The 55,652-nt window shown below is 68.3% G+C and carries 53 protein-coding genes and 9 pseudogenes (1 of these 62 running past the window's edge); 34 read left to right on the forward strand and 28 right to left on the reverse strand.

Annotation, left to right across the window (positions count from 1 at the left end; all coding sequences use genetic code 11):
- Positions 1–287 precede the first annotated feature (287 nt).
- Positions 288–788 carry a hypothetical protein gene (locus OG609_RS45555; RefSeq protein WP_327278615.1) on the reverse strand — a complete coding sequence of 167 codons (501 nt, stop codon included), beginning with the start codon at positions 786–788 and terminating at the stop codon, positions 288–290.
- 606 nt (positions 789–1,394) lie between these two features.
- On the opposite strand from OG609_RS45555, the gene OG609_RS45560 reads away from it, so the two are divergent.
- Positions 1,395–2,642, forward strand: coding sequence for a ParA family protein (locus tag OG609_RS45560; RefSeq protein ID WP_327278616.1), 1,248 nt, complete (start codon positions 1,395–1,397; stop codon positions 2,640–2,642).
- Entirely contained in the window at positions 2,639–3,787 is a 1,149-nt protein-coding gene (locus OG609_RS45565) for a ParB/RepB/Spo0J family partition protein (RefSeq protein ID WP_327278617.1), read from the forward strand. The genes OG609_RS45560 and OG609_RS45565 overlap by 4 nt, the downstream gene beginning before the upstream one ends.
- Positions 3,788–3,941: 154 nt before the next feature.
- On the opposite strand, the gene OG609_RS45570 is transcribed toward OG609_RS45565, so the two are convergent.
- A complete protein-coding gene (locus OG609_RS45570; protein WP_327278618.1) occupies positions 3,942–4,475 on the reverse strand; it encodes a hypothetical protein in 534 nt (177 codons plus the stop codon).
- Positions 4,472–4,786: a hypothetical protein gene (locus OG609_RS45575; protein WP_327278619.1), complete on the reverse strand. Its 315-nt coding sequence runs from the start codon at positions 4,784–4,786 to the stop codon at positions 4,472–4,474. Before OG609_RS45575 ends, OG609_RS45570 begins: the two co-directional genes overlap by 4 nt.
- A 219-nt stretch (positions 4,787–5,005) precedes the next feature.
- Here OG609_RS45575 and OG609_RS45580 point away from each other — a divergent pair, with 219 nt between their 5' ends.
- Entirely contained in the window at positions 5,006–5,269 is a 264-nt protein-coding gene (locus OG609_RS45580) for a hypothetical protein (protein ID WP_327278620.1), read from the forward strand.
- Positions 5,270–6,192: 923 nt separating this feature from the next.
- Positions 6,193–6,528, forward strand: a pseudogene (locus OG609_RS45585) (DnaB-like helicase C-terminal domain-containing protein); the annotation flags it as partial.
- 221 nt (positions 6,529–6,749) lie between these two features.
- On the opposite strand, the gene OG609_RS45590 reads toward OG609_RS45585, so the two are convergent.
- The gene (locus OG609_RS45590) at positions 6,750–7,208 is read right to left on the reverse strand and encodes a winged helix-turn-helix transcriptional regulator (protein WP_327278621.1); all 459 of its coding nucleotides are present in this window, start codon (positions 7,206–7,208) and stop codon (positions 6,750–6,752) included.
- A gap of 92 nt (positions 7,209–7,300) precedes the next feature.
- Between OG609_RS45590 and OG609_RS45595 the strand changes: the two genes are divergently transcribed.
- Positions 7,301–8,140 (forward strand): SDR family oxidoreductase, encoded by an 840-nt coding sequence (locus OG609_RS45595; protein ID WP_327278622.1) that lies wholly within the window; start codon positions 7,301–7,303, stop codon positions 8,138–8,140.
- A gap of 750 nt (positions 8,141–8,890) precedes the next feature.
- Positions 8,891–9,724, forward strand: a complete 834-nt coding sequence (locus OG609_RS45600; protein WP_327278623.1) for a PIG-L family deacetylase — start codon at positions 8,891–8,893, stop codon at positions 9,722–9,724.
- 1,485 nt (positions 9,725–11,209) lie between these two features.
- Here OG609_RS45600 and OG609_RS45605 read toward each other — a convergent pair.
- Positions 11,210–12,217 (reverse strand): annotated as a pseudogene (locus OG609_RS45605) (RNA-binding protein); the annotation flags it as partial.
- A 706-nt stretch (positions 12,218–12,923) separates the two neighbouring features.
- Complete coding sequence (locus tag OG609_RS45610; RefSeq protein ID WP_327278624.1) at positions 12,924–13,502, reverse strand: TetR/AcrR family transcriptional regulator; 579 nt, start codon at positions 13,500–13,502, stop codon at positions 12,924–12,926.
- Positions 13,503–13,591: 89 nt separating this feature from the next.
- Here OG609_RS45610 and OG609_RS45615 point away from each other — a divergent pair, with 89 nt between their 5' ends.
- Both OG609_RS45615 and OG609_RS45620 read left to right on the forward strand, forming a co-directional pair.
- Positions 13,592–14,038 carry a DUF1772 domain-containing protein gene (locus tag OG609_RS45615; RefSeq protein ID WP_327278625.1) on the forward strand — a complete coding sequence of 149 codons (447 nt, stop codon included), beginning with the start codon at positions 13,592–13,594 and terminating at the stop codon, positions 14,036–14,038.
- 231 nt (positions 14,039–14,269) lie between these two features.
- Positions 14,270–14,695, forward strand: a complete 426-nt coding sequence (locus OG609_RS45620; RefSeq protein ID WP_327278626.1) for a DUF4267 domain-containing protein — start codon at positions 14,270–14,272, stop codon at positions 14,693–14,695.
- Between the two features lie 360 nt (positions 14,696–15,055).
- On the opposite strand, the gene OG609_RS45625 is transcribed toward OG609_RS45620, so the two are convergent.
- Entirely contained in the window at positions 15,056–15,367 is a 312-nt protein-coding gene (locus tag OG609_RS45625) for a DUF6225 family protein (RefSeq protein WP_327278627.1), read from the reverse strand.
- On the opposite strand from OG609_RS45625, the gene OG609_RS45630 reads away from it, so the two are divergent.
- The 6 genes from OG609_RS45630 to OG609_RS45655 all read left to right on the forward strand — a co-directional run bounded on the left by OG609_RS45630 (position 15,366) and on the right by OG609_RS45655 (position 19,437).
- A complete protein-coding gene (locus OG609_RS45630) occupies positions 15,366–15,890 on the forward strand; it encodes a hypothetical protein (protein ID WP_327278628.1) in 525 nt (174 codons plus the stop codon). The two genes, OG609_RS45625 and OG609_RS45630, sit on opposite strands and share 2 nt — an antisense overlap.
- A 99-nt stretch (positions 15,891–15,989) precedes the next feature.
- The gene (locus OG609_RS46665; RefSeq protein WP_442818108.1) at positions 15,990–16,505 is read left to right on the forward strand and encodes an SDR family NAD(P)-dependent oxidoreductase; all 516 of its coding nucleotides are present in this window, start codon (positions 15,990–15,992) and stop codon (positions 16,503–16,505) included.
- On the forward strand, positions 16,502–16,969 hold the full coding sequence (locus tag OG609_RS45640; RefSeq protein ID WP_327278629.1) for an SDR family NAD(P)-dependent oxidoreductase: 468 nt from the start codon (positions 16,502–16,504) through the stop codon (positions 16,967–16,969). Before OG609_RS46665 ends, OG609_RS45640 begins: the two co-directional genes overlap by 4 nt.
- Positions 16,954–17,322: a hypothetical protein gene (locus tag OG609_RS45645; RefSeq protein ID WP_327278630.1), complete on the forward strand. Its 369-nt coding sequence runs from the start codon at positions 16,954–16,956 to the stop codon at positions 17,320–17,322. Before OG609_RS45640 ends, OG609_RS45645 begins: the two co-directional genes overlap by 16 nt.
- A gap of 430 nt (positions 17,323–17,752) precedes the next feature.
- Positions 17,753–18,457 carry a bacteriocin fulvocin C-related protein gene (locus tag OG609_RS45650; protein WP_327278631.1) on the forward strand — a complete coding sequence of 235 codons (705 nt, stop codon included), beginning with the start codon at positions 17,753–17,755 and terminating at the stop codon, positions 18,455–18,457.
- A gap of 650 nt (positions 18,458–19,107) precedes the next feature.
- A complete protein-coding gene (locus OG609_RS45655) occupies positions 19,108–19,437 on the forward strand; it encodes a YidB family protein (RefSeq protein ID WP_327278632.1) in 330 nt (109 codons plus the stop codon).
- Positions 19,438–19,642: 205 nt separating this feature from the next.
- On the opposite strand, the pseudogene OG609_RS45660 reads toward OG609_RS45655, so the two are convergent.
- Both OG609_RS45660 and OG609_RS45665 read right to left on the reverse strand, forming a co-directional pair.
- Positions 19,643–19,786: pseudogene (locus OG609_RS45660) on the reverse strand (IS701 family transposase); the annotation flags it as partial.
- Between the two features lie 197 nt (positions 19,787–19,983).
- Positions 19,984–21,174, reverse strand: coding sequence for a serine/threonine-protein kinase (locus tag OG609_RS45665; RefSeq protein ID WP_327278633.1), 1,191 nt, complete (start codon positions 21,172–21,174; stop codon positions 19,984–19,986).
- 178 nt (positions 21,175–21,352) lie between these two features.
- Between OG609_RS45665 and OG609_RS45670 the strand changes: the two genes are divergently transcribed.
- Positions 21,353–22,525, forward strand: coding sequence for an IS701 family transposase (locus OG609_RS45670; protein ID WP_327278663.1), 1,173 nt, complete (start codon positions 21,353–21,355; stop codon positions 22,523–22,525).
- A gap of 177 nt (positions 22,526–22,702) precedes the next feature.
- Here OG609_RS45670 and OG609_RS45675 read toward each other — a convergent pair whose 3' ends face one another.
- From OG609_RS45675 to OG609_RS45685, 3 genes are all read right to left on the reverse strand, one after another.
- Positions 22,703–23,089: a DUF6009 family protein gene (locus tag OG609_RS45675; RefSeq protein WP_327278634.1), complete on the reverse strand. Its 387-nt coding sequence runs from the start codon at positions 23,087–23,089 to the stop codon at positions 22,703–22,705.
- Positions 23,090–23,215: 126 nt separating this feature from the next.
- The gene (locus OG609_RS45680; RefSeq protein WP_327278635.1) at positions 23,216–24,784 is read right to left on the reverse strand and encodes a DNA primase family protein; all 1,569 of its coding nucleotides are present in this window, start codon (positions 24,782–24,784) and stop codon (positions 23,216–23,218) included.
- Positions 24,781–25,857 (reverse strand): bifunctional DNA primase/polymerase, encoded by a 1,077-nt coding sequence (locus OG609_RS45685; protein WP_327278636.1) that lies wholly within the window; start codon positions 25,855–25,857, stop codon positions 24,781–24,783. The genes OG609_RS45680 and OG609_RS45685 overlap by 4 nt, the downstream gene beginning before the upstream one ends.
- Positions 25,858–26,691: 834 nt before the next feature.
- Between OG609_RS45685 and OG609_RS45690 the strand changes: the two genes are divergently transcribed.
- Positions 26,692–27,075, forward strand: a complete 384-nt coding sequence (locus OG609_RS45690) for a MarR family transcriptional regulator (protein WP_327278637.1) — start codon at positions 26,692–26,694, stop codon at positions 27,073–27,075.
- A gap of 56 nt (positions 27,076–27,131) precedes the next feature.
- On the opposite strand, the gene OG609_RS45695 is transcribed toward OG609_RS45690, so the two are convergent.
- The 3 genes and pseudogenes from OG609_RS45695 to OG609_RS45705 form a co-directional block, all read right to left on the reverse strand.
- Positions 27,132–27,347, reverse strand: coding sequence for a hypothetical protein (locus OG609_RS45695; RefSeq protein WP_327278638.1), 216 nt, complete (start codon positions 27,345–27,347; stop codon positions 27,132–27,134).
- A 498-nt stretch (positions 27,348–27,845) separates the two neighbouring features.
- A pseudogene (gene tpg / locus OG609_RS45700) lies at positions 27,846–28,304 on the reverse strand (telomere-protecting terminal protein Tpg); the annotation flags it as partial.
- A gap of 113 nt (positions 28,305–28,417) precedes the next feature.
- Positions 28,418–28,786, reverse strand: coding sequence for a hypothetical protein (locus OG609_RS45705; RefSeq protein WP_327278639.1), 369 nt, complete (start codon positions 28,784–28,786; stop codon positions 28,418–28,420).
- Positions 28,787–28,922: 136 nt separating this feature from the next.
- Between OG609_RS45705 and OG609_RS45710 the strand changes: the two are divergent.
- Positions 28,923–29,421, forward strand: a pseudogene (locus tag OG609_RS45710) (transposase); the annotation flags it as partial.
- Here OG609_RS45710 and OG609_RS45715 read toward each other — a convergent pair.
- On the reverse strand, positions 29,387–30,208 hold the full coding sequence (locus OG609_RS45715) for an isocitrate lyase/PEP mutase family protein (RefSeq protein WP_327278640.1): 822 nt from the start codon (positions 30,206–30,208) through the stop codon (positions 29,387–29,389). The pseudogene OG609_RS45710 and the gene OG609_RS45715 sit on opposite strands and share 35 nt — an antisense overlap.
- A gap of 459 nt (positions 30,209–30,667) precedes the next feature.
- Here OG609_RS45715 and OG609_RS45720 point away from each other — a divergent pair, with 459 nt between their 5' ends.
- Together OG609_RS45720 and OG609_RS45725 are read left to right on the forward strand one after the other, a co-directional pair.
- Positions 30,668–30,883, forward strand: coding sequence for a DUF6243 family protein (locus OG609_RS45720; protein WP_030988248.1), 216 nt, complete (start codon positions 30,668–30,670; stop codon positions 30,881–30,883).
- Between the two features lie 80 nt (positions 30,884–30,963).
- Positions 30,964–31,568 (forward strand): annotated as a pseudogene (locus OG609_RS45725) (PP2C family protein-serine/threonine phosphatase); the annotation flags it as partial.
- A gap of 17 nt (positions 31,569–31,585) precedes the next feature.
- Here the strand turns inward: OG609_RS45725 and OG609_RS45730 are convergent.
- The 3 genes from OG609_RS45730 to OG609_RS45740 form a co-directional block, all read right to left on the reverse strand.
- Complete coding sequence (locus OG609_RS45730; protein WP_382909777.1) at positions 31,586–32,317, reverse strand: restriction endonuclease; 732 nt, start codon at positions 32,315–32,317, stop codon at positions 31,586–31,588.
- Positions 32,314–32,523 (reverse strand): hypothetical protein, encoded by a 210-nt coding sequence (locus OG609_RS45735; protein ID WP_327278665.1) that lies wholly within the window; start codon positions 32,521–32,523, stop codon positions 32,314–32,316. The genes OG609_RS45730 and OG609_RS45735 overlap by 4 nt, the downstream gene beginning before the upstream one ends.
- A gap of 487 nt (positions 32,524–33,010) precedes the next feature.
- Positions 33,011–33,205, reverse strand: coding sequence for a hypothetical protein (locus OG609_RS45740; protein ID WP_327278641.1), 195 nt, complete (start codon positions 33,203–33,205; stop codon positions 33,011–33,013).
- Between the two features lie 17 nt (positions 33,206–33,222).
- On the opposite strand from OG609_RS45740, the gene OG609_RS45745 reads away from it, so the two are divergent.
- Positions 33,223–33,411 (forward strand): hypothetical protein, encoded by a 189-nt coding sequence (locus OG609_RS45745; RefSeq protein WP_327278642.1) that lies wholly within the window; start codon positions 33,223–33,225, stop codon positions 33,409–33,411.
- 381 nt (positions 33,412–33,792) lie between these two features.
- Here OG609_RS45745 and OG609_RS45750 read toward each other — a convergent pair whose 3' ends face one another.
- Positions 33,793–34,626: an ABC transporter permease gene (locus OG609_RS45750; RefSeq protein WP_327278643.1), complete on the reverse strand. Its 834-nt coding sequence runs from the start codon at positions 34,624–34,626 to the stop codon at positions 33,793–33,795.
- A complete protein-coding gene (locus OG609_RS45755; RefSeq protein ID WP_327278644.1) occupies positions 34,623–35,543 on the reverse strand; it encodes an ABC transporter ATP-binding protein in 921 nt (306 codons plus the stop codon). The genes OG609_RS45750 and OG609_RS45755 overlap by 4 nt, the downstream gene beginning before the upstream one ends.
- Before the next feature lie 227 nt (positions 35,544–35,770).
- Here OG609_RS45755 and OG609_RS45760 point away from each other — a divergent pair, with 227 nt between their 5' ends.
- The 4 genes and pseudogenes from OG609_RS45760 to OG609_RS45775 all read left to right on the forward strand — a co-directional run bounded on the left by OG609_RS45760 (position 35,771) and on the right by OG609_RS45775 (position 40,266).
- On the forward strand, positions 35,771–36,946 hold the full coding sequence (locus tag OG609_RS45760) for a sensor histidine kinase (RefSeq protein WP_327278645.1): 1,176 nt from the start codon (positions 35,771–35,773) through the stop codon (positions 36,944–36,946).
- On the forward strand, positions 36,943–37,614 hold the full coding sequence (locus OG609_RS45765; RefSeq protein ID WP_327278646.1) for a response regulator transcription factor: 672 nt from the start codon (positions 36,943–36,945) through the stop codon (positions 37,612–37,614). Before OG609_RS45760 ends, OG609_RS45765 begins: the two co-directional genes overlap by 4 nt.
- 1,057 nt (positions 37,615–38,671) lie before the next feature.
- Positions 38,672–39,683, forward strand: a pseudogene (locus tag OG609_RS45770) (IS701 family transposase); the annotation flags it as partial.
- Between the two features lie 142 nt (positions 39,684–39,825).
- Positions 39,826–40,266: a VOC family protein gene (locus OG609_RS45775; RefSeq protein WP_327278647.1), complete on the forward strand. Its 441-nt coding sequence runs from the start codon at positions 39,826–39,828 to the stop codon at positions 40,264–40,266.
- A 166-nt stretch (positions 40,267–40,432) separates the two neighbouring features.
- Here the strand turns inward: OG609_RS45775 and OG609_RS45780 are convergent, their stop codons facing one another.
- Together OG609_RS45780 and OG609_RS45785 are read right to left on the reverse strand one after the other, a co-directional pair.
- Entirely contained in the window at positions 40,433–40,621 is a 189-nt protein-coding gene (locus OG609_RS45780) for a hypothetical protein (protein WP_327278648.1), read from the reverse strand.
- Between the two features lie 77 nt (positions 40,622–40,698).
- Positions 40,699–40,941 (reverse strand): annotated as a pseudogene (locus OG609_RS45785) (hypothetical protein); the annotation flags it as partial.
- Here OG609_RS45785 and OG609_RS45790 point away from each other — a divergent pair.
- Positions 40,886–41,047, forward strand: a pseudogene (locus OG609_RS45790) (pirin family protein); the annotation flags it as partial. The pseudogenes OG609_RS45785 and OG609_RS45790 overlap by 56 nt on opposite strands.
- A 160-nt stretch (positions 41,048–41,207) precedes the next feature.
- Here the strand turns inward: OG609_RS45790 and OG609_RS45795 are convergent.
- The 5 genes from OG609_RS45795 to OG609_RS45815 form a co-directional block, all read right to left on the reverse strand.
- Positions 41,208–41,783, reverse strand: a complete 576-nt coding sequence (locus OG609_RS45795; RefSeq protein ID WP_327278649.1) for a hypothetical protein — start codon at positions 41,781–41,783, stop codon at positions 41,208–41,210.
- Complete coding sequence (locus OG609_RS45800) at positions 41,780–43,033, reverse strand: DUF7224 domain-containing protein (protein WP_327278650.1); 1,254 nt, start codon at positions 43,031–43,033, stop codon at positions 41,780–41,782. Before OG609_RS45800 ends, OG609_RS45795 begins: the two co-directional genes overlap by 4 nt.
- Entirely contained in the window at positions 43,030–43,776 is a 747-nt protein-coding gene (locus OG609_RS45805; protein ID WP_327278651.1) for an ABC transporter ATP-binding protein, read from the reverse strand. Before OG609_RS45805 ends, OG609_RS45800 begins: the two co-directional genes overlap by 4 nt.
- An 83-nt stretch (positions 43,777–43,859) precedes the next feature.
- On the reverse strand, positions 43,860–44,249 hold the full coding sequence (locus OG609_RS45810; RefSeq protein WP_327278652.1) for a class I SAM-dependent methyltransferase: 390 nt from the start codon (positions 44,247–44,249) through the stop codon (positions 43,860–43,862).
- A gap of 83 nt (positions 44,250–44,332) precedes the next feature.
- Positions 44,333–44,950, reverse strand: coding sequence for a zeta toxin family protein (locus OG609_RS45815; protein ID WP_327278653.1), 618 nt, complete (start codon positions 44,948–44,950; stop codon positions 44,333–44,335).
- 137 nt (positions 44,951–45,087) lie between these two features.
- Here OG609_RS45815 and tap point away from each other — a divergent pair, with 137 nt between their 5' ends.
- The 9 genes from tap to OG609_RS45860 all read left to right on the forward strand — a co-directional run.
- Complete coding sequence (gene tap, locus OG609_RS45820) at positions 45,088–47,337, forward strand: telomere-associated protein Tap (protein WP_327278654.1); 2,250 nt, start codon at positions 45,088–45,090, stop codon at positions 47,335–47,337.
- 10 nt (positions 47,338–47,347) lie between these two features.
- The gene (tpg, locus tag OG609_RS45825) at positions 47,348–47,905 is read left to right on the forward strand and encodes a telomere-protecting terminal protein Tpg (RefSeq protein ID WP_327278655.1); all 558 of its coding nucleotides are present in this window, start codon (positions 47,348–47,350) and stop codon (positions 47,903–47,905) included.
- A gap of 145 nt (positions 47,906–48,050) precedes the next feature.
- Positions 48,051–49,145 (forward strand): hypothetical protein, encoded by a 1,095-nt coding sequence (locus OG609_RS45830; protein ID WP_327278656.1) that lies wholly within the window; start codon positions 48,051–48,053, stop codon positions 49,143–49,145.
- 310 nt (positions 49,146–49,455) lie between these two features.
- A complete protein-coding gene (locus OG609_RS45835) occupies positions 49,456–50,724 on the forward strand; it encodes an ATP-binding protein (RefSeq protein WP_327270837.1) in 1,269 nt (422 codons plus the stop codon).
- Between the two features lie 103 nt (positions 50,725–50,827).
- A complete protein-coding gene (locus OG609_RS45840; RefSeq protein WP_442818052.1) occupies positions 50,828–52,489 on the forward strand; it encodes a transposase in 1,662 nt (553 codons plus the stop codon).
- A complete protein-coding gene (locus OG609_RS45845) occupies positions 52,486–52,878 on the forward strand; it encodes an ATP-binding protein (protein ID WP_327270835.1) in 393 nt (130 codons plus the stop codon). Before OG609_RS45840 ends, OG609_RS45845 begins: the two co-directional genes overlap by 4 nt.
- Before the next feature lie 119 nt (positions 52,879–52,997).
- Positions 52,998–54,077, forward strand: coding sequence for a tyrosine-type recombinase/integrase (locus OG609_RS45850; protein ID WP_327270834.1), 1,080 nt, complete (start codon positions 52,998–53,000; stop codon positions 54,075–54,077).
- Positions 54,074–54,433, forward strand: a complete 360-nt coding sequence (locus OG609_RS45855; protein WP_327270833.1) for a helix-turn-helix domain-containing protein — start codon at positions 54,074–54,076, stop codon at positions 54,431–54,433. Before OG609_RS45850 ends, OG609_RS45855 begins: the two co-directional genes overlap by 4 nt.
- A 437-nt stretch (positions 54,434–54,870) precedes the next feature.
- Positions 54,871–55,652: the 5' portion of an integrase gene (locus tag OG609_RS45860; RefSeq protein WP_327270832.1), read on the forward strand. It continues 340 nt past the right edge of the window; the window shows 782 of its 1,122 coding nt (coding positions 1–782); its start codon is at positions 54,871–54,873; its stop codon lies beyond the right edge, outside the window.

Here is a 55,652-nt window from a genome sequence, read left to right on the forward strand (position 1 = left end):
GCCAACCGGGACTCTCACCATGCCCAGCAGGCGGGCGCGCGTCTCTTGGTCTGCGGGAAGCGGCTTGCGGCGACAGCCAGCCTCATACCTCACACACCCCAACAACCGACGCAGACGACTCCACCGTCAACTGGTGCACACCCACGTACCGCTCCCCCAGAGAGACGACCAAAGACCATCGACGCAGGGCGTTGATCTCGGCGGACAGCGGAAAGGCCCGGCCACCCAGGAGGATGGTCGGGCCGGCGCGCCGTTTTGGTTGGCGTCGAAGCCGCGAACGGCTGATGTCAGCGTTCGAGGCCGACGATTGGGCTCGCAGTGAGGCCATGCCCTCCGACGACGAGATCCGCCGAGTCCGACGGCTCATCAGCCGCGTCAAGGCCGACCTCGGCGGCCTGTGGCTGACCAGGATCCAGTCGATCCGGTCCAGTGTCATCCTGGCCGCGCTCACGTTGGCTGGCATCGCGTCTGCCCTGCGCGGTGATCGACTGGTTGAGTCCGTCCATCGTGCGCAGGAATGCAGCGTTCAGATCGACGTCGTACCGGTGCGCGAGGATCAGCACGGACCACAGGCAGTCCGCGAGTTCGTGCTCCAGAGCGGCACGGCCGCCCGGCATGTCACGGGCTCCTTCCTGCGCCATGACGATCTTCGCCAGATCGCCGACGTCCCCGACGAAGCCGAGCATGAACTCCTCACGTGTCCACGTCCGGCCGCGTTCTCTCAGGTTCAGCTCGTCGTAGAGGTCATGGATGCGCAGGGCCCGGCGCTGGAGTTCGTTGAGGTCCATGCCCCAACCTTTCCCTGTCCCCCCGATGCAATCCCGATCGCACTGACCAGAGTTGCCCGTGGTCCGGGTCGGGAGCCATCCATGGTTGCGCAGGGTCGGGACGTGTACGGCCCGGATCGCTCGGGCTGGGGGCGCGGGCGCGCGTGTGCACTGAGCCCCAGGTTCCGTCCAGGCGCTGGGCTTTGACCGACAGCAGGAGGCGATCGTGAAGCAGCGGTATGCCCGAGCGGGCCTCAGAGTGACGGCGGCCCGCGGCAACCAGGCCGTGCGCGGGACGGATGCGGTGGACGCCGTCGACCCCATAGCGGATGACGGCGATGTCGCCCTCGATTCAGGCGATTACCCGCTCGATGGCCCGCTCGTGCGCGGCCTCGATCGCCGGCCGCGTCTACTCATCCCCCGAGCGCCCACAGCAGGTTAAGGGTCGGCTTCGGGCGGAAGACGTCAAGAGGGTTCGGGCATTCCACGGGTGAGTTCGTCGCCTGGTTGAGGTGGTGGGTGTCGGCGACGTCTTTACCGCGGTAAAGACGTCGCCGACACCCACCACCCACCTTTCCTAACGCGTTGTGAGACGATTCGATCTTGAACGTTAGTAAGGTGACCCGCATGAGTTCTCCAGCCACTTCTGGCGACCGCGAGAAGGTCGTCTCCAAACTGCCGGGATGGCTCCGGCAGAACCTCAAGATCAGAGCGGCACAGCACGGGGTCGAGATCCAAACCGCTGTCGAACAGGGCGTCGGGGACTGGATCACCCTCGCCGCCACACCCAGCCCCGTGGACACCTCGGGTGCCGACTCGTTCTCCACGTTTCTCCCGCCTGGGCAATGGGACACGTTCCGGGCCTGTGCCGCGGACCGACGCCTCTCCCTCACGCAGGGACTTGCCCAGTCGGTACATCTTTGGCTGGAGAAGAACCCGGCACCCACCGCACAACGCGCCAAGCATCCGCGGCGCCGCATCACCTGCAACCAGAAGGGCGGCGTAGGGAAGACCGCCGTGGCAGCTGGCCTCGGAGAGGCGCTGGCCGAGGACCCTGATTCGCTCCATCCGGTACGGATCTCCAAGCACTTCGCCGCCCAGCTGAGCGAGACCTCGACTGAGGATCCCCTAGAGGTCGAAGACCTTCCCGGCCTCGGCCATCGCACGCTGTTGGTGGACTTCGACCCGCAGCGCCACCTCACCAAGCAGCTGGGCCAACAAGAAATCCCGATGTCCTCGGACATCGACAGTCTCAGCAAGCACATGTCAGGCGAGGCGAAGGGTGACATCCGCGACCTCATCGTGCCGATCGAAGACGACCGATACGGTGGCCGACTCGACTTGCTCCCAGGCTGCCAGGACGGCTTTCTGCTGGATGTTGCCCTCTCGAAAGTCCGCTTCCGGGAAGCCGCCCTCGAGCGCGCGTTGGCCCCGATCGAGCCCTTCTACGACGAGATCATCGTGGACTGCCCGCCCAGCCTTGGCCTCAGCATGGATGCGGCGATCTACTACGGACGCCGCCGCGAGGATGAGGATCCTGGCAGCTCCGGCGCTCTCATCGTGGTCCAGGCCGAGGACAGCAGCGCCGACGCCTACGACCTCCTCATCACCCAGATCGAAGATCTCCGCTCCGACATGGGCATCGAGATCGACTATCTCGGCATCGTCGTCAATCTCTACGACCCACGTCGGGGCTTCATCGCCACATCGTCGCTGGAGGCCTGGATCGGCATAAAGGATCCGAAGGTCGTCGCCGTCATCGGGGATCTGACCGACCAACGAAAGGCCGTCAGGTTGAAACAGCCATTGCTCTCGTTCGCTCCGCGTGGGGAGCAGTCCGTCACCATGCGCGCTCTCGCCAGGGCGGTGTCATGAGCAACCGTGTAGCCGATCAGTTGGGAACAGGCGCTTCCTTCAGCAGGGCCCGCGGTGGCGTCAGCGCGCGCCGTCAGGCCGTCGCCGCGACAACCGGTGCTCCCACCACAGGCGCCCCCGACAGCCGTCTGCGGACGCTGCCACTCGGCCAGTTGGTCCCGACTCGTTTCAACCCCCGTCGCAACTTCGGTACCGAAGAGGACCTGCGTGAGTTCGGGCTGAAGCTGAAGAAGAAGCAGCTGCAGCCAGCCGTGGCTGTCACCAGGCAGGCGTACCTTGCCCTGTGGCCGGGAGAGGCTGACAGCGTCGGCAGCGCCGTCTACGTCATCGCCAACGGCGAGCGGCGCTACCGCGCGTCCAAGGCAGCTGGTCTGCCGACGGTGGAGGTTGTCGTCGATGACGAGGTGGCCAAGTCACGGGCTGACTTCCTGGATGCCGTCCTCGCGGAGAACAACGACCGGGAGGATCTCGATCCGGTCGAGCGTGCCCTCGGTATCAGGACGATGGTCGAAGAGCTCGGCGGCAAAGCCAAGGTCGCAGAGCACTACGGCAAGTCAGGCGGGTGGGTGACGCAGCAGATGTATCTGCTCGACCTGGCGCCAACGCTGCAGGAACTCGTCAGTTCCGGAGAGCTGCCTGTACGTGAGACACGAACACTGGTGAAGCTGCCGACCGATCAGCAGGTGGCAGCGTGGCAAGCCCGGTCCGCTGAGCGAGAGGAGGACAAGGCCCAGCCGAAGGCGCCGCGGAAGAAGCGGCCTGCTGGGCTCGATGCCGCGCAGCCCCCCTCGGATGCGGAAAAAGGCTTTACCGCGGTAAAGCGCACCGTCTCAGCCAACAGCAGCTTCGCTACTCCTGCCGAGCGTGAGACTGACGAGTCGGTGCGTGAGGATGCGGCGGCTGGCGCCCAGGGCTTTACCGCGGTAAAGCCCTGGGAGACTTCGATCCCCGATCCACGGTGGACTCGCTCGGATAGCGACCAGCCTGAGGTAATCCTGCCGACGCTGGATCCGGCCGACCTCGCGGAGTTGGTCATCGCACAGATGACTCCGGACGCTCGGAAGAAGCTGACGACTCTATTGATCACGTACAACAGCTCGGAGGTCGACCAACGCGGCAAGGTCCGGGACGGCCCAGCGGCCTGATCTCCGCGCAACGAGAAACGGCCCTGCACCGGGGGGTGTCCTCGGGCAGGGCCGTTCCGTGCTCCGTAATCACATGGCGCCGCCCAGGCACGAAAACAAAAAAGCTCTGTCTCCGGCACGTGCCGGGGACAGAGCGGCGGTGGAGGTTATTGGGTCAGGGCGCCCAGGTTGCGGGCACCGTCCCGTGGTCGGGGCTGGGGATGGTGTCCGCCGCCGGGGCGGCCGGGTGACGCATGGCGGTGATCGGGACGGCACCAGGTTCGATGGCCGGTGCCCAGACCATGCGCCAGGTGCCGTCCCACTCGCAGCCGCAGCCGCAGCCGTGGTCGGGGTGGGGATGACGTAAGAACACGCCCCGGATCAGGACGGCGCGAGGAATGCGGGGGATGAGCACCGAGGGGTCGTCACCCGGGTAGAGGTGCAGGTTCCGCCAGCCGTGGACGCGGGCCATGTACGCCGCAGCAGCGTCGATGATGTCGGCCCACTTCTGGTGTCCGAGCGTGATGAACCCGACCGGGTAGAGATGGTCCTTGTCGACATCGTCGATGCCGGTGGCGTACAGGCCGCGGCGGCCGATGAACCCGTTGTCGAGCGCGTCCTCGCTGCTGGGGATCCAGAGGCATTCGACGGGGTGCCGGCTGCCGTCGTCGGCTTCGCTGGTCTCGATCTCGTACAGGGTCGTGGTCATGCGGCGGTCACCCCTTCAACTGCGGCGGCCAGGAGCGCGACGGCGTCGGCCTCGTACGGATCGGTGAACAGTTGGTGGTCGCTGACGTCGAACGGCGCCGGCCGCGCGGTGACCGTGAACCCGGGAACGACGGTGGTCGCCCGCCCCTCCAGCGCGGAGTCGAGCCGGTCGGCGTCCTGGGAGGCGTGCCGGGTCGGACTAGGGGCAGCCGGACCTGCGTTCGATGGGTAGTGGTGGGTGCAGCTTGGCGAGCTGGCCGCCGAGGAGCCGGAGCTGAGCGGCGTAGGCGGGGCAGTAGGGGCGGGGTTCAACGACGCTCGTTCGGGGTCGTAGTGGACGGGCTCGATGCGGCCGACGTATTGCGGGTACAGCCGACGTCGCCTCGTTCGGTATTACGCCGTAATAACCGGACCCCGCCAACACCCGACCCCAATCGCGCCCCTGGCCCGCCGTCGAGTATTACGCCGTAATACTGCGCCCCCGCAGCTTGGGGCCATCCCCGCGGGTGCGGGGAGCAGGTCAGCGGCAGCTTGCTCGCGCAGGATCTCCGCGAGCTCCTGGGCACCGATCTCGCCGGTGAGGTCGTCCTCGATCTGCTGGAGGGCGAGCTTGGCGATCCCGGCGGAGGCGCGGACGCGGTCCGGGCGGGTGCGGGCGCGGACGGTCACCGGGCGGTGACCTTGGTGGTGGCGATGAGCGCGGCGACCGTCTCCCAGCCGTGGTGCCAGGCGGAGTCGAGGTGGAAAGCGCCTTCTCTGAACTACAGAACAAGGCCGTTTCCAGCAGTCCGTTGACTGCCCCTCTAAACTTCTGCCACTCGGCAACGTGGAGGGCGGCTCATGTCCACTGGCACCATCGAGTTCTACTGCGAGCACCCGTGCGACAGTTGCAGTCGTGGCGGAGAGACCGTGTGGGATGACTTCTACGTCGATGTGCGAGAAGTCCAAGCCAACGCAGGTGGTAGCTGGACGGCCAGGGGCGAGGGCGTGAGCAGATGTCCCAGATGCGGGGCGATGGTTCGGATGATCACTCATCGGGTCCCTTTGGAACTTCGGGGGCTGCCTTGCTCGCAGAGCCACGAGGCCGTTGATTTCCGGGTTGCACTTTCGTGCATCACCACTGATGGCCAACGGTTCGACTTCACAGCATCTGTTACGTGCCCGGTGTGCACCCGAAAGTCCGTCTTTCGAAAGTTGATCGAAAGTCTGAGCCGAGTCAGACGGATTCAAGTAGGCCCAACCGGCGTAGAACTTGAACTTGAGAGTGGCGCCAGACCCGCTGCTGAGCAGTCGAGACCCTGAGGCTCCTTTGAGCTGCGAGTTGGGGCCGACGACCGCGGCGTGGTCGTCGGCCCCTTCGTTGATCAGACTGTCTTCACGTCGCCTGTGCGAGCGGCGATTTGGTCGAGCGTGGGGATTCCCAGAAAGACTGCGGAGTCTCTGCGTTCCTGCCTCGTATCGAGCTGGGCGATTTTCTCCTCAGCAGCAGCGAGGCTGATGGAGAGACCCTCAACTTCGCCGAGCCAGCCCTCGTCGGAGCACGCGCGGTAGACGTGGTCGGCGGCCGCGGTCTCCGCACCGTCGCGCTCCTCATCCTGGGAGATGCGGGCGGTGGTAGCGACGATGTCGAACAGGACGGCCAGCGGGGAGTCGGGCAGCAGTCCGGTGACGGGCGGGGTGAGGGTCTCGGTCACAGCGATCTCACCCGTCCCCTCGGATCCCGCTACGAAGAGGTCTCCGAGATCGCCCGTGGCCTCAAGCATCTGGCCAAGGAACTCGAGGTCCCCGTCGTCGCCGTCTCGACCCTCAACCGCGGCCCCGAACAGCGCGTCGACAAGCTGCCCCTGATCAGCGACCTGCGCGACTCCGGCGCCCTGGAGGACAACGCCGATCTCGTCATCCTCCTGCACCGCGAGGACGCCTACGAGAAAGGCTCGCCCCGTGCCGGCGAAGCCGACCTCATCGTCGCCAAACACCGCTACGGCCCAACCGCGACGCTCACCGTGGCCCATCAGGGGATGTACGGGCGCTTCGTCGACATGGCACGCGACTGACCCCACACCTTGTGGGATCTCAGATCGGCTGGCCGAATCTCACGGCCGGTGGCCATTGCGTGGCCAATCGGCCACGGAACTGAGACTGGCTGGGCAGCCTGTTCACTCGTTGGAGTGAGCCACACGTGGGACAGGTCCTCCATGGACAGTGTCTTGGTGGCGCAGCCTTTCTGCCACTGGCCCGTGCTGGGGGTACGCATGAACCTCTCGTGCTGTCACGGTCAGGGTTCGTCGTCGAGATGACGAAGCTGTTGAGGGCCTGGGGTGGTCAGCTGCTTCGCTTGACCTGTTGCGCTCAGCCGCTCTGTGGCGGACGCCCCGCCGGCTGCGAGCCGCTGTGTGATCCGGTCGAACAAGTCCGTCAGTGGCGCACCGACGTCCTGGCCGAACCCAGTCAGCCCGTAGGTGACTTGGGGTGGCGTCGTCGGCTCGACCTTCCGCCAGACCAGGTCGTCCTGGACCAGTGCGCGCAGTGTCTGAGCGAGCATCTTCTCGCTGATGCCCTGGATGCTGTCGCGCAGCTCGTAAAACCGAAGGTCGGTGCTCCGCAAGGAGATCAGCACCCAGATACCCCACCTGCTCGTCACGTGGTCGACCACGTCGCGCGCAGGGCAGTCAGTGTGAAACACCTCATACCGATTGCCCGCCTCGGCCTGCGTCAGCTGCGCACCTTCCCTCACATCCGGAGCTTACCTCTGGGTATGTTCTTACGAAAAGTAAGCCTGCCTCCTAGCGTCAATTGCCGCAGTGCACAACGGACCAGGAGCTGAACATGATCGTGGTGACCGGAGCTACCGGGAATGTGGGCCGGCCTTTGACGCAGGCCCTGGCCAACGCGGGCGAGCAGGTGACGGCGGTGTCACGGCACGCGGCGGCACTGCCGGACGGGGTCCGGCACGTGCCGGCTGACTTGGCCGAGCCGCAGGGCCTCACCCCCGCTTTGGACGGGGCGAAGGCGCTGTTCCTCCTGCTGTCCGGCGACCTGCACACCCCCGAAGCCAGGCCGACCGACATTATCGACCTGGCCGCTGCCAGCAGGGTCCGCCGAGTCGTCCTGCTGTCTTCGCAGGGCGTGGCGACCAGGCCGCTCGGCCCGTCGCGGATCGCGATGCGCGCGGTGGAGGAGGCGTTGAGAGAGTCCGGCCTGGACTGGGCCGTCCTACGACCGGGCGGCTTCGCCTCCAACGCCTTCGCGTGGGCGGAGTCCGTCCGCACGCAAGGGACGGTCGCCGCACCCTTCGGCGATGTCGGGGTTCCGATCGTCGACCCGGCGGACATCGCCGAGGTCGCGGCGGCCTGCCTGCTGGACGACCGGCACACCGGCGGAACCTTCGAGCTAACCGGGCCCGAGGTGATCACGCCCCGTCAGCAAGCAAAGGCCATCGCCGCCGCGCTCGGCTCGCCGGTGCGGTTCCACGAACTCACCCGTGAGGAGGCCAAGGCCGCGATGACCCGGTTCGTGCCGCCGGAGCTCGCCGACGACACCTTGGACATCATCTCCGCCCCGAACCCCGCCGAACTGCGGACCAGCTCGGACGTGGAACGAGTCCTCGGTCACGCTCCGCGCCGTTTCAACGACTGGGTCGCGCGTAACATCGCCGCTTTTCGCTGAGGCACAACTCAGCTGAAGCGCCCGGGCAGCCCCGTGCGACTACGGCCGCACGGGGCTGCCCCATAGCGTCACCGCCCACCACCATCCAAAACTCAAGAGCTGGAGCGACCTGACAGGGGCCTACTGGTCTCCTGCGCCGGAGATCCGTTGGCAGGAGCGAGCGAGGGAGTCGAGGATCTCTTCGGCTGTTTCGGTCCGGGTGAAAGGGGTCGAGTTCTCGTTCCACTGGCTTTGCCCAGGCGCGGACGCCAGATTCCAGGGAGAGGGGCGATGTCCTGTGGATGGCCTCCTGCGGGCCAGCCGCCTGCTACTCGTGGCCGGTCCGGGGATTCGGACGCAACGGTGAGACTGACCGGCTTGGACACGGCGTGAGACACCGGGGCCAGCCGCAGCTCACAGCCTCTGAACAGGACCCGAACCGCGAGAACCTACACACCTTGTAGGGTCTCAAATTTCGTGTCGGAATCTCACGGCTGGTGCCGGATGGAAGTCGGATCCGACGTGGCGCTGAGACATGCAGGTCGCGCCTGTACCTCGTTCGCGTTGAACGCCGACGCTTGGAAGGCCAACGGCCGCGCCGGGAACAGCCAGTCCGGCCGGCACGGTTGCATCGACCGAGGGACCGGCGCCGCACGGGCGGGGACCACGGAGACCACAAGGTCGTCCGCCCCACCAGGATCCGGGCCCCAAGATCGCGGTACGCCCGCCGCACACTCGGACCAAGACCTATTTCTGCAGGAGGACTGCTTCATGACTGACCGGCCCTTGACGCTCATGGCAGTACACGCCCACCCCGACGACGAGGCCACCGGAACCGGAGGGGTCCTCGCGCGGTACGCGGCGGAAGGTATCCGCACGGTTCTCGTGACGTGTACCGACGGCGGTTGCGGTGACGGACCGGGGGGTGTCAAGCCGGGCGATCCCGGGCACGATCCGGCGGCGGTCGCCTTGATGCGCCGTCAAGAACTTGAGGCGAGCTGTGACGTCCTGAAGGTCAGCGATCTGGAGATGCTGGACTATGCCGACTCCGGGATGACGGGCTGGCCGAGCAACGACGCCCCCGGATCCTTCTGGCAGACCCCCGTAGAGGAAGGCGCCGACCGACTTGCGGAACTCATGCGGCACTACCGGCCCGATGTCGTCGTCACCTACGACGAGAACGGCTTCTACGGCCACCCCGACCACATCCAGGCCCACCGCATCACGATGGCGGCGCTGGAGATGACCGCGCTGACACCGAAGGTGTACTGGACGACGATGCCCCGCTCGATGATGCAGCGGTTCGGGGAGACCGTGCGCGAGTTTCATGAGGACATGCCGGAGCCGGATCCTGCCGAGGCCGCCGCGATGGCCGAGATCGGCCTCCCCGACGATGAGATCACCACGTGGGTGGACACCATCGCATTCAGCGGTCAGAAGTTCGACGCGTTGGCCGCGCACGCCAGTCAGGGCGAGAACATCTTCTTCCTCAAGATGGGCAAGGAGAGGTTCGGCGAGTTGATGGGCATGGAGACCTTCGTACGTGTCAAGGACGCCACCGGCGCGGCCATACCCGAGAACGATCTCTTCGCCGGACTGCGCTGATCCGCCCGTCCGCCCGGGGCCCGTCCGCCCGGGCCCCGGGCCCCGGGCCCCGGGAAAAGCTCATAGGCCGCACGGCGCGATCGAGCGGGTCACACACCCGGAGGCTTGTCCACGCGAGTTCCGCTCCGGCAGCCCGCGTCCAGGCACTCGCCGACGGCGTCGACGCGTGCCCGCACTACTGACCCGACACCGCGCTCGTCTCCAAACCACCTAGCAACCGCACAGGTGGGAGACCTGCGGGCTGCTGACTCGGAAGGTGCGCGACAGCCCAGATCACAAGCCCGGCGGTCTGCTCCAATCAAGACAGACCGCCGAGGAAGCGACACGAAGCTGAGGCTCCGATGTCCGACACGCCGTGAGACAGCGGAAGAAGCAGCAGGTCACGAGGGCGGTCTCCGACACCAGCCGCGAGACCCTACACCGCTGTAGGGTCTCAGATTTCGCTGCACAGTCTCACGCTCCGCTTCATATCGGCTGCACTTATGAAGCGGCCGTGAGACAAGCAGGTCGCCACTGCTATTCGGGTTCTCCGGCTGGCATCGACAGGTCACCACCCCAAAATCGATTGACGGCGGTTGCAGAATCTCTGTCATGGGAACGGACATCAGCGGTTTTGTCGAGTGCTGAGCATGGCACCTCCACGAGGAGGACGAGGACTCGGTTTGGCGAGCCGCCATCGACCTCTTCTTCCTCAACATCACCCGGAACTACGACGCGTTTGGCTGCCTCTTCGGAGTCCGCAACTACGCGAACTTCCGACCGCTGGCCGCAGACCGAGGACTCCCAGTCGATGCGTCGGAGACTGTTCGTGCCGAACTCGATCAACTTGCCCAGTGGCCGGACCAGGCATACGGCACCACCTGGATCACCTGGGCCGAGATCAAGGAAGTCGATTGGGGCGAGCCAGCTGAGAAGGCCGACAGCCGACTCCACCAATACCGGCAGACTCCGGATGGGCTCAGGTTGACGGGGAAGTCCGCCTGGAGTTCTCGCTTCGCACAAGCCGTCGGCCTTCCTCCACAAGTGCCGGACGAGGCTCAAGAGTGGCCCGAGGGGAGCGAATGGCTCATCGGCGACACTCTCTGCAGGTCCGAGAAACTCCGCCGTCGAGATGCCGTCCCGGAGACCGGCGAGTGGAAACCGGTCTGGACGGTCATGGAGGCGCTCGCATCGCAGCACGGCGATGACAATGTGCGACTCGTTGTCTGGTTCGGCAACTGAGTGGGCCCAGGCACGAGCTCTACCCGCAGCTCTCGCTGAGGAAATGCCACCCGTCCTGAGACAAGAGTGGTCGGCCACGACGTGAGACAGCCGGAGAACTCACTGGTCAGCACGATGCCCTGGGACACGAGCCACAAGATCCTACATCCGCTGTAGGGTCTCAGATTTCGCGGCACAATCTCAGCTCCGATGGCACATCGGTGGCACTTATGCCGTCTTCGTGAGACTCGCCGGTCGAAGCGCTCACCCTTGGGGCTGACGAAGTGCCCAGTCGCGGTCGCTCGGCGTCGGCTCGGTTCGCCAACGAGCCCGTAGCACTCCGTCGTTGTCGGGCATGACAGCAGTGCACAGAGGCACAGATTCACCCGCATATACAGACAGGAGCGCGGCGGCATGGGCACGGGATATCCGGGCGGTCAGTTCGGGGAACTCGTCCTCGTCGGCGATGGCGCTGCGGATGTTGCCGTCGTCGTCCTGCCACACGCCTTCGACGAGGCCATCAGCGGGCAGGGCTCTCAGGACGGCGTCGATGTCGGTGGACAGGGACGGCCAGACGGCGAGACGGGCCCGGGGAGCCAGTCCAACGCGGACGGGGTCGATGGTGTCGCTGGTGAGGTGGTGCCATCGTGAGGCACCTTCGAGATATGTCTCTTCCAGGATTCCTGCACGGCCGGTGGCGACTGCCCTGTGCAGGTCGGCCCAGAAGTCGTCATCGCCGGGCCGCTGGATGACCTGCTCTTCCTCCTCGGCCTCGAAGGCGTACGGGGAGGCGTCCAGGCGTTCTGGGAACAGGCCGAGCTCCCGGGTGTGGGCCAACGCTTCCTCGCAAGGCCGGCTGCTGCTGATGTAGAGGTACTGGTCCCATCCCACATGGACCGCGAACGCGCCTTCCGCCTCCAGCCGGCACCAGGCGCCGTTGTCGCGCAACATGGCGCGCACCAGATGCAGCCCGATTTCGAGCGGTACTTCTGCCCCATCGTGAAAACCGGTAGGGCCGGCAGGGAAGAGCCCGTCCAACCCAAAGCCGTCCACCGGAGGCTCCACACCGAAGTGCGCGAAGGACGGAATCTGTGGTTCACGTACGGCCAGGTGATCGACGCCGGTGTCCCCGGCGAAGGCCGCGACCGCCTGAAGATAAGACGCCTCGACCTCGCCGTGATCGCTGACGGTGTCCTCACTGCCGGTGTAATACCCGTGTTCGTCACGGTCGGCGGGGTCGTACTTGGTGACGCGGTAGACGTAGGGGAGCTGCACCCCCCCATCATCCGGCACGCTCGTGTCGCCCCGCGAGGAAATGCCATGGGAGGGCAGACAGAGGCGTAGGGCAACGTCCTGAGACAGATCAGGAACCTGCTGGTCAGCGCAATGCTCTATGACACGAGCCGCGAGATCCTGCAGTCCTGGACGAGGACGTGGCCCGGGTCTCCCCGCTGAAGCACACCAACTGTAGGTTCCCAAATCGCGTGGCCAAATCTCACGAACCGTGGCCACTCGGCGGCCACCATCGAGACTGCGCAGGTCAGAGGCCTGCGCCCGGCGACCGATCCCGAGGATTTGGACACGGCGGTGAGACTGATCGACCGGACACGGCGTGAGGCACCGCGAGAAGTCGCAGGTCACGGCGTCTCCGTAGGACACGAGCAGCGGGAACCTACACCAACCTCAACTGCCTGGGCCGCTACAGCTTCGCCGCCCGCCCGCCACGCGAGGGCCTGCGCACACTGCGTGACCCGGCGACCGTCCACCTCGACAAGCTCGACAAGGACGACAAGGGCACCGGCGAATGACGCGGCGTTAGGGCGAGTGTCGGGTCGCGGTCAATGAGCGTCGCGGCTTCCGGAGCGGGTGCCCGCCTGGGATACAAGGCCCGGCGATCTGCGGCTGCGCCGTGTGGACGCGAGTGACGGGAAGCGTTGCCGCAGGCAGGCACAGCGGCGGGGTCCGAGGGCTCCGGCTGCGTGCCCGCCGGGACGGTGTGTCAGACCACGGCGAGCCGGTCCACCAGCAGCTTCACCCTCTGCGCGGCGTCCTCCGGCAGCAGCCGTCCCGCCCGGGTCAGGGTCGCAAGGCCGTGCAGGGACGCCCAGAACACCTCGGTGAACAGCCCCGGGTGGACGCCGTCCCCGGCGACCTCGCCCAGGCTCTCCAGCAGCGCGGCGAAGGCGTCCTTGAGAGGTTCCGGGGTGTCCTCCTGCGCGTACGCCAGGCCGCCGTCGAGCTGGAACAAGGCGTCGTAGACCGCCGGGTTGCGTGCGGCGAAGTCGAGGTAGGCGTGGGCCAGGGCGGCGACCCGCTCGCGCGGGCCGTCCGCGGCGGAGGTCGCGGCACGCACCGCCGCGGCCATCTCCGCGGCGCCTTCGAGGGCGACGGCGCCGATGATCTCGCGCTTGCCGCGGAAGTGGCTGTAGAGGACGGGCTGGCTGTATTCGATGCGCTCGGCGAGCCGGCGGGTGGTGACCGCGTCCCAGCCCTGCTGCTCGGCGAGTTCGCGGGCCGTTGCCACGATGAGGCGTTCGCGCTCTGCCCGTTCGCGCTGCTTGCGTTCCTGTACCGACATGATTCGATCCTAGCATCGCTAGACAATCAAGCGGGAGTAGCGCTAGCGTTGCCTCATCACCTAGCAACACTAGATGTCAGGGGGGCATCATGCTTAACGCACTCGAGGTCGTCACCACCGTGATCGTCGGCGTGATGGTGGGCGTGGAGTTCTCCGTCGCCTTCGTCATCAACCCGATCCTCAACGCACTCCCCGAGGACAGTGGCCAACTCGGCCACGCCCACGGGGGCCGGATGCTCGGCGCCGTGATGCCGGTCTGGTACATCGGCTCACTCGTCCTCGTCGCGGTCTGGGCCATCGCAGGATGGCACCACCACGGCACCGGCCTCGTCGTCACCGCCGGCGCGCTGCTGGCCCTCAGCGTGATCATGTCGCTCCTGCTGCTCGTCCCGATCAACAACCGGAACAAGACGTGGACCCCCGAGAACCGGCCCGCCGACTGGAAGGAGCAGATGAACCGCTGGGACCGCTACCACTACGTCCGTGTCGCCGTCATCATCGCCGCCTTCGCCCTGCTCGTCGCCGCCCTCACCTGAGCCCGCGGGCCGACACCGCGCCGGTGGCGCACAATCCCCACTCCCCGGGCGGCAGCTGGCCACCGAAATCCCGACATCCGGGAATGCAGCTGCCGCTCAGATCCCACAAGGCGATCCCGACAAACTACGCCCCTCGATCAGCCGCGTCCGCGCGGCCTGATCAGGCTTCACACGACTCGGCAAGCTCCACGAAGCTCACCAAGCTGACGAAGACTCGCAAGGAGAAGAGCAATGTCGCTGAAGAAGATCAACACCGTCCTGGCCGCCGCCTTCATCCTCTTCATCCTCTGGTTCGGGGCGGAGTTCATCCTGAGCCCGGGGACGACAGCGTCGGGCTTCGGCCTGCCGAGCTGGCCGTCCGGCGACGGCGACGGCTTCCTGATCATCAAGGGAATCCGCGACGTCGTCTTGGCCCTGGTCCTGGGCATCCTGCTGGTGACGGGCCACCGCCGGGCGCTGGGCTGGGCGCTGCTGGTGGAGGCCCTCGCCGCGTACGGCGACATGGCCACCGTGCTGGCCCACCACGGCTCCGTGGCCACCGCGCTCGGCGTCCACGGCCTGACCGCGACACTGATGGTGGTCAACGGCCTGCTGATAATGCGCGAGACCCGCAAGATCGCGGCCGCTCCGACGGCGCCCGTCCCGCAGCCCGTCTAACGCCACCTTGGCGCGTGTCGGTATTCGCCTGTCAGCGCCTGCCGGGAAAGGCGAGGCGCATGATTTTCTTCCAGTGGGCGGCATGCTGCCGGGGCGACGGAGGGTTCTTCTTGGTGATCGGCGGTGTGCCGGTCGAGCCTGGCCAGCAGATCGTCCAGGTCGGAGGTGGTGAATCCAGCCGTGACTCCCGCACGCTGTCCCGCCGCGCGTTCCCCGAACCCGACGTCGTCGCGGACGATGCGTCGGCCCCGATCGAGCAGCGCCGCAGGCAGGGCGTCTCGGCCCAACTCCACCCGTCTCCTCGGGTGAGGTGCTGCGGTGGGTGCCGGTTCAGTCCAGACGGTCGTAGGCGCCCGGCTCTCAGTCGGCGAACAGCGTCAGTGCGTCCGCTGTCTCGGTACGTTCAGGCGCTGTGGAGGTGGCCGGCCGCCAGTTCTCCACCTGATGCGCCTCCACGATGACGAAGTCTCGGTATCCGCCGAAGTCGCCGGGATCGCCTGCCACGCCGATGTGGATGGGCGCGTCATCGGGCAGGTTTTGTCCCTCACCGGCCGTGCGGATCGGCGGCGTTGAGCGCGGCAATGGTGTCGTCGTAGGCACCCCGCTGCCGGTGGCTGGGTTGATCCGTTCCAGCCCCACTGCAATAGGTCTCTGGGTAGCGTCCGGTTGCATGAGCGCACCCCGAGTGTCCCCCGCTGAGCCGTGGCCCGGCTGGACGACCAGCAGGGCGGCCCAGGCCGCGTACGGCAAGCACCTGGCCCGTATCGGCCAGCTCATCCCGGCCCTGCTGTACACGCAGGTCATGGACCGCCAGGGCATCACAGCCGCGCATACCGCCGGCCGCCCGGATCTCGTCGACTCCCAGGTGCGCAGCCTGGTACTGGAGTGCCGGGATGACCTGCTGGAGGCGGCGGCCGTCCTGGACGCGCTCGCCCTGTGCCACGGGCACGGCAGCTACCTGCCCCGCCCGTACCAGGAGACCGGCCATCCGGTGCCATCTGGCGTGGAGTTGCGTACGGACGCCTCGGATGTGGCTGACCGGCTCGTACGCCACGACCAGCAGCACAGGACCAGCACCAGCGATGCCATCCCGGCGCCGCTGGAGGACGGTTGCACCGACAGCGAACGGGACGCGGTCCGCGCCTACGCCCGCAGGGAGTGGATCACTGCCCGGGAACGCTGGGACGTCAGATGAGGGAAGGCCGCTACCTGACCAGATCAGCGGGGACGGCATAAGCCGGACTAGGTCGTGTTCCGCCGAATGCCGCCGCATTTGTCAGTGCCGGGCTGCACAATGCTGCGAAGTCATCCTTCTGGAGCAAGGGACCGGCGCGCTGCCTTCGCCGACCTCGACGATGTCCGCCGCACCCTGGAGACCAACCTCTTCGGCGCCTGGCGGACCGCGCAGGCGTTCTTGCCGCTACTGCGCCGCTCAGCACACCCGCGCCTGGTGAACGTCTCCAGCGAGTCCGGTTCGCTGGAACGCATGTCCGGCGGAACCCCCGCCTACGGGGTCTCAGAGGCGGCCCTCAACGTCCTCACCCGAGAGGGCGCGACACTGACGATCGAGCGCCCCTCGGACTCACTGTGCCGCAGCCCCGTGGCCATGGGCGCGTGGACGGCGTCGGGCCTGGTCGACGTGTTCAGGCCCCGTGACGTCAGCTCTGGCCCGCCTTCCGAGAGATCGACTTTCTGCGCGCTCTGCGCAGTTACTCGGCCCGGCAACGTCGCGCGGTCGAAGGAGATCCTCGGCGTCAACATCGAGGGTGCTGCTCGGGTTCAGATCGTCCGCACCGAGGAGAGACCATGAACACCGCCGCGCCGGTATCGCTGGTCACGGGTGCTAACCGGGGAATCGGCTGGGAGACCGCGCGTCAGCTCGCCGCGCTCGGCCACACTGTCCTGCTGTGTGCCCGCCGTCCGGAAGCCCTGGGCAAGTCCGAAGATCCGGCAACCGTCGTCGAACGCGACATCCGCAAGGCGGCCGCGCTCGCGCGATGGGCGGCCGAACCGTCCGCCACCGAGAAAGTCAAGTCCGTCGCCCGCACTGCGGAAACGCTCGCCGAAGCGGGCCGCCGACGGCTTCGCAAGATCCACTCCACGCCGGACGGCGATTCTCATAAGTTTTCAATTGCGGTACGTGGAACAGGGCAAGCATGGAGGAGGTATCAGCCATTCCTCCTCGCGGAGTCTTATCGAAGTGGCCTTTCTCCTCAATCATGGCCGTGTCCATGCCAGATTCTCGCGAGGGGAAAGCCATGGGATTCCGCGTAAAGATCACTGCAGGTGCTATAGGCGCGGCCACACTGGCCATGATGTTCACCGCCACGACTCCTGTCGCGTCCGCAGCAGCCGACAAGAGCAACCTTGGCCCCGAAATCCGCGAGGTCTCTGCTGCCGCGTGGACCCCAACCACCACATTGAACAATGGCCCGATCAGGGAGTGCTACGCGGCCGGATGTGCCGAGGTGTGGCGGCCGGGCCCCGGCGAAACGGTGCGCTGGAGCCACTACGCCTACAACAGTTCCGGCAACCGCTGGTATTACGTCCAGTACGTCGTCGGCAACGGCACGCCCCACACTTTCTACGGCTGGATCTACTGCGGCAACGTCACCGCTTCCTGCTGAGTGAACTCTTCCGATCTTGCCCGTTGCGTCAGTGCCAACATCCGCTACGGAGCCAGGCGAGGGCAAGGCCCCACTGAGCAGAAGGAATTCTGTCCCCACCACTATGGCCCCGCACGTCGCGCCGGGCCAGTTACTCCATCTACGAAGAGGGAGAGAGATGACGGAAACGGTTTGTCGCTGGGTCCTTGCGTTCGATGCCTCCTGCGCCCTGTGCAAGGAGGTGTCGCGGCGAGTCGAGCGGGCATCGGCGGGGCGTCTGGAAGTCTTGCCACTTGGGCATCGTGACGTGCAGCAGTGGCGTGATCAAGCCTTGGACCGAGGCACTCCGTGGGCGCCTACCCTGCTCAGGGTTGAGGGGACGCGAGTCCGGGCTTGGACTGGTGTCCGTATGGGTTCTCGGCTGGCAATGCGACTGGGGCCTCGTCGGACTGTGTTGGTGCTGCGTGCTCTTGGTGATCCGGAGCGCGAAGGGCAAGCGGACGGCAATCAGGCCGAGGGCCCCCGCATCGGGCGGCGGGGGATGTTCCGGCTGAGCGCAGGAGCGGGGATCGCAGTTGCGCTGTTGTTGAACGGCAGGGTGCCGGCGTTCGCGGCTGAGTCCAGGACGCTGGCCGCCGGACGGAGCTGGGCTCAGGCAAATCAGTCGCCGCGTGTCGGCCAGTACATCGAGCTGGCCAGGTTTCCTGTCGCCTATAGGCCGGCCATTTTCGCTGGCCTGGCACCGAGCGTCCGGAGCAGCCTGTGGGTCGAGCAGGTGGAACGCTACCGGCGCGTGCACTCGAAGATGACGGCCGAGCAGACCCGTGTGCTGGACGAGTTCGAAGCGATCATCGCCGATGAGGCGACCTACGCCTACGAGGACTCGGCAATCCAGGCTCGGATGAAGGCGGTCGAGACGGGGGCTATTGCCGCGTTCGGGCGCAGCGAGGCATGCAGCCTCATGTCGACGCTCGGCCCTCTCGATACTGCTGAAACTCGCGCCATCTCCGGCAATAGCGCTGCGCCAGCCGCGACGTGCAACTGCAACCGCGGAAGCGCCTGCCAGCCTGATTGCAGCTGCGTGGGCTGCAGTTCGACTTGGCCCGGGTGCGGCTGTGGCTATCTCTGGACCTGTAACGGCATGATATGCGCCTGACAGATGCATAGGGGCCTGACGTGCACGGTGTTCACCCCGTACCGCTGCGGGTGAACACCGTGCACGCAGCGAGGCGGTCGCCATCCACCGCGTGCGCGAACACTTCACCTCGCGGGCGGCAATCTCCACTGTTACCGGCTGCTGGAAGACCGCGCCGGTCAATATCACCACCTCATTGCACACCAGCGGCCCCAACTGTGACGCCTTCTCGAACTGCGTCTCGACCTGGACGGCGGGGTGAAGCCGCGCACGACGGATCAAGCCCCTGCCGATCAGCCACCAGGTGGGCAAGCTCCGGCCCGGTTTCCCGCCGCATGAACTCCACCCTGCTCAGCAACTCCACCACAGCAGCCTCGTCGGCCGCCTGCGGCTGACGGATCAACAGTCCGCCGTTTGTGGAGCGCTGCGCTCGAACCGCGGCTCGCGCTCGCGATGCTCGTCCCATACCTCTTCAACGAACCGGACGTTCTTTCGGCACGCCACCGCCCTCATCCGACCAAGATCAAACGCTTAGCGTTAACCGCTGTACCGATGTGCCCCAAGGCCGAAGGGCGACCGCGACACGTTCGTGTCGCACTGTTGGAAGTGATCATTTGGGGGGGTAAGGAGGTCGGGGCAGTTGGTCCAAACTCTGAGAGAGGCAGCCTGTGATGGCCGATGAGGTTCTCCCGCAGTTCAGTTCCTGGCTTGGTGACGGCCCGAACGAGCCGGTCACTCCTGGCCAGGTCACCGCGGCGCTTGGCCATGAGCGCCTGGCCGGGCTTGCCCAGGCGAGTGGGCTCGACCAGAGCGCGGTCGCTGAGACGCTGACGAAAAAGCTTCCGACGTTCGTTGACTCCGTCTCGCCCGACGGACGGATCGATCAGGGCCTCATCCAGTCCCGCTCAGCGTCCCTCGATCTGGGCGAGCTCGACCTTCTCAGCCAGACTCTGGACGGCTTCAACGACTGGCTGCTCCAGCAGGATGGCTCGGCCCGGTAGCCAGCCGCGGAAATCATGTCAGCTGACCCCGTCCGGGCAATTGCCCGGACGGCACTTTCTGCTGCGGAGCCCATAATCCGTTTCGTGACGGACGCCCGCCTCTCCGGACCGACTCAATAACTGAACGCCCTTGCTGGACAGCACTGGGGTACGACGCACTACCTCCACCCTGGCCTGTCCAAGAACCGATCGGTTCCTGAACAACAGGGCAGCCGGCGAAGGCGATCTCGTCACCGATTCCGGCGGCGCGGTAGCGGTCCCGGTCCTCGGTCCAGGAGGCCGGGATGTAGAGCTCACGGTCGGTCAAGGCCCGGCCCTTGGGGGAGGCATAGGCCAGGAAGGTGCCGATCTTGAAGGTGTGGCACTGCCTGGCGCGTTTCGGGGCGCCCGGGAAGGCCGACAGGGCCATCAGGGTCGCGGCAGCGGAGGTGAAGTGCCCCTTGTCCTTGCCGCCGTCGTAGCCGCTGAACCCGATCCGGCGCCTGACATCGGGAGGCCCGTGGGAATCCCGGGCAGCGGCCGGCCGTACGGGGCGGCGTGCGTGCGTCAGACGAAGCACTCCAGGATCAGCGGCAGATCCTTCAGCCACTCCTTGAGGCGGGCCCGCCTGCGAGCGGCGAGCAGGGACTGGTGGGTGCTGCCGTTGTGGAGGCGGACGGTGACCTTGAGGTGTTTGGGGCCCTCGACCGCGTACTCGACGGTGCTGATCTCCGCCCAGGTGAACGCCTGGTCCCCGGCCTTCGAGCCGAGCACGACACCCTCGGCGTCGACCAGGAGGGAACTCTCCGGGGCAAGCGCCACGAAGGCGAGGTCGCTGTCGTCCGGTGCGTCGCCCACGGGGGCGGCCTCGGTGGGCGCCTGGTGCAGGGGGACGGCGTTGGACGGTGCGTAGGCGGGCAGCGGGGGAATCGCCACGGTGGGGGAGTACGTCGTACCGTCCGGCACCAGCAGGTTCAACACGCCGTCCGGTGTGGGCCGTTGGTCCGGTTCCTTGGCGAGGCACGCCGCCAGGACCGGCCGCAGGCCGTCCGGCACCGCGGACAGGTCCGGTGCCTCGTGCACCGACCGGTACATCAGGCCCATCGGCGTACCCGCACCGAACGCGCTGCCGCCCGCCGCCGCGACGAGCACCGCCCCCAGCGCGAATACATCCGCGGCGCCGCCGACCTCAAGCCCCTGCGCCTGCTCGGGCGCCAGGAACCCCGGCGTCCCGAACGCCACACCGGTGGCCGTCAGACGGGTCGACTCCAGCGCCCGCGCGATGCCGAAGTCCAGGACCCGCGGGCCGTCCGCGGCCATGATGATGTTGCTGGGCTTCAGATCACGGTGCACCAGGCCGCAGCCGTGGATCGCCACCAGCGCCTCGGCGAGCGCCGCGCCCAGCTGCCGCAGCCGCGCCTCGTCCATCGGCCCCTCGGCTTCGAGCAGCGCGGCGAGCGTGGGCCCGGGAACGTACGCCGTGGCCAGCCAGGGCGCCACCGCCCCCGGGTCCGCGTCCACCACCGGGGCGGTGTGGAAGCCGCCCACGCTGCGCGCGGCCGCGACCTCGGCCCGGAACCGCTCCCGGAAGTGCGGGTCGGCCGCGAGCTCCGGGCGCGCCACCTTCACGGCCACCGCACGCCCGCCGCGCGAACGCGCGAGATACACGGTGCCCATCCCGCCGGCCCCCAGCTCCCGTTCCACGGCATACCCGCCGATACGATCCGGCAGGCCCGCACCGTTCACCCCGTGCCCCATGCGCTGTAAGCCTTTCCCTGTGCTCGGCGCATCAGTATGACTCAGCGCCCGGGGCCCCGGCGCCGGTGGTGCGGGCGGTACGACAGCTACCAAGTCCCGTCACGCCAGATGCGGTTGCAGTAGGCGTGACGGGTCTTGGTTGCTCTCGTTGATGTGACTGTGTGCTGATGCGTTGACGATGGAGCAGGTCGAGTCGTGGTCCGAGGGGATAGCCGGGTTCCATGCCCGCTTCGCCCGTCATTTCGGCAGGTCGGAGCCCCGGGATCGCGCTCTGGACTATCTGACCGGCCTGCTCGTCCCGTTGGAGAAGAAGAATGCCTGGACCATGGCCGAGCAGGTCGGTCAGCTCCGGCCGGACGGCGTTCAGCGCCTGCTGAACCACTCCGAATGGGACGAGAACACCGTCCGTGACGATCTGCGCGAGTACGTCGTGGAGACCATCGGTGACAAGAACGCCGTCCTGATCGGGGATGACACCGGCTTCCTGAAGAAGGGCACCAAGTCCGCCGGCGTCCAGCGGCAGTACAGCGGAACCGCCGGACGCACGGAGAACTGCCAGATCGGCACCTTCCTGGCCTATGCCTCCCCCAAGGGCCGGGCCTTGATCGACCGTGAGCTCTACATCCCGGCCTCCTGGACCGAGGACCGGGACCGCTGCCGCGCCGCCGGGATCGGTGACGAGATCGCCTTCGCGACCAAGAACGAACACTTCCGCTGGATGCTGCAGCGCGCCATCGATGCCGGCATCCCGTTCGCGTGGGTCACCGCGGACGAGGCGTACGGGCAGGTCAAGCACACACGGTTCTGGCTGGAGGAACGCGGCGTCGCCTACGTCCTGGCCACCAAGGTCAACGACACCGTGATCACCACCCAGGGCGGGGAGTCCCGTATCGACGCCCTCGTCGCGGTGCAGCCCCACCAGCGGTGGAAGCGACTGTCGGGCGGCGCCGGCGCCCACGGCGAGCGGATCTACGACTGGGCCCGCGTCCCGATCCGGTACGCCTGGGAGAACGGCTTCGGGCACTGGGTCCTGGCCCGACGCTCCGTCGATAACCCGAGCGAGATCGCCTACTACGTCTGCTTCGGGCCGGTCACCTCGCGCCAGAAAGACCTGGTCAGGGTGGCTGCCGCACGGTGGGCGGTCGAGGAGTGCTTCCAGAGCGCGAAGGGCGAGTGCGGCCTGGACCACTACCAGGTCCGCCTCTATCGGGCCTGGTATCGCCACATCACCCTGGCCATGGCCGCGCACGCCTACCTGACCGCCGCCCGCGCCGCAGAAGCCATAAAAGGGGCACCGAAGGCGACGAGCAAGACCTCATACCCCTCAGCGTCCCGGAGATCCGCCGGCTGATGGGCCACGCCCTCGTCACGCGCCACTGCCACAGCAACGACCACCGCCTGCACTGGTCACACTACCGACGACGAAGCCAAGCCCGAGCCCGCAGATCCCACTACAAACGCCGAGGCCACAACCTCCAGATGCGGCTGCAGTACTAACTACCCGGCTTTGGGGTAACGCCCCACAGGCTCACGTGCTGGGGGCTGTTATCGCTGCGGCGGGGCCGCGTTGAGAGCGGGGGGTTTTGTCGCCCACGCGCTTGGGTTCGATGGTGCGGGGGTCGACGGCTTCGCCCGGGGCGCCTTCGTGGTAGGGCCCGTCGGGGTTGGCGTCGCGGTCGTGCGGGAGAAGGAAGAAGACGCGGCGGAGTTGGAGGCCGCTGTCGGGGTCGGCTTCGGCGTGGGCGTCGAGTTCGGTGTAGCCGACCATGCGGCCGTCGCGTTCGTAGCGGGGCTTGCCGCGGCGGCGGGCGGTCTTGTCGAGGGCCTGGCGTACGTAGTCGAGGTCGTCGGGGTTCTCCAGCCACACCACGGCACTCTCGTGGCGGAGGTCGCTCTCGTTCAGCAGCGAGCTCATGGCTGCAGCCCCTTTTCGTTGTCGACGGCCAGTTGCGGGCCGGGGTGGATGTGGTGAGCACGATCCCTGGTGGGGGCACCGTGTTCATGGTAGGCCGGGTTGGCGGGTGTGTGTCGGGCGCTCTGGTCAGGCATGGCCGGCCTGGGGTTCGTCGTCGGTGAGAAGTCCGAGGCCGGGGTAGTACTTCTTGCCGCTGGACTTCATCATGTCGGCGGGTGAGGCGAGGGAGAGTTCCTGGCGTACGCGGGTGGCGAAGGCGCGGGCGGTGGCGGGGCGGATGCCTTCGCCGGCGCTGCACCAGCTGCTGTAGGTGGCATACAGCAGGCCTTGTTCAACGCGGAGGTCGCCCAGGGCACGTTCGGCGACGCGGTCGCCGTTGTCGGTGGTGCAGCATTCGGTGAGGAAGCGGCCGATGTGGTCTTCGGTGGTGGCGTAGGCCTCGGTAGCGCTGCGGACGGTCGCGGGTCCGGCGAGAGGGTCGCGGGTATCGAGGTAAAGCTCGGCGCCTTCGATGAGCCACTGCAGAATGCCGGGGCCTTCGCTCTGGACGAGATCCTTGGCCAGGTTGTCGATCTTGCGGGCGGCGGGGACGACGCGTTCGAAGGGGATCAGGCGGATCCGTCGCCAGAAGGCGTGGCCGCCGGTGCCGACCTCAGGACGGTGGTTGCCGAGCAGCCAGAGTTTGTGGGTGGGGTTGAAGCTGAAGAAGTCCTGGCGCATGCGGCGGGCCATGATGCGGTCGCCACCGGTCAGGAGCTTGACCCGGGATTCGTCGAACTTGTCGTTGGGCTTCAGTTCGGAGCACACGACGATGCGCCGGCCGTGGAGTTCGGTGAGTTCGGTGGAGTGCTCGGAGAACTTGCCCTTCTCCATGAGGAAGCCGGGCGGGGCGGCCTGGGCGTAGTCGCCGAGGATCTGGGTCATGACATCGAGCAGGACGGACTTGCCGTTGGCGCCGGTGCCGTAGAGGAAGGGCAGGACCTGGGCGCCGACGTCGCCGGTGACGGAGTAGCCGAGGAGCAGGTGGAGGAAGTGGATGGTCTCCTCGCCCTTGGCGTCGTCGCCGAAGGTGTCGTGGAGGAAGCGGTGCCAGCGGGGGGTGGGCATCGTCTCGGGGGCGACGCTGGTGGCCCGGGAGTGCATGTCGGCTTCGGGGTCGGGCTTGTGGAGGTGGCCGGTGTGGAGGTCGACGACGCCGCCCGGGGTGCACAGGGCGTAGGGGTCGCCGTCCAGGACGTCGGGGTCCAGAGCGAGTGCCGGGGAGGCTTTGGCCTGGGTGAGCATGGCCTTGATACCGGGGGTCGACATGGAGCGTCGGCGGTGGGAAGCGAGGTCGCGGTCGGTGAACTGGCCGGTCGGGTCGGTGGCGGGCATCTGCTCGGCCAGATCACCCGCCGCCCATACTGCGGCCTTCTCACCTCCGGTGCGCTTCCAGCGGTACTGGTCCCAGTGGTACCAGCCAAGGCCTTCGACGTGGCGGAACTGGTCGCCGAACATCACCGCGAACAACTTGGCGTTGCCGCGGTCGGTGAGCAGTCCCGGAAGCTGGCCCGACTGCGTTGGTGGCTCGTGAACGGCCGCGGTAGCGGTTCTCTGTTGGGCGGGCAGGCTGGGGTGTGCCGCCTGGACTTCGAGATCGAGCATCTGCTGCGCTGCGGCAGTGGCGTCGAAGCGTGGGCTGTCGGCGCTGCTCATGGGCGTCCTTTGAAATGGAGCGGCCGGCTTGCGCCGGCGGACAGGGCAGAGGTGATGACGGCGAGGCTGTGGCGGCTGCGATGGGGACGAGCAGCGTCGGCTGCCGCGGTCAGCAAGTTGCGTGCTTCGCTGTCGGTGAGGTGGCCGGAGGCGATCAGGCCGCCGGCGGTGTAGGCAGCGCGGTTGAGTTTCTCAGTGAAGGCGGTGCCCTCAGTGGCGGCAGCGCAGTCCTTCACCTGGTCGAGCAGCGGTTCCAGGAGCCGGTTGGCGCGCTGACGGGCGGGGCGTGGGGAGCCGGGGCGTGGTGGCGGAACCGGGGCAGGTCCGTTGTTAACCGGGTGGCCTGTGCGCTGGAGTTCGGTGGCAAGCCAGTGGGGCAGGATTGCGGGGAGCCGGGCTGCGCCGACCGGGCTGTATGTGCCCGCGGAGGTGCGGGTAGCGGGGGTCACAATGTAGCCACCAGTGGACCGGACATCGACTTGCCAGGCGAGGGCGACCTTCGGGCTGGAACCCACCGAGGAGCGGTAGCGCGGGCCTTCAGAGGGAGTCCGGTACCAGACGTGCAATCCGCCTGACGGAGTTCGCACGCGCAGGGTGGAGTTGTCGTCTGCTGGGCTTTGCTGGTTGCGGAGCGCGGCCAGCAGGGCGAGGGTGTCGAACCCAGAGGCAAGGCCTGCCAGGTTGACGCTCTCGTGGATCGGGATGCCGGGCAGAAGCCGGTTCCGGTCGGGGACTTCGGCGCTGTGAGCGTCGATGTCGAGGACGACGAGGCCTGCCGGACCACAGGAGACTCCGACTCCGAGTGTGGGGTGTTTGCCCCACCAGGCGTCCAGGAGAGCAAGTTTCGTGGTCGCTGCGTGAAAGCCGTGGCACCACCGGCCTGCTGGATGGCAGGGACAATCCTGAGGGCGGTGGGGCTCGTCCCGGCACGTCGGGCAGTTGGCGGCCGGGGTCTTGCGGCCAGGGGCCAGCGGGTGCACTGGCCAGCCGTTCCCGGCGCACCAGCGGGCAACGTCGTAGGGACTCGCGGTTCCCGTGGAGCGGGGAACGCTGGTCTCACTTTGACGCGGCACGCTGATCGTCCTTGCCGAGGGGCTAATAGCCTGTTCAGTCCCTAAGGTAAAAGACCAGGTCACAGCGTTGCTACTGCCAGGCGAGGGACCGAAGGGACTGAGATTTCCAATGAGGTCAGAGCCTACATCAGCGGTCTGGGCGCGGGTGTAGCCGTTTCCCGACTTGGGTCCCTTCAGTCCCTTCGCCACCTGGGGAGTTGGCATGCCTGCTTCTTGGACAAAGCGGCTGATCAGGCCAGTCAGCCGGGCGTGTCGGGTCCTGGCGTCTGGCGGGGTAGAGAGGGACTGAAGGCTTCAGGCACATTTTGGTCCCCGGTTCAGTCCCTCACGGAAAAGCGCAGGTCACAGGGCATTTGAGGCTCGACCGAGGGACCGAAGGGACTGAAAGTCGCAGTTATGAACTGCTCACGATAGAAGACCTCATGTCTCACGCGTCCGCATGCACGCGCACCCGTGATGATCGGAACTGGGTTTTTCGGTCCCTTCAGTCCCTTGAGTCCCCCGCCCAGACAGAGCAGATGCCTCTGAGCTGCGCTTTTGTCGAGGGACCGAACCAGGGACTCAACGAGACCGATCTCCGCGCAGGGAACTCTGAAGCGTGGAGACTAGAGCCAGGGGAAGAGCATGCCCTGTGCTCACCGCAGTGAACGATGCCGCTGGGGGCGAGGTCGGCGAGATGCTCCTCCTCGGTCCACGGCTGACTCAAAGATGCCCTGGAACGCTGGACCGCCTGGAGTTCTACTCCAGCGACGACCGGCCCTGGACCTGCCTCAGACTGTGTACTGCGTACTGTTCGCACTGCGCTCTCGCAGCGAGTCCGGTGGCCGGATCGAGATGGGCCAGAATCAGATCGCGGCCCTGCTGGGCCTGAGCCGCCCCAGCGTCACGTCCGGCCTCCGTGAACTGATACTCGCTCGCCTGGTCACCAAGCAGCGCAACGGCGTGTACCGGATCAACGCGATGCTCGCCGGCTACGAGTCGACTGCAGCGGCGCAGCGCGCCATCGATGACATGGACGTCGACGACCGACTGGACGACCCGGACTTCGCCGCCCGGTACCACCAGGCCGTCGAGGACTACCGCGAACAGCTCGCCCTCGAACGCCGCAAGAAAGCCGGGTCGTGCAAATGCTGCGCTGCACCACGAACCACCATCCCAGCCACCACCACGACGATCAGCAGCACCATGCAGCAGCCGCAGGTGACCTCTGACAAGTAATCTTGACCGATTGCCAGACGACTTTGACCGCCCGGTTCAGGCCGCTTCGTCTGTTCCTACTCGCCGTCGCTGGTGGTCCGGTTCAGACTCTGGCGCCGGTTCTTCTCGGAGCGACGCACCAGCTCGCTCGCGGCGAGCGTCACGGTCGCCACGCCGCGGACCCAGCGGGGCCCGCCGCGCTCCGCCCACACCACACACGCACACCCGCCGGCGGCGAGCACCAAGACGCCGAGCAGCACCAGGCCGACCATGTTCCCCACCTCTGCGTTCATTCGTACGGTCCCGCTGATCATCTCAGGCCGGGAAGGGGCCCAACGGGATGTCCGACCAAAACGACACCTGGCTCACAGAGGACCATCGGTCAAGATCACTTGTCAGAGGACAGCAGGCCCTGGCCGACGGCTGCTCTCACAGCTATCGCACCTCACAGAGCAGCGCGCCTACCTGGGGAAATGGGCTGCGAGGGGGCGGCGGGCGCACACCTACGATTCCTGTCTCACTGGACGCTGCCGCGCATCTGACCTGCCGCACTGGCGCGCGAAGCGATCTCAGCCGCGACGGTCAGGGGGACGGGAGCGTGCTTCTCAGGAGTGGGGTGTCATTCCTTGCGGGTCGTTCTGCGGGGCGTACGTCTTCATTGTCTTGTCTGTCATGAGTGCTGAGATCCGGAGCCATTCCTGGTGTTCCACTTCGGCGGTGCGGAGCCATTCCTCGGCTCGGTAGCTGTCCAGTGCCTGCCCGGCGATGTCGCGCTGGTATTCCTGTGCGTCCTCAGCGGCGCGAGCGACGTCCTGGAAATACACGTCCTTAAAGCCTTCGGCGATGATTCCAGGCATCTCCTGGTCGCTGGCCCCGGCGTCGCGGGCGTCGAACAGGCGCTGCGCGTACGTCGCGGGGAGGCGGACAGTGAGGCGTCGGAAGCGGCCGTCGTCGGTGGTGCCGACCGACGTGGTGTAACCGAAGCGGGCCCGCGTCTCCACGGTGATCCCGGTGGCGGCGGCCTGCTTCCGCCGACGCTTGCGGACCTGAGGCTGCCAGCGGGACCGGACGGCGCTGTCGATCTTCGCGGCGATGTCCTTGGGCGGGTGCTTGCGCTCGCCCTTGCGGTAGCGCTTCACCGACCGCTGGGTCACGCCCAGCTCGGCAGCCACGGCGCGCGTCGTCTTCAGCTGCTTCATCAAGAAGTTGATGCGGCCCTGGCCAGCCGCCCCCGCTGGGACGCGAGAGATCTCGTCGTACCGGTTCTTGGGCCGTCGTACACAGTGTTTCTGGGAGCCGCACGTGCTCGACACAGCGGAATGAGGCCGCCAAACCCGTCCGGAACGAGATCGGCGGCCGCTGCTCAGGCGTTGAGGTCCAGTACGCGGACCGGCTCGCCCTCCCACCGCTTTGGAGCGATGGTGGCGATGATCGCTCCGTCGGGGCGGTCGAGGGTGGGCTGCGCCGCGTACTGGCTGTGGGCCGCCGCCCAGGTCTCCTGCCGGGCGATGGCCAGCGCGGCGGCCAGGTCCAGGTCCAGGACGGTGATACCCGGCATTGCGGCCAGGTGCTCGGCCGTGCCGGGCCGGGCGCGGCCGGCTTCGACGAGCGCGCACGCCGGGGCGTACAGGAACCAGCCGGATTCGGCGTGGGCTCGGTGGATGAGGCGGGAAGCGAGGACGTTGCCCTGGCCGGTCGCGGCCAGGGCCGTGTCGTCCAGAACGATATGCATGGCGTCGCTCACCGGGCCGTCACCCGGGCCAGGCGCCGGTCCAGCTCACTGTCCAGGTCATCCTGTTCAGCCGGGGTGGGTGAGTAGCCGTTCCACTCCTCCAACGCGGCCCGGGCCTTCTCGGCACGTTCTGCACGCCTGCAAAATCCATCTCGCCGGCGAAGGCGGTTGTCGCCCCATGGCCTTTCCTTCTCACGCCAAAGCAGTGGGGCGACGCGCCGCAGATGATCGACGTCCTCGAACGTATCCTCGTTTCCCGTCCGCACGGCGGTCACCCCCGCACCAGGCCGGACCACCTCGGCGGCGACAAGGCATACAGCTCACGCCGCAACCGCCGCTACTTGCGAAGACGCCAGATCAAGCACACCATCCCTGAGCCGAGGGACCAGCGGGCCAACCGCAAACGGCGCGGAAGCAAGGGCGGTCGCCCCACCGACTTCGACAGCGAGATCTGCAAACGCCGCGACGAGGTCGAACGCACGATCAATCGGCTCAAGAACTCCCGAGCCGTCGCCACGCGCTACGACAAGAGGGCCCACGGCTTCCCTGGCACAGTCACGGCCACGGCGATCCGGCTCTGGCTGCGTACCCGATGCATGCTCAGCGTGCAGGGCCTGCCAGGAGTAGGGCGTTGAGGGTGGCGTAGTCGAGTCCGCCCTCTACGGCGCTCGTCGTGCCTTGGGCCAGTAGCTCACGGGCAGCTCGTGCGGCCAGCCCGTACGCTGCCTCGGCGATCGAGGATCCCGCGCTGATACGGGCGATTCCCGCCCCGGCGAACTCGGACACGGGCAGTGCTCCAGGGCCGGCCAGGACGTTCACTGGCAGGGGCTGAGAGTCCACGAGCGACCTGACCGCCTCGGCGGCCAATGCGCCGAGAACGAAGATGCCGTCCGCGCCAGCTGCCGCGTAGGCGCGGGCGCGAGCCAGCGTCTCGTCCAGCCAGGCCGTGCGGTTGTCGGGCGTCAGGCGGTGCGTGTCGATGCGGGCGTTGATGAACAGCGGGACGCCGGTCTCGTCCGCGGCCCTGCGGGCCGCCGCGATCCGTTCAGCCTGCTCGGCAACGGGACGCAGGGTGTCCTCCAGGTTGATGCCCACAGCTCCGGCTGCCAAGACGCCGCGCACGGTCTCGGCCACACCTGCCGGGTCGGTCGCGTAGCCGCGTTCGATGTCGGCGGTGACCGGCACGTCGACGACGGCCGTGATCCGTGTGATTGCGTCCAGTGCCTGGTCACGCGTCAGACGGTCGCCGTCGCCGTGGCCGAGTGACCAGGCGATCCCGGCGCTGGTGGTCGCGATTGCGGGGGCACCGGCGTGCGCCACCACTCGGGCGGACGCCGCGTCCCATGCATTGGGCAGGACCACCGGCGTTCCCGGTACGTGCAGAGAGCGGAACAGCTGTGCTTTGTCGAGAAGCGTTGCCATGTGCGGCATTGCATCATGAGCGTTCGACGAAAGAGCACCGCTTTTTCTCGTCCTGATCCGCCGGACACCCCCTAAAAAGGTTGTCCCGTAACGGTGGGGCTCAAGTGAGATGATCTCTCATGCCGTCAGTGTGCTCGCGACCACTGACTACGCCCGCGGCGGCAACGCCCATCTTCACCTGCCCCGGGCGGGCGGCGACCACCGGCGGGTGCTGGCGGTGCTGAGATTCCCGGAAGGAAACGGCTGGCCCGGGCGCTCGCCGAAGGCCCGGCCGACGCCGGGGCGGCGAAAAGGTTGGTGTGCGGGGCCGACGGAACCAGGTAACGTCTTTGTCATGTTCTTCCAGACGCCGATTTACGAGTGAGAGCGTGATGGGCCCCTGCTGACGTTTTTCGACGTCGCCGCCCGTCCCACACCGATGAATCCGTAGATCACTTCACATCATTACCGGGAGAACCCGTGACCGTGAGCAAGAACATCAACAACCCCGTGGGCATGGGCGGCGGCCAGCGCAAGAGGCTGTCCCGCGCCGAACGGCAGAACAACGGTCCGCACCGCAACCTCGACCGCCAGGGTGCAGCCGACCAGAAGGCGGAGCTGGTGCGCAAGATGCGCGAGAAGGCAGGCGCAGCTGAGGGCGCCGGGCAGGCGGGCGACGACACCGCACAGAGCTGACGCACCGCCGCCGCAGGGCGGTACCGCACGGGGCAGGGCCCGGACCGCGACGCGCGGTCCGGGCCCTGCTGCCGTACCGGGGGCGCGTCGTCGAGGTGCCGCAAACCCCCTCGGGCGTCCGGATGTACCTGCCGCTGCTGGACGGCAGCGACACGGTGGGCGTGATGGCCCTCACCCTGGACGCCGTCGGCGACGACGACCGGCGGCTGCTGAGTCGGCTCTCCGGCCTGGTCGCCGACATACTGGTCACCAAGGGCGCCTACACCGACCAGTTCTTCCAGGCCCGGCGCCGTGAGCCGATGAGCATGTCCGCGGAGATCCAGTGGAGCCGTGGAGCCTGCTGCCGCCGACGTCGATGTCCGTGCCGCAGGTCGAGGTGGCCGGCATCCTGGAACCCGCCTACCGCGCCGCCGGCGACAGCTTCGACTACGCCCTCAACGACAACATCCTGCACGCGGCCGTGATCGACGCGATGGGCCACGGCCTGGACGCCGCCATGATGGCGACCGTGGCCGGCGCCTACCGTCATGCCCGGCGCGTCTTCATCAGCCCGGCCGAGAAGTACGCGGTCATGGACGATGTCATCTCGCGGCAGTTCGGGCCCGACCACTTCGTCACGGCGCAGCTGATGCAGCTGAACATCGCCACCGGTGAGATGGAACTGGTCAACGCCGGCCACCCCGCGCGCTGCCCCCGGTCTGCTCAGGAGAGGGCGGTCGGTTTGCGGGGCGGCGGGACGGCCCGCAGCAGTTCCCACAGGGGGCGTGAGCCGGACGCCCACACGGCGAGGGTGTGGCGGTCGACAACGTGGAGGCGCTGCTGCTTGGCGAAGGCCACGGCGGGCGCGGTGACCCGGCCGTTCGTCACGATGACCGCGATGTCGGCGCTGTGGACCTGGCGGGCGGTGCCGTTGAGAACCTGAAGTTCCGGTGTGCCGACCGCGGAGCCGGCGAGGCCGTTGCGGCGGTGTTTGCACTGGATCACCCAGCGCCGCCCGTAGGGATCGGTGGCCTTCACGTCGGCGCCCAGATCTCCGCCGCCACCCACCCGGACGGCGTCCCGGCAGCCGTCACGGCGCATCAGGTCCCGTACCGCGTCCTCGAACCGGGAGTGGTGCAGGGCATCCAGTTGGGACAGCCCGTACCGCAGACCCTGCGCGCGGACCGCTTCCCACCGCGCTCTCTGCTGCTTCTGGTAGAGCCAGCCGCCGCCTGCCAGCACCGCGAGCGCGCCGATGACGATCAGGATCCACCAGTGAGCCAGCAGCCAGTTGACGACGGTCACCGCCAGGGCGATGGCCAGGGCCGCAGCCACGAGGAGACCGATCATCCGGTCGTCTGCGCGCTGCCGCCGCTTGCTTGGCCTCCGGGTACGCCGCCGCGCCGACGGGCGCCTGGTCGTCGCCACCCGCCCCCTGCGGGCACGGGGACTCATCGGCCGGCCTGCGTAACACCGCTCGCGAGCTGGCCCAGGAAATCCAGGACCCCCCGTCCCACCGGAGTCGGAGCGATAAGCACACCCAGCGCCAGAACGATGACCACGGTGAACTTCTCGTCCAACCGGCTCCTGGCCTCCGTACGCCGGCGCAGCCGGATGAAGACGATGACCGCGAGCAGCACAGCCACATTGATCGTCAGCAACCGCCGGACCTCCCACCAGAGCACGACCGTCCTCACAAGAGGGCAGCGGACGCCCACCCCAGCCCTCTTGTGTAGCCCGAGCTCAGTGGCGCTGTGGCCGAGTTGCCGGTGAATGGCAGTAAAGCGATCTGTCTGGCCGGATTCCGCAGGTGAACGGCGCGGCCCGTCCCGTCTCCCGCGTCCTCACCGGGCCCACGGCGACGTCGGCCGGGGACACCAGAGCGACGTCGACCGGCTCGGGTACGGGCACGGCGCCGGGTGGCAGGATCCGCAGGGCGCGAACGACGATGCGGCCCGCTGCCTTGTTGGCGGCCGCGATGACCCGGGTCTGCTCCAGGCGGGCCTTCGTCGCCCACGCCGACGACTCCGGTCACACAGTGAGCTGGCCGGAGTCCGGCTCGTACGACACGGTGGCGACGTGCCCGGCCAGGTCGGGGGCGATAGCCGCCCACCGCTCCCGCAGGGAAGCGCCGGCGGCCGGGAGCTCTCAGGCCCGCTCGGTGACCAGCGCGCCGATCGCGGCACCGAGGCCCATCGGCTCGCGCCCGTCGTGCCGCACCGTACGGACCGGGCGCGGCTTCTGCTTCGCCGTACGGCCGCCGCCGTTCTTCCGCGCCGCCTCCATCGCGGACCGCAGCGCGACCCGGGCCAGGTCGACCCCGGACACCTCGCCCCCGCTCATGCCTGCCCCCAGGTGGTGTGCCCGAGAACCAGGTGGTGCGTGCCCGAAAGGCGCTGCACCTGGTCGACCAGCTGATGGCTGAACAACCGCCTCGCGGACGTCTCGCCGTACCGGTCGATGTGGTCGAAGACGACCTGGTGGTCCTGTGGTGCGCCCGGGTCTCGCGCACCGCCTGGCGGGCCTCCTCGAACAGCGGCTGCCCGTAAAGCCCTTGCTCCGGCAAGCCGCAATTCGCGAAGGCGCAAGCCGAACGCGCCCTCGACGCCGGGATCAATCCGCGATGGGCAACCGGCGACGAGGTGACGAGGACACCGAGCAGGTTCGACGTCTGCTGTAGCAGACGTCGAAGGCCCTGCACTTCCAGGGTGAAGTGAGGGGCCTTCGACGTACTGGCTGATGCGGGTGCGGTGCAGGGCCAGCAGACTGACCCAAATGCTGACCCAGCTGGAAAATTGCAGGTCAGCATGTTTTCCAGTTAGAGCATCCCCTACATCGCCCGTCTGGCGGACCGCTGCTGGTCATGAACCACGCCCCTTGTTCTGGCTACATCCGGGCAGGGGCGGCATACGCGCGTTTCGGAGGCACGTTCACACGTCGCGGTGCCGTACGAGGACCACCGCGAGAGCGACCGCGACCAGCGGCCAGAGGGCGTACACGATCCAGGAGCCGGGGAGAGTGGCGGTGTAGCCCAGGGATCCGGGATCCGGCTCCCAAGTTTGGACCAGACGAGTCCAGGCGGCCGACACCATCGTGTGTTTGACGTCCGCCGACCAGCGGTTGCTCTCCGAGAACATGGTGGGCAGCATCAGCAGGGTGAAGACGCTGGTGAGCATGGTCCCGGCGGCATGCCGGAGCAGAACGCCGAGGCCCAGACCGACCAAGGCACACACCGGAGCCAGCAACGCGGATGCCACCAGCGGCCGGAACACGTCGGAGTGGGTGATCGGAACACTGGCATCGTGCCCGTCCAGGATGGCCTGGGAGACCAGGAAGGATCCGATGGAGGCGGCCGTGCCGACCGCGGTCCACAGCACGGCGGTGACGACTGCCTTGGCCAGCACCACCGCACCACGGGCGGGGACGGCCACGGTAGTGGTGCGGATCAGCCCGCTGCTGTACTCGCTCACGACTGTGAGGGCGCCCATGCTGCCGGCGACGAGCATCAGCGTCATGTAACCGGTCGACGGGAAGGCGTCGTAGGCCAGGAAACTACCGGGTTCGGAGCCTGCGGCCTTGTCCGCCAGTGTGGCCACGGCGCCGGACCCGATGACGAACAGGGTGATGAAGGCGAGGGCCCACGGGGTGGAGCGCAGGGACCGCATCTTGATCCACTCGGAGGTGATCAGGTCGCGGAAGCGGGCGGGCGGCTCGGCGAGGGACGCGGCCGAAGTGGTCGCGAGGGCGGAGGCGTGTGTGGTCATCGGGGCTGTCCTGCCTGGTATTCGACGCTGTCGGCGGTGAGTTCCATGAAGGCCTCCTCCAGCGAGGCGGTTCGGGAGGTCAGCTCGTTCAACAGGATCCCGTTCTCGAAGGCGAGCGCGGCGATCCGGTCCGTCGGCAGTCCGGTCACGGCGAGCTTCTCGGCGCCCGCCGATCCCTCCGGCTCGACCGATGCGCCGGCGGCGGTCAGCACCGTCGTCAGCTCGGCTGCCTGCCGCGTGCCCACCACCACTCCGAGGCCGGTGCTGCGGGCCGCGAAGTCCCGTACCGATTCGGCGGCGATGAGCCGGCCCCTGCCGATGACGACGAGCTGGTCGGCGGTGTTCTCCATCTCCGACATGAGGTGGCTGGAGAGGAAGACCGTGCGGCCCTCGGCCGCGAGGCGCTGGAAGAGGCGGCGCATCCAGAGCACGCCCTCCGGGTCCATGCCGTTGACCGGTTCGTCGAACATCAGCACCGGCGGGTCGCCGAGCAGGGCGGTGGCCACTCCGAGGCGCTGCTTCATGCCGAGCGAGAACCCGCCGATGCGGCGGTTCGCCGCGTCGGTCAATCCCACTTCGTACAGGACCTCGTCCACACGGCGCGGGGAGATCCCGTTGCTGCGGGCCAGGGCGGACAGGTGGGCCGTGGCGGTGCGTCCGCCGTGGACCTGGCCCGCGTCGAGGAGGGCGCCGACGTGCCGCAGTCCCCGGGCGTGGCTGCGGAAGGGGACTCCGCTGACGGTGGCGGTGCCCGAGGTGGGGGCTTCCAGGCCGAGGATCATCCGCAGGGTGGTGGACTTGCCGGCTCCGTTGGGGCCGAGGAAGCCGGTGACCTGGCCCGGCCGCACGGTGAAGGACAGCTGGTCGACGGCGGTCTTGCCGTCGTAACGCTTGGTGAGTTCGTTGACTTCGATCACATGGACAACCCTGCCGGGAGGGCCCCGTCCGGTCATGGGGCCGTGGGCGGCAATCACCTGCGGCCGCCTTCGCCCGTGGGCGTACGCCCACGGGCCGATGCCGCAGAGTCGGCGGCTGGATAGCCTCGCGGGATGAACGACATCCCGACCACCCCGTTGCCTGCACGCGTCGCAGGGCATGACCTTTCTCTTGAGTGGGCACACCGCCTCGAGAGGGCACACCGCCGATGACGAGAACGAAGGTCATGGCCTGGGTGGGGGGTGTTCTGTACCTCCTCGCGGTAGGTCTGCTCATAGGAGGCACGCCGCGGGCTTCGGGCACGGTCCACGGCATCGGGGCACTGCTGGCGGCGAGCCTGCTCGTCGGCGTCCTGCGACGCGGGCCGGTCCTGGCCCTGACCATGGCGCTGTTCGGATCCACGGCCGTGGTGGTGGGTCCCCCAAGCTCCGCCGGCGTGGATCTGTCGGCTTCGTACCAGGGCCAGTTCTTGTCGTATCTGGCGGTGGACCTCGTCCTGGGCTACATCGTCGCCACCCGCGCGCGGCGGGCTTCGACCGTCGCCGCGGCCACATCCCTCGTCGTCCAGCTCCTGCTCGTCGGCGGCTTCGCGCACGGCGACAGCCTGACCGTCAACCTCGTGATCACCCTCCTGGCGATGGCCGCGGCCTGCACGGCCGGTCTGCTGAGCCGCGAGCGCCGCGAGCACGCGGTGGCGCTGCGCGCGCAGGAGGTGGCCGAGGCCGTCATCGCCGAACGGCTGCGGATCGCACGGGAGTTGCACGACATGGTCGCGCACAGCATCGGCATCATCGCCATCCAGGCCGGGGTGGGAAGCCGGGTCATCCGGACACAGCCCGCGGAGGCCCACGAGGCGCTGCGAGCCATCGAAGCCACCAGCAGAGAGACCTTGTCGGGCCTGCGGCGCACGCTGGTGGCACTCCGTCAGGCAGACCCGGACGCAGAGGTTTCGGGGCGGGCACCGCTCACGCCTTCGCCCGGTCTGGCGGACCTCGAACGGCTGGCGGCGACGACGGCGGACGCCGGCGTACGCGTCGACGTGCGCCGCGGCGGGGAACAGCGCCCGCTGCCCGCCGACATCGACCTGTCGGCCTACCGTATCGTCCAGGAGGCGCTGACCAATGTGGTCCGCCACGCGGGCACCGGACACTGCCGGGTGACCATCGAGTACGGGGACGGGGAACTATCCGTGGAAATCGTCGACGACGGGCGCGGCGCCACCGAGGACGGCCCGGCCCACGGCTTCGGCATCGTGGGCATGCGCGAGCGGGTCGCTCTGCTGCACGGCCGCCTCAGCGCCGGGCCGCGTCCCGAGGGCGGCTTCCGGGTGGCGGCGCGGCTGCCCCTGCCCGACGCCGCCGTAGTTCCGGTGCAGGCCCGATGACCGGCAGTCCCGTACGCGTCCTGCTCGTCGACGACCAGCCGCTGGTGCGGTCCGGCCTGCGCGTGATCACGGCCGACCACCCCGACCTGGAGGTCGTCGGCGAGGCGTCCACCGGCGCCGAGGCGGTCCAACTGGTCGGGGACCTATGCCCCGACGTCGTGGTGATGGACATCCGGATGCCCGGCATGGACGGGATCGAGGCCACTCGACTGATCACCGCCGGTCCGGCGACCGCCCGCGTCCTCGTCCTGACCACCTTCGACGAGGACGACCACGTCTACGGTGCGCTCCGGGCCGGAGCGAGCGGCTTCATGGTCAAGGACATGGCGCTCGACGACATCCTCGCGGCGATCCGTGTGGTCGCCGCCGGCGACGCGCTGATCGCCCCGGGTGTCACGCGTCGTCTGATCGCGGAGTTCGCCGGGCGCCCCGAAGCCGCCCCGGCACGCTCCCCACGGCTGGTCGAGGGCATCACCGAGCGGGAACGGGAAGTCCTGACCCTGGTCGGGCGCGGCCGGTCGAACGCCGAGATCGCGGAGGACCTCTTCATCACGGTGGCCACCGCCAAGTCGCACGTGTCGCGCCTGCTCACCAAATTGGGCGCCCGGGACCGGGTTCAGCTCGTGATCACCGCCTATGAGACGGGGCTCGTCACGCTGCCCGGCTGAGCGCGTCTGACAGCAACACCGGTTTCCTGGTCCGTTCCTCGCACAGCCCTGCCGCCGCTCACGACGTTGCCCGGGACTCTTCAGCGTCCCGGGCAACGTCGTCTTCGGCACGGCTCCGGCCAGGCCCGGAGCGTCACGCTGGGATGCTTGCTGCCTCCCCCTGCGGAGTGCGCGGGCTGGGCACCGTCGCCCGGATGGACACCGCCGCTCGATCTCGCCCTTGACCGCCACCAGGCTCTCGGGCTCCTCCTGCTTCGCCCGTGGGGAGACGCGAATCCACGGCTCGCCGTGCTTCTTGACGATCGCCACCCCGCCTGTCGTGCCCTCTGCGAGAGCCTGCTCGAAGCGGTCCAGCGAGGTACGGAGCTTGCCTTGCAGGGCGCCGATGAACTCCCCGGCGTCCTGCGGCTGGCCCAGCGCGGCGTAGTGCACGTCCCGGTTGTCCTCGAAGTCCGCTGGCAGGTCGTCCTCCGGGTTACGCCACCGGTTCGCCCCCACCACCCAGATCTCCCGGCGCCGCACCGCATCCCGAAGCGCCACCAGCACGCACAGCTCGTACGGGACGCGCTCGACACGGCCCTTGTCGTCCACCACCGCCGCCCGCCACTGCTCGGGCACCACCCCCGCAAGCGGCACGCTCTCCGCCAGATCGAAGAACGCGCCCTCCTTCAGCGGCTGCTCCAGGTAGCGCTTCAGCAGGTCGATCGCGTCCATCACCGGCCGGTAGGCGGTGTTGTTGCACTTCAGCTCCAGCGCGCCCAGCAGCGGCGAGAGCATCCGGCGCCAGTGCGCCGAATACGACGACCGCAGCACCGTACGGACCCGGGCCTTGTAGCGAGCCTCGTTCGCCGCGGCCTCCGCCGCCAGCGCCTTCAACGTCTTCTCCCCGCCGACCACCGGATAGATCACCCGCCGCACCGTGCCGGACGGCTCCGACAGCGCCGCCTCCGGGACCCGCAGCAGCATGCCCTCCTTGCCCCGGACCTTCCTCAGCTCGGCGTTCAGCTCCTTGTCGACCCTCTGCTCCGCCCGGGTATTGATGGACTGCCGCCGCCGGCCCGCCGCGGTGTTGCGTGCGGTGGCCGTCAAAACGGTGCCAGTAGTCGATCCTGAGGTGTGGGTGATCGACGACGTGTCGTTCCCCAAGGACGGGAAGATGTCGGTGGGGGTGGCCCGGCAGTGGTGCGGGGCGCTGGGCAAGCAGTCCAACTGCCAGGTAGCGGTGAGTCTGCATGCCGCGTCCGACACCGCCTCCGTGCCGATCTCGTGGCGGCTTTTCGTGCCGCAGCAGTGGCAGGACGACACCGCCCGTCGGTCCAGGGCCGGCATCCCTGAGGAAGTGGGGCACCGGGAGAAGTGGCGGCTGGCCCTGGACCTGATCGACGAGGCGGTCTCCTGGGGCCTTGCGCCGCAGGTGATTGTCGCGGATGCCGGGTACGGCCAGAACAACGCATTCCGGCAGGCCCTGACCGACCGCGGCCTGGACTTCGTCGTCGCGGTGCGGGCGGATGAATCCGCCCACCCGTACGACGCTGTGCCCACCGCGCCGGCCTGGAGCGGGAACGGACGCAAGCCCGCCGCCCGCTACCGCACCAAGGCGCTCTCGCTGAAAGGCCTGGCTGCCGAATCCGGTCGCAAGGCCTATCGGCAGGCGACCTGGCGCAAAGGTTCCCAAGGTCCGATGCGCTCGAGATTCCGGGTGCAGAGTGTGCGTCCGGCCGGTGTCGCAGCCCGCACCCATGCGATGGCCCAGGCGGGAGGCTCTTCCGCGTGGGACGGGGTTCTGCCCGCCCTGGCCCTGCTCAGCGAATGGCCCACTGGTCAGAAGACGCTCACCGACTACTGGCTGACCAACCTGCCCGCCGACACCCCGCTGCGATACCTGGTCCGGCTGGCAGATGCGCTGGCGGATCGAGCACGACTACCGCGAGATGAAACACGGCCTGGGCCTGGACCACTTCGAAGGCCGCACCTGGCGTGGCTGGCACCACCACGCCGCCCTGGTCACCGCAGCTCACGCCTTTCTCACCCTCCGCCGCCTCGACCCAAAAGCCCAAGCGCCGGCCTGACCTTCTACCAGGTCCTCGACACGCTCCAGGACCACATACGTGCATGGACCGGCACATGCCCCACCTGCCACCGCGACATACAGCGGCCGGCCGCTCCGTCAGCTCAGCCGCGACTGTCAGAGGTGCGCAGTACTGTCCCGACATGGCAACCAGGATCAGTCTGACCCTCGACTGCAAGGACGCGAAGCTCCTCGGCGGCTTCTGGAAAGCGGCGCTGGGCTATGTCGATGAGCCGCCACCCGCTCCCTTCAAGACCCGCGAAGAGTGGCACGCGAGTTTCAACCTGCCGGCGGACGACTCAGTGGACGACGTGGCATGGCTCTGCGATCCCGACGGCATCGGGCCCCGGCTCTCCATCCTCAAGGTCCCCGAGCCGAAGACGGCGAAGAACCGACTCCATATCGACGTCCGGGTGCCAGGACACGGCAGCCCCGAGGAGCGGTGGGCACGGATCAGGGCGAAGTCCGAGCTGCTGGTGAAGGCGGGCGGTATCACTCTGGAGGAGTTCAACGGGCACCACATCATGATGGCCGACCCGGAAGGCAATGAGTTCTGCGTCGCCGCTGCCCGGCCTGAGGGCTGACAGGGTGCGAGGCTGCTCCCTGCGGAGCGCCGCGTTCACCGCAACCGTCTCTCGGCCCCCAATGAGTTCCCGCAAGCGGCTTATGGGCGGAACCATGGTCGGGATCTTCGGAAGTGGTTCCAACAAGAACGGCGATTGACCACTTGGTTCCAAGGAGCCTGACAAGTCAGGCCAGGCCGGGCACGCCTCCCAGGACGCCGACCGTCTCACCGCCACGCTGGAGGGGCGGGAGACCACCGTCGTCCCCGGGCTCACGGTCACCGCGCGGCCTGCGCCGTTCGACGTCAGCGACCACCAGCTGTTCAGGGACCCGTACGAGGCCGATGCCGTCGAGCTCCTGGCCGCCGCCGTGCAACCGCAGCCAGCCACTCCAACCTGCATGAACGCCACCACCCGGCTGTCCGCGTCAAGGTCGTTGGCGCAGGCGGTGATCGCCGCGGACCCGCCTGGGACCATTCCAAGGACGGCGTCGCTATGGCTCATCCGGGTCAGGCGCGGGAGTATCAGGGAAGCGCCGGGCAACGTGAGCTTGGAGACGATGCTCACCAAGATCGACAAGCTCCTGGCGGTGCGGGCGATCGGCCTGCCATGGGATCTGTTCAGCGACGTCGCGCCGAAGGTCCCGGCGGCCGGTGCGATGCTGCACGTCCGCAGACTGGCCGCCGGGGAACGCACGGCGGTCCCGGACGCGGCGCGGATCACGGGGGAGGCAGGCCTGGAGCTGGTCGCGGCAGAGACGGCCGGGACGGCCGAGGTGCTGATCTGGGAGCTGTCGGGTTGAACGGGGCGGCACGTCCGCCGTCGTTTGAGGGCCGTCTCGCCCGCCCGGGGACCGCGAACGGCTGGTCCGAAATCCCCAACTATTGGCAGCCCACTTGGCGGTGCACGCCCCAAGCGGGTTTGCGCCGTGACGGGGGCAATATGACAGCAGGATTGAGGTATCAGCGAGTAGCTGAAGTTCGCGAGAACGCCAACGGGAGTGCGAGCGCGAACAGGGCAACCGCCACCAGCCACGCTGTCATGCTGTTCGAAGGGTAGAGGGCAACGGCCCACCAGGCGTGAGCTTTGTGGCCATCGGGGTTGTAGACGCGGCCGAGAATGAGGTTGATGACGAGAAACATCATCCCTGCTCCCGCCGCCGTAGCTTCATTGGCGAGGCGGCGTGTGAGGAGCCCGAGGGCGAGAAGGAGAGTGACGTTGCGGGCGATGTCCATCCCCACCACCAATCCGGCCGCGTGTGCGAGGGCCGCAGTAAGAATGATGGCACCTTGATCAAACCGCTGGACGGGTTGGACCGCTGTGGTCTCAACGTCATGTAGATGCCGGTCCAGGCAATACATGACGGCGATGACGATCAGGACGGGGGTGAAGTAGGCGAGCTGGGCACTGCCCGTGGCCCCAAACAGGCTTGGGACAGGGACCTCGCTCGCCCCCACCGTCCAGCACACCGCGACGAGCAGGGCGAGCGCCGCAGGGGCGCTCCACCAGCGGCGCACAGTGATCGCATAGCGGTTCATGAGACGGCCCCGTTGCAGTGCTTCTGGCTCGCAGCCGCCTTGGTGAACCAGTCGGCCTGCTCGGCAGCGGGAAGCCGGCGAATCTTCTGGAGTGCCGACCATTCCGTAGGGGGCAGCGCCGCCCGTACACCCTCTTCGTCCACTCCAACCACCAGAGCAGCCCAGGCGGCGGCGGGAGAACCTGGCTGTCGGCAGTCATCCACACCAGCGAGCGCCGCTGTTCCGGTTACTGCGGATTCCGCTAGATTTGCGGCGTACTCGGCAGGGTCCTGACTGCCCCCGCGCGGGGGCAGCGACCAGTACAACGGCCACGTGCCCGCCTTGAGCGGAACCTTCGCCGAGGCGACGCGCAGCTCTTTCGGGACAGCTATTCCGGCACCCTTCAAGCGTGCGATCGGAGCCAGGGCGTCTCGCTGCAACTGTTCGGCGTAAGGCTCGTACTCCGGTGGTACACACACCCTCGGTGCTTGCCCGGTACAAGCCATGGCAACGGTGCGTGGGCTGGACGGGTTCTGGTAGCCCCAGTCCATCACCAAAGCCCGGCTGGCGACGAAGGTGACTGCCGCCACAGCAAAGGCAATGGCCACCGCCCAGGCACGTCGGCGCATCCGGGCCAAAACCCAGAAGGCGAGTGCCAAACCAGCAACAACACCCCATGGCACGAAATAGACAGCCGGGGTGACCACATCGGTGACGGTCGACAGCCCGTCGATGAAGCCACCCAGGTGACGCATCCAGGAGTTGGACATCGCGTGCGGCATGGACAGCCACGCCCAGCAGCCGATACCAGCAGCGGGTGCCGCAATACTCCTGGGCATCAAGAGCCCGAGGCACCAGCCGATGGCCAACCAGCCGAGGGGCAGCACGATCAGGTGCGCCACAGCGAGCCACCCGGCCCCACCGGGCAACACGCCCGCCGCATGGTGGGCCACGACGAGTGCCCCGATGACGAGTACGAGCAGAAGGATCAAGACCGGTGTGACAGCCCGCAAGAGTTGCCGTGCCGCGCTGCGTTGGCCGGTGGCACTCAAAGCACCGAGCAGACGATGACGACCAGCCTCCCACGCGGCAGCTGCGGCCACCGTCGGCGCGATGGCCGCGACGGCGTGGGCGGCTAGTTCACCGGACTCAACCCCATACCTCGACGGTGCGGTGAAGGCGGCGTCGTCGACGTACAGGCCTGCGTATATCGAGAGGGGAAGCACCAGCCAGGGCGTGGCCGAGGCACGGAGATTTGCCCAGGTAATCATTCGGCAGCCTCCAGGAGTGACGCGTAGGCGCTCTCCAGGCGTCGGCCAGGCGCACAGTCCGGTGCGGCACGGTCAGCGAACTCCTTGACCGTTCCCCTGAACCTCGATCTCCCCGATTCAAGGACCACGACCTCGTCGAAAGCCTCGTCGAGGTCGCCGATGTCGTGAGTGGAGACGATCACATGGACCTTGCCGCGCAGCGAAACCAGCAAGTCGAGGAGCCGGCGCCGCTGATGCGGGTCGAGTCCGACGGTGGGCTCGTCGAGAAGCAGCAGTTCGGCATCGTGAACGAGTGCCTGTGCGATAGCGACTCGCTGCTGCTGACCGCCGGACAATGTCTTGATCTTGCTGTCGATCTTTTCTGTGAGGCCGACTCGTTCGATTGCGCCCAGCGCGGCGTGCCAGGCGTCGCGTTCCCGCATGCCCTTGAGCCAGCCCACGTAAGCCACATGCTCTCTGCACGTCAGCCCGGGAAGGAACCCTGGACGCTGCGGTAGCCAGGAGACCTTGTTTCGGTATTCCCGCGTTTGTTTGCGGTTGGCCGGATCGAGCTCCCCGTACTGGACGCGTCCCGAATGCGAGAACAAGGCGCTGGCGCCAAGGGAGAGCAGGGTGCTCTTGCCCGCACCGTTGGGGCCGAGAAGTACGGTGTGGCCGGGCGAGAACGCCAGGTCCAGGCGGTCGAGGATCGGACGTGACCTGCTGCCGTATCGGAAGGTGCAGGACTGGTAATGCAGGGGCATGGGGTCCCTCGGGGCAGAAAGAGGAGCCCTCCTTCGGGGCTGCACTTGCGCAGTGTGGTGTAGCCCTGAAGGAGAGGAGGCGCTTAGTACGTTACGGTCAGTGACTTGACCCAGACATGCACGCCCACCAGGGCGTCGTTGACATTGTCGAACTGGCCGTCGGGAAACGGGAGGCGTCGCATGTCGGCGGCGGCCGTGCGCAGGCTCAGGCTCCGGCGGGCGGCCTCACGGGCAGCGCGGGCGGCGGCGCGGGGGCTGAGGTCGGTCCCGGTGACGCGGTGTCCGTGCAGCGCCAGGCCGATGGCCTGCGTGCCGATGCCGCAGGAACAGTCGAGCACCGCCGCACGGTCCTGGCCGATCAGGGCGTCCAGGGCGTCCCCCTGCCTACGGACGCTCACGTCCCAGTCTGGGTAGATCAGGTGGTAGTCGTCGGCCAGTTCGTCGTAGAAGCACGCCACCGATGTCTTGGACATGGACCGAAACTACCGTGCCTGATTCCCCGGAGGCCCTGGTCGTCCCGTGATCGGCGCGAACCCCCTCACTGACGACGGTGCCGTCATTTCCCGTGAACATCTGCGAGTGCGCTGACCGCCAACTGCTGTCGAAACTCGACGACAAACGCTGCTGCTGGACGTGAACGAAGCCACCGCCCGCCTGCGGCGTGGACCGCTTCGGTCAGGAAGCGGTCCAGGATCCCGAGCTGGCGCAGGGCCTCCGGGGTCGCGAGCGCGACCACCTCGATCCGGTGGCCGGACCGGCGATATGCCGCCGACGACGCGCGGGTTTCGTCGGGATCGGCGAGGGCGGATTCGACGACCGCGTCGAACCGGCGGACCCGGATGTGTTCTTCGACCTCGGCCTGCCAGCGGCTCGTGTCCGGCCGGACCTTCGCCCCGGCGGTGCGGACATCGGCGGCCAGGAGCGCGTCGTAGTGCCGGTGGGTGGCCTTGTAGAGGTCGCGGGCGACGCGCACGGCGCCGCCCCGGCGGTTCAGGACGCCCTGGACCAGGTCTGCGATATGGGTCTTCCCCGCGCCGGGCTGGCCGCCAACGATGACGACGACCGGGTGGCTCTGGCGCGCGGCGCCCTGCGTGAACGCCGGGAGGATCACCTGCTGCAGCGCCTGACGGCTCTCTCGCTCGGACATAGCGCCCGCGACGCTGCGCTCTTCCATCGGTTCCCCCGGACGGCTCTAGCTGTTGACAGATCAAGGTCAACATAACGCCCGTACGCAAAAAGAACGTCATTCGTACGGTGTGCGTACGCTAGTTGTACGGTTTGTGGGGTAGGGTGTTGGTCAGGAGGTGTTCCATGTCCGAGTTGTTCGACGCGGTCGACGCGCTGCTCGCGTCCCGCGCCACGCTGCCGCCACCGGCGGAGCGCAAGCGGCTGCGTGCCGCGCACGGCCTGACGATTGACGAGGTGGCAGGCGCGCTGAAGGTGCGCCGGGCCACAGTCAGCGGGTGGGAGTCCGGTAAGACCGAGCCCCGCCCGCCGGAGCGCGACGCATACGCCCGGCTGCTGGACAAGCTCGCGGAGCTCTACCCCGCCCCGACCGACGTGGCTGCGCCCGTCCAGGACGCTGCGGTGCCGGCCACGTTCACTGCCGCGCCCGCCCCGGCCCCGGAAGCGCGGACTCTGTCCACAGGCCCGGCGCCCGGCGCTGCGGCCATGACTGCATCCGAGAACACCCAGACCAACCCTGCCCCCGTCGCCGCTGCTCCGGCGGCCGCGCCGCGTCCGGCGCGCACCACCAGGCCGACGTCGTCGACGTCGCGCCGCCCGGGCGCGAAGAAGGCGGCCCCGGCCGGAACCCCGGCGGGCGGCACCGACCCGCGCTTCGAGAACGGCCCGCTGGCGGTCGTCGATGTCGAGGACGGGAAGGTGCTGGCGTACTGCGTCGGCGGGCTGGTCCTGGACGTGCCCGCCAAGTCGCTGCCCACCTTGGTGGACTGGACGCTCAAGGAGGCGAAGCTCGGGCAGCCGAAGCTGTCCGGTCCGGGCAAGTCGGCCGACCCGCTGCTCGTGCTCACCGAGTCAGCATTGGAGCGCTACGGCCTGCCGGTCGCTCTCACGGAGGAGGAGCGTCTGTCCGGGCGGTTGCCGGAGGGCCACAAGGTCATCAAGCAGCTGGTGCGCGCGGAGTGGAAGCTGACGAAGCGTGGGTTCGGGCCGTGGGCGCGGATCTACCGCCCCGCCACCGGTTCGGAGCGGGCCTGCGTGCAGCTGTGCATCCCGTCCTGGCAGGCGCTGGACACCCGGCACTGGGGCGAGGCCGGGCAGCTTCCGCCGCCGGAACTCGCCCGGGTCCTGGGCGTGTACGCGTCCCGGGTGATGACGCCGCGCGGCTCCACCGCCGTGACCGGCCTGGAGCTGATGACCGCGCTGCACCCGCCGACCCGGGCCTCCGAGCCGGACGCCGACGGTAAGCGGCACTCCGAGCACAACCCCGGCTCGCTGGGGAAGGACCCGGTCGATTGCGCGCCGTGCGAGGCCCCGGACGGGCACCCGCTCCTCAAGGATCTGCCGCGCTTCCACGTCCGCGGCCCGTCGGAGAAGCTGTTCGAGGAGGCGTACGACTGGGCGCGGCCCCTCACCGACGCCGAATGCCTGCGCCGGAACCTGGTGGGCATCGACGTGAACATGGCCTTCGCCGCCGGAGCGAACGGGCTGATCGTAGGCCTCGGCGCGCCGACGCACGTCAAGCAGCCGGTGTTCGACCCGAAGCTCCCGGGAAGCTGGCTGGTGGACCTGTCGCACGTCGACCTGTCCCGGGTGAAGGTCGGCAAGGACAAGTGGGCGGAGCTGGAGGCCGGCCTGCTGCCGAGCCCGTTCACGCCGAAGGGCGAGCGCCCGGAGGGCCCGGCCTGGTACGCGACGCCCACCGTCGCCTACGCGGTGGAGCTCGGCTACGACGTCGCGCCGATCGAGGCGTACGTCCGGTACGACAACGGCCGCTACCTGGACGGCTGGTACAACCGGCTGCGCGACGCCTACCTCGCCACGATGGCCGACCTCGGTGTCGACGCGGACCTGTCACCGGCCGACTTCCTGGCGGCGATGGACGGCTACCGTGGCCGTGACCCGGAGCTGGCGATCGTGGTGTCCGCGATCAAGGCGACGGTGAAGGGCGGCCTGGGGAAGCTGCGCGAGCGCCCGCGGGGCGAGGGGTGGCGGCCCGGCGAGCCGTGGCGTGCGCTGTCCCGGCCGACGTGGCGGCCGGACATCCGCGCCGCGATCATCTCCCGCACGCGGATCAACATGCACCGCAAGATCGTCAAGCACGCCGCGTTCACCGGGCAGTACCCGGTCGCCATCCTTTCCGACTGCGCCGTGTACGCGACCGACGGCGAGAGCCCGCTGGACTTCCTGCCCTACCGGGAGGGCAAGCCGCTGCCCGGCGGCTTCAAGCTCGGGGTCAACCCCGGCCTGGTCAAGTGGGAGGGCACGCAGAGCGTGCTGTGGGGCGAAGGCGTGCGCGAGCAGTTCAACGCCCCGGAGCTCAACCTCGCCCGGTACATCAAGGACGGCACCGTCACCGACAAGGACAACGGAGAGTAGGTAGACCGCGATGAGCATGTTCGGGGACGGCCTGGACCAGGCGGTGCAGAAGGCATTCACCCGCCCGATCCCGAAGTCGGCCGGCGCGCAGATGCGGTACCTGGTCAAGCAGCTCAAGGGCACCAAGGCGGTCGCCCAGATGCTGCGGGTCTCTCAGCGGACCGTCGAGCGGTACGTGAAGGACCAGATCAAGAAGCCCCGCCGCGACCTCGCCGCCCGCATAGAGCGCGAGGTGAAGGCCAGGTGGCAGCCGCAGATCCGGGCGAAGGCCCGCGAGCAGGCGGCGAGCACCGGCGGCATCGTCATCGACACCCGCGCCCGCCTCGGCTACACCGCCCCGATCGGCTCCACCGACCAGGACCGGATCCGGCACCTCACGGTGGCGCTGCCGCCGCAGTACGCCGCCCGCCTCTTCGACGCCCAGGAGCGGGGCGCCACCGACCAGCAGCTGCGGGAGATCGCTGCCGAAGCGCTCAAGGAGGTGTACTTCCAGGACGGCGGCCGCCGCGCCGGCTCCCTGGAGGAAGTCCGCTTCACGGACATCGAGCACCTGGAGTTCGACCTGTAGCAGCCGCGCCCCGTACAGCCCGCGGGCCCGGACCAATTGGTCCGGGCCCGCTCGTGTTCCAACGACGCTGTACAACACGTCCTGTCTCCGTGTTGCCTTAACCCGTGAACGGGGCGCGACCGCGCCGCCTGGAAGGACGGACCCCTTGAACGACCTGACGGCCAAGCTCTCCCAGGAGCAGACGACGCTCCTGAGCACCATGGCGCAGCAGTACCTCATGGAAGACGTGTGGCCCGTCTGGTCCTTCACCGTCGCCACCCTGGACAACTACGGCCTCGACGCGGAGAAGCTGATCCGCTCTCTGCCCCGCGTCGGCTCCCGCGGCCACTTCGGGCCCTCCTACGGGCTCACCTCGCATAACGGTTCCTACATCGCCGATGACGACCGCCCGGCGCTCACCATCGCGGCCTGCCTGCACCTGCCCGAACTCGAGCCGTATGTGAGCGACCCCTTCCTGCGGGTCCTCCACACGTTGATCGGAATGCAGCGCAGCGCACCCATCTCGACGCAGGAAGCCACCAGGCCGCAGTTCACCCTCGCCGACATCGAGCGGGAAGTCCCAGGGCTGCCCAAGCGCTTCGTGGCCAGGCTCCCGGGCGTCCTGGCGCTGGAACCGGCGACATGGGGCGGTTCCAGTGGCGGCACCGCGGCGGAAGGCACCTGGTGGCGTGAGCTGCGCCGGGAGATCCGCCAGTACAAGGAGGCCAAGACCCTCCACGACTACGTCCAGACCACCACCCGCCTCATCACCGCCCAGGCGAGCGAAATCCCGGGCACTGCCCCCGTCATGCCGGCCCCGGCGACGAGCGCCGCCCCAGGCCCCTACGTCGACGAAGCTCTGATCGCCGCCCTGGAAGCCAAGGACACCACTCTCCAGCTCGACAAGCTGCTCGCCCTGGTGGGCGAGCTCAACGCCAACCACGCCGATCGGCACACCTACGCCTGCCAGATGCTGCTGCGCGCCATCCTCGACCATGTCCCGCCCGCCTTCGGGCACCGTACGTTCGAGCAGGTGGTAGCCAACGTGGCGTTCGGCCAGACCGACAAGGCATACATCAAGAAGCTCACCGCCTTCCGCAACAGCGGCGATGACGCCCTGCACCGACCGATGAGCACCAAGCCCAGCCTCCTCAACATGGACGACCTGCCGCCTCGCACGTACATCAACGTGCTGCTTCAAGCCGTGCTGGACAGCCTTCCTTCGGTTCCGCAGCCCACGGCCCACGTTGGCGGCGCGTGACCCGAGCGCATGGGTCCGGACCACCTGGTCCGGACCCCTGGCATGCTGCGCGTCCGACTGCGATGTGCCGGTTTGGTGTCAGTGGGTGGGTGTCAGTGACGGGGTGTCAGGTGGGGGTGTTTGTGCTGGTGGGGTGTTGAGGTCGGGGCGGGGTCACTGACGTGGGGTGGTGTCTGTTGCCGATGCCACTGTCGTGGGGCGGTACACCCCATCTCGTGTCGCTGTCACGGGAACGGTATTTCTGATCTTTTTGCGGGGCGGGTGGGTTCACGGTGGTCTTCTGTCGGGCGTGTGGCCGGGGGAGGACCGGGTGGGGGAGCGGGAGCTTGAGGGCTTGGTCTCGGTGTCGCGGCCGGTGTTGGTGGGGCGGTTGCTTCAGCTGGATGCGGCTGGTGGTGTGACGTCGGCGCATGTGCGGGCGGGGGCGCAGTTGGCGGGGGTGCATCCGCGGACGGTGTGGCGGTGGGTGGAGGCGGCGCGCAGTGAGGGCCGTGTGGAGCGTCGGAGGCGTTCCCGGTTCGAGTTGTCGGAGGAGGCGTGGGAGGTACTGGCGCAGGCGGGCGGCAATGTGTCTGTGTTCTACCGGCATTTGAAGGAGTGCGGGGACGGGGATGCGGGAGTGTCGCTGGCTTCGGTGTACCGAGCGGTTCAGCGTGAGCTGGCCTCGGGGCGGGTGTTGCCGGACCGTGCCGTGGTACGCCGGGCGCGGGCTGAGCGGGAGGCCCGGCAGGCTCTGGCAGACCTTGCCGTCGCGGGTGTGGGCACCGGCACGCCGTCTGCTTGTGCCGCGGCTGGTCCGGCTGAGCTGACGCCCGCAGGGCGGGAGGCCGCGCCGGCGGGGGACGTGCCGGGCGTGGTGGTGCCGATGGGGGCTCAGGCGGTGCGTACGGCGTCGGTGCGTGCGGTGGCCGAGGCGGTGGGGCAGGCGATGGCGGCCGGGGGCGCGGCGTGTGTGTTCGGGGATGCGGGGCGGGGCAAGACGGTGGCGCTGCGGATGGCGCTGTCGGATCCGCCGGTGGGCTGGGGCGTGTCGTGGGTGCGGGTGCCGGTGCGTCCGTCGGTGTCGGAACTGCGGCGGGCGGTGTTCGAGGCTCTGGTGTTGCCGGGCCGGTTTCCGCACCGTTCGGCCGAGGCCGATGAGCGGATCGTCGGCGCCCTGGACGAGGCTCGGGTGCTGGTGGTGGATGAGGCACAACGGTTGCCAGCGCCGTGTCTGGAGTATCTGCAGTCGTTGTGGGACCACCCGCAGGCCCGGGTGGCGCTGGTGCTGTGCGGGGCGGGTAGCGAGCGCGCGGTGGCGCGTGTGCCGCAGTTGGCGTCGCGGGTCTGCGCGTGGCAGGAGGTAGGGCGTCTCGCCGGGAGCGAGGTGGCTGCGACGGTGTCTGCCTTTCATCCGCTGTGGGCTGGCGTCGCGGGTGGGGAGGTGGCGTGGATCGACCAGTCCTGCACGCACGGTGTCTTCCGTACCTGGGCTGCCTTGACGACGCATCTGCAGAACGCGCTGCTTACCGTGCCGGATGCGACGGTGGACCGGGCGCTGCTGCGGCGTCTGTTCCGGCGTTTGAGCCCTCCGGTCTGAGCGAATGTGCGGACAGGAGGGGGAGATGGAAGACGGTGGTGCGGTCGGCGCCGGGCGGGGCGGGCTTCCGGAAGCGTCGCGTACCGCGCTGCGCGGTGTGGCGGTGCGTCGGCTGCTCGCTCTGCGGGTGCGGGGCGAGCTGAAGACCGGCCATGTCCGGGTGGCGGCGGATGCGCTGGGGGTGTCGGAGCGCACCGTGTGGCGGTGGCTGGCCGAAGCCGGCCGCGACGAACGGGCAGCTGACGAGCCCGGGGCACGGGCCCAGACCGGCACGAGGTTCACGATCACACCGGAGGTCCGCGCGCTGCTGGCGCTGTGGAAGGGCAATGTCGCCGCGGTGCAGCGTGAGCTCGCTGCCCGCGCGGCCGGGCGCCCAGTAGCTGATGTCGGTACACAGGCCGGGCCGCCGCCGGGTACAGCTCTGCCGCCGGATGTGCCGTCGTTGACGACGCTGCACCGGGCGATCCGTCGTGATCTGATGCCGGGGGAGCGGGCCGGGCTTGCGGGTGGGGAGCGGGCGGCGCGCAAGCATGATGTGTTCCTGGCCCGGCCGCGGGGCTGGCGCAACCAGGTGTGGGAGACCGACCACATGCAGGCGCCGGTGCTGGTCGATGTCGAGGGCAAGGCCCGCAGGCCGTGGATCACCTGGTTCACCGACTGCGCCACCAACGCGATCACCGGGGTGGCCGTCACGCCGGTGCATCCGTCGCGGGAGTCGGTGCTGGCCGCGCTGCGCTCTGCGGTCCTGCGGGAGGAGCCCTACGGTCCGTTCGGTGGTCTGCCGGAGAAGGTACGGGTGGACCGCGGCAAGGACTTCTTGTCCAGGACGGTGACCGCCGCGTTCGATCTCCTGGACGTGACGGTGGAGGACCTGCCCGCCTACACCCCCCACCTCAAGGGCACCGTGGAGGGCCTCAACCGGGCGGTGGAGAGCATGTTCCTGGCCGCGCTGCCCGGCTACGCCCGCCAGCCCCGCCCCGGCAAACGGGCTTCCCGCCCGAAGGACGAAGTGCTGCTCGGCTTCGAGGACTTCACCGCCCGGCTGCTGGCCTGGACGCTCTGGTGGAACACCGAGCACCGCCCGGCGCCGCTGCGGGGCAAGACTCCGCTTGAGGCGTGGCAGGACGATCCCACCCCGCTGCGGGACGTGCCCGCAACAGATCTGTGGACGTTCACCCTGGAGGACGCCGGCACTCGCACGCTGACCACCCGCGGCATCCGCTTCAGGAAACGCGACTACGTGGGGCCGTGGATGACCGGCCAGGCCGGGATCCAGGTCAGGGTCCGCTTCATGCCCCACCACGACCACCGCATCGAGGTCTACCACGCCGCCACTGGCCGCTACCTGGGTCCCGCGGACCTGGCCGACCAGGCCACCGACGAACAGATCAGCGCTGTACGAAGAGCGCGGGCCGCCCGCACCCGCCGCCTGAAGAAGGACCTGGAGGCCTCCCAACGCGAGCGCTACGCCGCCGTGAACCAGCCGGAGGCGCCTCGGCGGCTCGGCGCGCTGACCACCGCGCAGGCCGAGGCGGAACTTGCCCAGACTGCCGACACCGACCTCGCGCAGATCGCGCTGCCGGACCTCATCCCGCCCGCCGCGCCCCCGGCCGACTGGCGCACCCCAGCTTCCCTGGCCGCGCTGACCACGCCAGGCCTGCCCGTCCCGCTCCCGTCCGGCCGTGACTCCACCGCTACAGCCCCGGACGGCTCGGACGGACGGGCCGCACGTCCCACCACCGACGAAGACGGAGACGCCTCGTGACCGCGGCCACCTACCAGTACGTCGACCTGCCCGATGCGTCCGTGGTCACCACCCGCGCCCTGCTCACCGCCCGGGAGAACATCACCGACACCGTCGCCGCCCGCGCCATGATGTGCATCCACGGCGGCGCCGGCTTCGGCAAGACCCTCGCCGTCAACACCTGCCTGCGAAACCTCGAACCGCACGAGGACGTCCGCAAGATCACCTTCCGGGCCCGGCCCACCGCCCGAGCGGTGCGCTACGAACTGTTCACCGCGCTCGACCTGGCCGGGGAACCACCGCGCCACCCCAGCGAGTTCGACCGCCTGCTGAAAACCGCCCTGGCCGAGCGCCCCCGTACCTTCCTGGTGGATGAGGCCCAGTGGCTCAACGGGGAGGCGTGTGGATGACCGGGTTATTCGTGAGGTGAGGGTTGCTTTTCTGCAGCTGTCTCGTTGATGGATTCGGTGGCACAGAGGTTGTTCAGGTGCCGCCTTAACCAAGAGTCATTGCTGGTTGGTGGTGGAGTGTGGCGGGGAAGCCGTTTCTTCGGCTGGTCGAGGGCGGGCTCTGCGGCCCTGCTCCCGAGGCCGGGCAGGTACCCGATGTGTGGGCGTTCCAGACCCGCTGCGTGCAGGCATTCGCCTCGACATGGACAGCGAGAGGCTTCGCTCCCACCACGATCGGCTGCTACACGTCGCTGCTGCAACGGGTGCTGGACCACTATGACCGGCCGGTGTGGCAGATCGAGCCGGCCGATGTGGACGCGATGCTCCACTCCCTGGTGGTGGCGGGGCGGGCGGCGGGGACCAGACGCCAGTACCTGCAGATGCTCCGCACGTTCCACACCTTCATCCAGGCCCGCTACGCCACCGAGATCCGCACCCTGTACGGCACCCCAGTGGCCAACCCGCTGGACCGGTTCAACCGGCTGCGCCATGTCTTCGACGACACCCCGCGCATCCTGCCGCCCACCGCCGAGCGCCTCACCGCGTTTTTCGCCTTCGCCCGCCAGCGCCTGACCACCACGTCCGACTACCCGGCCGCGGCAAGGGACTACGCACTGCTGCGCACCCTCTACCACTCCGCTCCCAGAGTGAGCGAAGCCATTCGCTTCGACCAATGCGACGTCCATCCCGCACTCGGCCCGACAGGCAAACTCCACGTCCGATTCGGCAAGGCGGCCAACACCTCGGGGCCCCGCCCGAGATGGGCACCCATGCTCGACGGACTGGACCAGATCCTCGCCTGGTACCTGGGAGACGTACGCCCCTTCTTCCCCGACACCGCCCCGCTGTTCTGCGACGCCCACGGCCAGCCGCTGAAGCCGGACACCGTACGCGACCGCCTCTGCCACCTCCTGGACCTGGAAGGCCGCCCCGCAGACGACCGGTTCACCCCGCACGATCTGCGCCGGGCCTGCGCGACCCACACTACGAGAAGGGCATGGACCTGCTCACCGTCCAGCAGCTCCTCGGTCACTGGCACATCGCCTCGACGATGGCCTACGTGCGGCCCTCGCTCACCTTCGTCGAAGACGCCTGGCGCCGCGCCACGTCGACCGCCGTCACTAACCTGGCCAGCTGACCCCAGGGCAGGACACCCATGACCACACCACCCCCTCTGCACGCCGTCGAGCCCATGCCCCCGCCACCGCAGGTGGAGTGGAGACTTCGGATGACCGCGGCACAGCGCGGTATCTGGACCGGCACCGAACTGCGCCGCCTGCTCGCCGAGCGGGCCGGTCTCGAGCTGTCTGCGGCATCGGTGTCCGCCCTGTTCACCAAACAGCCCTCCCAGGTGAAGCTCTCTACCCTGGCCGCCCTGTGCGCCGCCCTGGACTGCACCCCAGGCGACCTGCTTACCGTCGGCGAGCCCGCCATACCCCCACCACCTGGACCACGCACCACCCCACCACCTCGACAGCAGCCCGTGCCCAGCCACCGATCCCTGCCACCGCTGTGACCGCACCCCGCCCCGCACACCCCGCGACGGACCCGCCCACGACCACCCGTGCCACACCCTCTCGTGTCAAAGACAACTGCCCGGCCTGCCACCGACTGCGCTGGCTGCACCCCGACACCGGCCGCTGCCCCTGGTGCTCACGCACCTGCACGCTCTGCGGCGCACCACGGCGCTCCGCCCAGGACCTGTGCGCGGCATGCCGACGCCGATCCGCCGGAGAACGAGCTCGGGGCCCCTGCCAGCACTGCGGACGCCGACGTGCCCTCGACGCGGCGACCCAGCGCTGCCGAGCTTGTACCGATCCCACTGCCGCCCCGCCCCCAGCCCACTGCGAGCAATGCGGAACCAGCGGCCGGTGGGCCAAAGGCCTCTGCAAGCGCTGCTACGAGCATTCACCCCACACAGTCCTGACCCGCGCGGCGGGCTGGGCCAAGCGCATGCCCGCCCCGCCCTCCTGGTGGAGCGACCTCGCCGTACACCTCGCAGCGCACCGACACCCGATCTACGCGGCCGACCTCATCGCCACCACCGCGCGCCTGCTCCTCCACGCCGAGTCCTGCGACCCCTGCAGCCTCCTCGCCCGCGCTAAAAGCGATGCCCCCGAACTCGTCGGAGCGCTCACCGACTTCTTCCGCACCCACGGCCACCTCGACCCACCACCACGCCGCTCCGACAGACGAGCAACAGAACGCCGAGCCCGCCGCATCGAGGCCACACCCACCCCTCTGCGCCCCCAGGCCAAGAAGTTCGCCGCCTTCCTCCTGCGACAGCGCGAGCAAGCCGAACAACTGGGACTACGCCCCAACCAGCTGAAAACCATCGAGATCCGACTTACTGCCGTCCGCGACCTGGCCCTCCACCTCCACACCGAGGGCCACACGAACTGGGCCAGTGTCACCACCGCCCATCTGGAATCCTTCCTGGCCCTCAACCCGGCCCTCCGCGCATCCCGACTCGCGGGACTGCGCCAGTTCTTCGCGTACGCCCACTACTCCAAAGCCATCCTCCACAACCCCACCGACCCCATAAATGCCGTACAGCACAGGGGATTCAAAGGTCCCACCCTCACCCTGACCCAGCAGCGCACCCTGTACCAGCGGTGGACCACCCACCACGACATACACCCGCACGAGGCATTCATCGGCCTCGCCGCCCTGCTCCACGCAGCAACCATCACCGAGCTGCGCCAGCTCTCTGACACCGGGATCAACCCCCATCA

Origin of the sequence: Streptomyces sp. NBC_01224, from assembly GCF_036002945.1 — a bacterium.
Taxonomy (GTDB): domain Bacteria; phylum Actinomycetota; class Actinomycetes; order Streptomycetales; family Streptomycetaceae; genus Streptomyces.

Excerpts from the sequence above, each read along its gene's own strand:
- OG609_RS45555 (WP_327278615.1), bottom strand. The coding sequence starts at position 788 with ATGGACCTCAACGAACTCCAGCGCCGGGCCCTGCGCATCCATGACCTC.
- OG609_RS45560 (WP_327278616.1), top strand. The coding sequence starts at position 1,395 with ATGAGTTCTCCAGCCACTTCTGGCGACCGCGAGAAGGTCGTCTCCAAA.
- OG609_RS45565 (WP_327278617.1), top strand. The coding sequence starts at position 2,639 with ATGAGCAACCGTGTAGCCGATCAGTTGGGAACAGGCGCTTCCTTCAGC.
- OG609_RS45570 (WP_327278618.1), bottom strand. The coding sequence starts at position 4,475 with ATGACCACGACCCTGTACGAGATCGAGACCAGCGAAGCCGACGACGGC.
- OG609_RS45595 (WP_327278622.1), top strand. The coding sequence starts at position 7,301 with ATGATCGTGGTGACCGGAGCTACCGGGAATGTGGGCCGGCCTTTGACG.
- OG609_RS45600 (WP_327278623.1), top strand. The coding sequence starts at position 8,891 with ATGACTGACCGGCCCTTGACGCTCATGGCAGTACACGCCCACCCCGAC.
- OG609_RS45610 (WP_327278624.1), bottom strand. The coding sequence starts at position 13,502 with ATGTCGGTACAGGAACGCAAGCAGCGCGAACGGGCAGAGCGCGAACGC.
- OG609_RS45615 (WP_327278625.1), top strand. The coding sequence starts at position 13,592 with ATGCTTAACGCACTCGAGGTCGTCACCACCGTGATCGTCGGCGTGATG.
- OG609_RS45620 (WP_327278626.1), top strand. The coding sequence starts at position 14,270 with ATGTCGCTGAAGAAGATCAACACCGTCCTGGCCGCCGCCTTCATCCTC.
- OG609_RS45630 (WP_327278628.1), top strand. The coding sequence starts at position 15,366 with ATGAGCGCACCCCGAGTGTCCCCCGCTGAGCCGTGGCCCGGCTGGACG.
- OG609_RS45625 (WP_327278627.1), bottom strand. The coding sequence starts at position 15,367 with ATGCAACCGGACGCTACCCAGAGACCTATTGCAGTGGGGCTGGAACGG.
- OG609_RS46665 (WP_442818108.1), top strand. The coding sequence starts at position 15,990 with ATGCTGCGAAGTCATCCTTCTGGAGCAAGGGACCGGCGCGCTGCCTTC.
- OG609_RS45640 (WP_327278629.1), top strand. The coding sequence starts at position 16,502 with ATGAACACCGCCGCGCCGGTATCGCTGGTCACGGGTGCTAACCGGGGA.
- OG609_RS45645 (WP_327278630.1), top strand. The coding sequence starts at position 16,954 with ATGGGATTCCGCGTAAAGATCACTGCAGGTGCTATAGGCGCGGCCACA.
- OG609_RS45655 (WP_327278632.1), top strand. The coding sequence starts at position 19,108 with ATGGCCGATGAGGTTCTCCCGCAGTTCAGTTCCTGGCTTGGTGACGGC.
- OG609_RS45665 (WP_327278633.1), bottom strand. The coding sequence starts at position 21,174 with ATGGGGCACGGGGTGAACGGTGCGGGCCTGCCGGATCGTATCGGCGGG.
- OG609_RS45670 (WP_327278663.1), top strand. The coding sequence starts at position 21,353 with ATGGAGCAGGTCGAGTCGTGGTCCGAGGGGATAGCCGGGTTCCATGCC.
- OG609_RS45675 (WP_327278634.1), bottom strand. The coding sequence starts at position 23,089 with ATGAGCTCGCTGCTGAACGAGAGCGACCTCCGCCACGAGAGTGCCGTG.
- OG609_RS45680 (WP_327278635.1), bottom strand. The coding sequence starts at position 24,784 with ATGAGCAGCGCCGACAGCCCACGCTTCGACGCCACTGCCGCAGCGCAG.
- OG609_RS45690 (WP_327278637.1), top strand. The coding sequence starts at position 26,692 with ATGGGCCAGAATCAGATCGCGGCCCTGCTGGGCCTGAGCCGCCCCAGC.
- OG609_RS45695 (WP_327278638.1), bottom strand. The coding sequence starts at position 27,347 with ATGAACGCAGAGGTGGGGAACATGGTCGGCCTGGTGCTGCTCGGCGTC.
- OG609_RS45705 (WP_327278639.1), bottom strand. The coding sequence starts at position 28,786 with ATGCATATCGTTCTGGACGACACGGCCCTGGCCGCGACCGGCCAGGGC.
- OG609_RS45715 (WP_327278640.1), bottom strand. The coding sequence starts at position 30,208 with ATGGCAACGCTTCTCGACAAAGCACAGCTGTTCCGCTCTCTGCACGTA.
- OG609_RS45730 (WP_382909777.1), bottom strand. The coding sequence starts at position 32,317 with ATGAGTCCCCGTGCCCGCAGGGGGCGGGTGGCGACGACCAGGCGCCCG.
- OG609_RS45740 (WP_327278641.1), bottom strand. The coding sequence starts at position 33,205 with ATGAGCGGGGGCGAGGTGTCCGGGGTCGACCTGGCCCGGGTCGCGCTG.
- OG609_RS45750 (WP_327278643.1), bottom strand. The coding sequence starts at position 34,626 with ATGACCACACACGCCTCCGCCCTCGCGACCACTTCGGCCGCGTCCCTC.
- OG609_RS45760 (WP_327278645.1), top strand. The coding sequence starts at position 35,771 with ATGACGAGAACGAAGGTCATGGCCTGGGTGGGGGGTGTTCTGTACCTC.
- OG609_RS45765 (WP_327278646.1), top strand. The coding sequence starts at position 36,943 with ATGACCGGCAGTCCCGTACGCGTCCTGCTCGTCGACGACCAGCCGCTG.
- OG609_RS45775 (WP_327278647.1), top strand. The coding sequence starts at position 39,826 with ATGGCAACCAGGATCAGTCTGACCCTCGACTGCAAGGACGCGAAGCTC.
- OG609_RS45795 (WP_327278649.1), bottom strand. The coding sequence starts at position 41,783 with ATGAACCGCTATGCGATCACTGTGCGCCGCTGGTGGAGCGCCCCTGCG.
- OG609_RS45800 (WP_327278650.1), bottom strand. The coding sequence starts at position 43,033 with ATGATTACCTGGGCAAATCTCCGTGCCTCGGCCACGCCCTGGCTGGTG.
- OG609_RS45805 (WP_327278651.1), bottom strand. The coding sequence starts at position 43,776 with ATGCCCCTGCATTACCAGTCCTGCACCTTCCGATACGGCAGCAGGTCA.
- OG609_RS45810 (WP_327278652.1), bottom strand. The coding sequence starts at position 44,249 with ATGTCCAAGACATCGGTGGCGTGCTTCTACGACGAACTGGCCGACGAC.
- OG609_RS45815 (WP_327278653.1), bottom strand. The coding sequence starts at position 44,950 with ATGGAAGAGCGCAGCGTCGCGGGCGCTATGTCCGAGCGAGAGAGCCGT.
- tap (WP_327278654.1), top strand. The coding sequence starts at position 45,088 with ATGTCCGAGTTGTTCGACGCGGTCGACGCGCTGCTCGCGTCCCGCGCC.
- tpg (WP_327278655.1), top strand. The coding sequence starts at position 47,348 with ATGAGCATGTTCGGGGACGGCCTGGACCAGGCGGTGCAGAAGGCATTC.
- OG609_RS45855 (WP_327270833.1), top strand. The coding sequence starts at position 54,074 with ATGACCACACCACCCCCTCTGCACGCCGTCGAGCCCATGCCCCCGCCA.